The organism is Cellulomonas wangleii, assembly GCF_018388445.1.
GTDB classification, from domain to species: domain Bacteria; phylum Actinomycetota; class Actinomycetes; order Actinomycetales; family Cellulomonadaceae; genus Cellulomonas; species Cellulomonas wangleii.
In genome coordinates this window covers 3,773,684-3,831,354 of sequence record NZ_CP074405.1, presented here as the reverse complement: position 1 = coordinate 3,831,354, position 57,671 = coordinate 3,773,684, and the positions used below count along the sequence as shown (strand labels likewise).

48 protein-coding genes (2 of these 48 running past the window's edge) are annotated in these 57,671 nt (G+C 74.9%); 33 read left to right on the top strand and 15 right to left on the bottom strand.

What is annotated here, in order from left to right; all coding sequences use genetic code 11:
- The 3 genes from KG103_RS17470 to KG103_RS17460 all read left to right on the top strand — a co-directional run.
- A protein-coding gene (locus KG103_RS17470; RefSeq protein ID WP_207339746.1) for a bacterial transcriptional activator domain-containing protein crosses the window boundary here: on the top strand, nucleotides 1-2,318 show its 3' portion. The gene continues 514 nt to the left of window position 1, outside the view; the window shows 2,318 of its 2,832 coding nt (coding positions 515-2,832); its start codon lies beyond the left edge, outside the window; the stop codon is at nucleotides 2,316-2,318.
- Nucleotides 2,319-2,437: 119 nt separating this feature from the next.
- Nucleotides 2,438-2,710 carry a WXG100 family type VII secretion target gene (locus tag KG103_RS17465; RefSeq protein ID WP_207339745.1) on the top strand — a complete coding sequence of 91 codons (273 nt, stop codon included), beginning with the start codon at nucleotides 2,438-2,440 and terminating at the stop codon, nucleotides 2,708-2,710.
- An 80-nt stretch (nucleotides 2,711-2,790) separates the two neighbouring features.
- Nucleotides 2,791-7,413 (top strand): FtsK/SpoIIIE domain-containing protein, encoded by a 4,623-nt coding sequence (locus KG103_RS17460; protein WP_207339744.1) that lies wholly within the window; start codon nucleotides 2,791-2,793, stop codon nucleotides 7,411-7,413.
- Nucleotides 7,414-7,517: 104 nt separating this feature from the next.
- Here KG103_RS17460 and KG103_RS17455 read toward each other — a convergent pair whose 3' ends face one another.
- Both KG103_RS17455 and KG103_RS17450 read right to left on the bottom strand, forming a co-directional pair.
- Nucleotides 7,518-8,513, bottom strand: a complete 996-nt coding sequence (locus KG103_RS17455; RefSeq protein WP_207339743.1) for a hypothetical protein — start codon at nucleotides 8,511-8,513, stop codon at nucleotides 7,518-7,520.
- Complete coding sequence (locus KG103_RS17450; protein WP_207339742.1) at nucleotides 8,507-9,106, bottom strand: hypothetical protein; 600 nt, start codon at nucleotides 9,104-9,106, stop codon at nucleotides 8,507-8,509. Before KG103_RS17450 ends, KG103_RS17455 begins: the two co-directional genes overlap by 7 nt.
- Nucleotides 9,107-9,365: 259 nt before the next feature.
- Here KG103_RS17450 and KG103_RS17445 point away from each other — a divergent pair, with 259 nt between their 5' ends.
- The gene (locus KG103_RS17445) at nucleotides 9,366-9,647 is read left to right on the top strand and encodes an isoamylase early set domain-containing protein (protein ID WP_207339741.1); all 282 of its coding nucleotides are present in this window, start codon (nucleotides 9,366-9,368) and stop codon (nucleotides 9,645-9,647) included.
- A 354-nt stretch (nucleotides 9,648-10,001) separates the two neighbouring features.
- Nucleotides 10,002-11,513 (top strand): MATE family efflux transporter, encoded by a 1,512-nt coding sequence (locus KG103_RS17440; protein WP_207339740.1) that lies wholly within the window; start codon nucleotides 10,002-10,004, stop codon nucleotides 11,511-11,513.
- Between the two features lie 19 nt (nucleotides 11,514-11,532).
- Here the strand turns inward: KG103_RS17440 and KG103_RS17435 are convergent, their stop codons facing one another.
- On the bottom strand, nucleotides 11,533-12,243 hold the full coding sequence (locus KG103_RS17435; protein WP_207339739.1) for a hypothetical protein: 711 nt from the start codon (nucleotides 12,241-12,243) through the stop codon (nucleotides 11,533-11,535).
- Between the two features lie 160 nt (nucleotides 12,244-12,403).
- Between KG103_RS17435 and KG103_RS17430 the strand changes: the two genes are divergently transcribed.
- The 3 genes from KG103_RS17430 (at nucleotide 12,404) to KG103_RS17420 (ending at nucleotide 16,757) form a co-directional block, all read left to right on the top strand.
- Nucleotides 12,404-13,654: an MFS transporter gene (locus tag KG103_RS17430; protein ID WP_207339738.1), complete on the top strand. Its 1,251-nt coding sequence runs from the start codon at nucleotides 12,404-12,406 to the stop codon at nucleotides 13,652-13,654.
- A 121-nt stretch (nucleotides 13,655-13,775) separates the two neighbouring features.
- A complete protein-coding gene (locus tag KG103_RS17425; RefSeq protein WP_207339737.1) occupies nucleotides 13,776-15,959 on the top strand; it encodes a nuclease-related domain-containing DEAD/DEAH box helicase in 2,184 nt (727 codons plus the stop codon).
- Between the two features lie 108 nt (nucleotides 15,960-16,067).
- Nucleotides 16,068-16,757: a hypothetical protein gene (locus tag KG103_RS17420; RefSeq protein WP_207339736.1), complete on the top strand. Its 690-nt coding sequence runs from the start codon at nucleotides 16,068-16,070 to the stop codon at nucleotides 16,755-16,757.
- A 12-nt stretch (nucleotides 16,758-16,769) separates the two neighbouring features.
- Here KG103_RS17420 and KG103_RS17415 read toward each other — a convergent pair whose 3' ends face one another.
- Nucleotides 16,770-17,807, bottom strand: a complete 1,038-nt coding sequence (locus KG103_RS17415) for a LacI family DNA-binding transcriptional regulator (protein ID WP_207339735.1) — start codon at nucleotides 17,805-17,807, stop codon at nucleotides 16,770-16,772.
- Nucleotides 17,808-18,056: 249 nt separating this feature from the next.
- On the opposite strand from KG103_RS17415, the gene KG103_RS17410 reads away from it, so the two are divergent.
- From KG103_RS17410 to KG103_RS17385, 6 genes are all read left to right on the top strand, one after another.
- On the top strand, nucleotides 18,057-19,427 hold the full coding sequence (locus KG103_RS17410) for an ABC transporter substrate-binding protein (protein ID WP_207339734.1): 1,371 nt from the start codon (nucleotides 18,057-18,059) through the stop codon (nucleotides 19,425-19,427).
- Complete coding sequence (locus tag KG103_RS17405) at nucleotides 19,427-20,392, top strand: carbohydrate ABC transporter permease (RefSeq protein WP_207339733.1); 966 nt, start codon at nucleotides 19,427-19,429, stop codon at nucleotides 20,390-20,392. Before KG103_RS17410 ends, KG103_RS17405 begins: the two co-directional genes overlap by 1 nt.
- On the top strand, nucleotides 20,392-21,216 hold the full coding sequence (locus tag KG103_RS17400; protein WP_207339732.1) for a carbohydrate ABC transporter permease: 825 nt from the start codon (nucleotides 20,392-20,394) through the stop codon (nucleotides 21,214-21,216). The genes KG103_RS17405 and KG103_RS17400 overlap by 1 nt, the downstream gene beginning before the upstream one ends.
- The gene (locus tag KG103_RS17395) at nucleotides 21,213-22,181 is read left to right on the top strand and encodes an alpha/beta hydrolase (protein WP_207339731.1); all 969 of its coding nucleotides are present in this window, start codon (nucleotides 21,213-21,215) and stop codon (nucleotides 22,179-22,181) included. Before KG103_RS17400 ends, KG103_RS17395 begins: the two co-directional genes overlap by 4 nt.
- Nucleotides 22,182-22,343: 162 nt before the next feature.
- Nucleotides 22,344-23,822 (top strand): sucrose phosphorylase, encoded by a 1,479-nt coding sequence (gene gtfA, locus KG103_RS17390; RefSeq protein WP_207339730.1) that lies wholly within the window; start codon nucleotides 22,344-22,346, stop codon nucleotides 23,820-23,822.
- A 157-nt stretch (nucleotides 23,823-23,979) separates the two neighbouring features.
- On the top strand, nucleotides 23,980-24,591 hold the full coding sequence (locus tag KG103_RS17385; RefSeq protein WP_207339729.1) for a polysaccharide deacetylase family protein: 612 nt from the start codon (nucleotides 23,980-23,982) through the stop codon (nucleotides 24,589-24,591).
- 27 nt (nucleotides 24,592-24,618) lie between these two features.
- Here the strand turns inward: KG103_RS17385 and KG103_RS17380 are convergent, their stop codons facing one another.
- Nucleotides 24,619-25,650, bottom strand: coding sequence for a LacI family DNA-binding transcriptional regulator (locus tag KG103_RS17380; RefSeq protein ID WP_207339728.1), 1,032 nt, complete (start codon nucleotides 25,648-25,650; stop codon nucleotides 24,619-24,621).
- Between the two features lie 194 nt (nucleotides 25,651-25,844).
- On the opposite strand from KG103_RS17380, the gene KG103_RS17375 reads away from it, so the two are divergent.
- The 9 genes from KG103_RS17375 (at nucleotide 25,845) to KG103_RS17335 (ending at nucleotide 38,571) form a co-directional block, all read left to right on the top strand.
- The gene (locus KG103_RS17375; RefSeq protein WP_249670652.1) at nucleotides 25,845-26,771 is read left to right on the top strand and encodes a carbohydrate ABC transporter permease; all 927 of its coding nucleotides are present in this window, start codon (nucleotides 25,845-25,847) and stop codon (nucleotides 26,769-26,771) included.
- 3 nt (nucleotides 26,772-26,774) lie between these two features.
- Nucleotides 26,775-27,740, top strand: coding sequence for a carbohydrate ABC transporter permease (locus KG103_RS17370; protein WP_207339727.1), 966 nt, complete (start codon nucleotides 26,775-26,777; stop codon nucleotides 27,738-27,740).
- A gap of 69 nt (nucleotides 27,741-27,809) precedes the next feature.
- Nucleotides 27,810-29,126: an ABC transporter substrate-binding protein gene (locus KG103_RS17365; RefSeq protein WP_207339726.1), complete on the top strand. Its 1,317-nt coding sequence runs from the start codon at nucleotides 27,810-27,812 to the stop codon at nucleotides 29,124-29,126.
- Nucleotides 29,127-29,224: 98 nt separating this feature from the next.
- Nucleotides 29,225-30,985, top strand: coding sequence for a glycoside hydrolase family 35 protein (locus KG103_RS17360; protein ID WP_207339725.1), 1,761 nt, complete (start codon nucleotides 29,225-29,227; stop codon nucleotides 30,983-30,985).
- A gap of 75 nt (nucleotides 30,986-31,060) precedes the next feature.
- Nucleotides 31,061-34,852 carry a glycoside hydrolase gene (locus KG103_RS17355; RefSeq protein WP_207339724.1) on the top strand — a complete coding sequence of 1,264 codons (3,792 nt, stop codon included), beginning with the start codon at nucleotides 31,061-31,063 and terminating at the stop codon, nucleotides 34,850-34,852.
- Nucleotides 34,853-35,082: 230 nt separating this feature from the next.
- Complete coding sequence (locus KG103_RS17350; RefSeq protein WP_207339723.1) at nucleotides 35,083-36,087, top strand: Bug family tripartite tricarboxylate transporter substrate binding protein; 1,005 nt, start codon at nucleotides 35,083-35,085, stop codon at nucleotides 36,085-36,087.
- Nucleotides 36,084-36,650 carry a tripartite tricarboxylate transporter TctB family protein gene (locus KG103_RS17345; protein ID WP_207339722.1) on the top strand — a complete coding sequence of 189 codons (567 nt, stop codon included), beginning with the start codon at nucleotides 36,084-36,086 and terminating at the stop codon, nucleotides 36,648-36,650. The genes KG103_RS17350 and KG103_RS17345 overlap by 4 nt, the downstream gene beginning before the upstream one ends.
- A complete protein-coding gene (locus KG103_RS17340; protein WP_207339721.1) occupies nucleotides 36,650-38,176 on the top strand; it encodes a tripartite tricarboxylate transporter permease in 1,527 nt (508 codons plus the stop codon). Before KG103_RS17345 ends, KG103_RS17340 begins: the two co-directional genes overlap by 1 nt.
- Nucleotides 38,173-38,571: a universal stress protein gene (locus KG103_RS17335; RefSeq protein WP_207339720.1), complete on the top strand. Its 399-nt coding sequence runs from the start codon at nucleotides 38,173-38,175 to the stop codon at nucleotides 38,569-38,571. The genes KG103_RS17340 and KG103_RS17335 overlap by 4 nt, the downstream gene beginning before the upstream one ends.
- Before the next feature lie 31 nt (nucleotides 38,572-38,602).
- On the opposite strand, the gene KG103_RS17330 is transcribed toward KG103_RS17335, so the two are convergent.
- Together KG103_RS17330 and KG103_RS17325 are read right to left on the bottom strand one after the other, a co-directional pair.
- The gene (locus tag KG103_RS17330) at nucleotides 38,603-39,262 is read right to left on the bottom strand and encodes a response regulator (RefSeq protein ID WP_207339719.1); all 660 of its coding nucleotides are present in this window, start codon (nucleotides 39,260-39,262) and stop codon (nucleotides 38,603-38,605) included.
- A complete protein-coding gene (locus tag KG103_RS17325) occupies nucleotides 39,250-40,557 on the bottom strand; it encodes a sensor histidine kinase (protein ID WP_207339718.1) in 1,308 nt (435 codons plus the stop codon). Before KG103_RS17325 ends, KG103_RS17330 begins: the two co-directional genes overlap by 13 nt.
- Nucleotides 40,558-40,725: 168 nt before the next feature.
- Here KG103_RS17325 and KG103_RS17320 point away from each other — a divergent pair, with 168 nt between their 5' ends.
- The 4 genes from KG103_RS17320 to KG103_RS17305 all read left to right on the top strand — a co-directional run bounded on the left by KG103_RS17320 (nucleotide 40,726) and on the right by KG103_RS17305 (nucleotide 44,623).
- Nucleotides 40,726-41,004 (top strand): hypothetical protein, encoded by a 279-nt coding sequence (locus KG103_RS17320; RefSeq protein ID WP_207339717.1) that lies wholly within the window; start codon nucleotides 40,726-40,728, stop codon nucleotides 41,002-41,004.
- A 93-nt stretch (nucleotides 41,005-41,097) separates the two neighbouring features.
- A complete protein-coding gene (locus KG103_RS17315; RefSeq protein ID WP_207339716.1) occupies nucleotides 41,098-42,057 on the top strand; it encodes an LLM class flavin-dependent oxidoreductase in 960 nt (319 codons plus the stop codon).
- 67 nt (nucleotides 42,058-42,124) lie between these two features.
- Complete coding sequence (locus KG103_RS17310; RefSeq protein ID WP_207339715.1) at nucleotides 42,125-43,090, top strand: NAD-dependent epimerase/dehydratase family protein; 966 nt, start codon at nucleotides 42,125-42,127, stop codon at nucleotides 43,088-43,090.
- Nucleotides 43,091-43,225: 135 nt separating this feature from the next.
- The gene (locus KG103_RS17305; RefSeq protein WP_207339714.1) at nucleotides 43,226-44,623 is read left to right on the top strand and encodes a hypothetical protein; all 1,398 of its coding nucleotides are present in this window, start codon (nucleotides 43,226-43,228) and stop codon (nucleotides 44,621-44,623) included.
- Between the two features lie 51 nt (nucleotides 44,624-44,674).
- Here KG103_RS17305 and KG103_RS19040 read toward each other — a convergent pair whose 3' ends face one another.
- Nucleotides 44,675-44,806, bottom strand: coding sequence for a hypothetical protein (locus tag KG103_RS19040; RefSeq protein WP_256439591.1), 132 nt, complete (start codon nucleotides 44,804-44,806; stop codon nucleotides 44,675-44,677).
- A 15-nt stretch (nucleotides 44,807-44,821) separates the two neighbouring features.
- On the opposite strand from KG103_RS19040, the gene KG103_RS17300 reads away from it, so the two are divergent.
- Nucleotides 44,822-45,091, top strand: coding sequence for a hypothetical protein (locus KG103_RS17300; protein WP_207339713.1), 270 nt, complete (start codon nucleotides 44,822-44,824; stop codon nucleotides 45,089-45,091).
- Between the two features lie 29 nt (nucleotides 45,092-45,120).
- On the opposite strand, the gene KG103_RS17295 is transcribed toward KG103_RS17300, so the two are convergent.
- The 7 genes from KG103_RS17295 to KG103_RS17265 form a co-directional block, all read right to left on the bottom strand.
- Complete coding sequence (locus KG103_RS17295) at nucleotides 45,121-45,930, bottom strand: hypothetical protein (protein ID WP_207339712.1); 810 nt, start codon at nucleotides 45,928-45,930, stop codon at nucleotides 45,121-45,123.
- 142 nt (nucleotides 45,931-46,072) lie between these two features.
- Nucleotides 46,073-47,377 (bottom strand): glycosyltransferase, encoded by a 1,305-nt coding sequence (locus KG103_RS17290; protein WP_207339711.1) that lies wholly within the window; start codon nucleotides 47,375-47,377, stop codon nucleotides 46,073-46,075.
- 105 nt (nucleotides 47,378-47,482) lie between these two features.
- Nucleotides 47,483-49,717 carry a glycoside hydrolase domain-containing protein gene (locus KG103_RS17285; RefSeq protein ID WP_207339710.1) on the bottom strand — a complete coding sequence of 745 codons (2,235 nt, stop codon included), beginning with the start codon at nucleotides 49,715-49,717 and terminating at the stop codon, nucleotides 47,483-47,485.
- 288 nt (nucleotides 49,718-50,005) lie between these two features.
- Nucleotides 50,006-50,239, bottom strand: coding sequence for an HIT family protein (locus KG103_RS17280; protein WP_207339709.1), 234 nt, complete (start codon nucleotides 50,237-50,239; stop codon nucleotides 50,006-50,008).
- A 54-nt stretch (nucleotides 50,240-50,293) separates the two neighbouring features.
- Nucleotides 50,294-50,782, bottom strand: coding sequence for a hemerythrin domain-containing protein (locus KG103_RS17275; protein ID WP_207339708.1), 489 nt, complete (start codon nucleotides 50,780-50,782; stop codon nucleotides 50,294-50,296).
- Between the two features lie 11 nt (nucleotides 50,783-50,793).
- A complete protein-coding gene (locus KG103_RS17270) occupies nucleotides 50,794-51,720 on the bottom strand; it encodes an aminoglycoside phosphotransferase family protein (protein ID WP_207339707.1) in 927 nt (308 codons plus the stop codon).
- A 12-nt stretch (nucleotides 51,721-51,732) separates the two neighbouring features.
- Entirely contained in the window at nucleotides 51,733-52,272 is a 540-nt protein-coding gene (locus KG103_RS17265; protein WP_207339706.1) for a TIGR03086 family metal-binding protein, read from the bottom strand.
- 116 nt (nucleotides 52,273-52,388) lie between these two features.
- Here KG103_RS17265 and KG103_RS17260 point away from each other — a divergent pair, with 116 nt between their 5' ends.
- The 5 genes from KG103_RS17260 to KG103_RS17240 form a co-directional block, all read left to right on the top strand.
- The gene (locus tag KG103_RS17260) at nucleotides 52,389-53,024 is read left to right on the top strand and encodes a superoxide dismutase family protein (RefSeq protein WP_207339705.1); all 636 of its coding nucleotides are present in this window, start codon (nucleotides 52,389-52,391) and stop codon (nucleotides 53,022-53,024) included.
- A gap of 254 nt (nucleotides 53,025-53,278) precedes the next feature.
- Nucleotides 53,279-55,207 carry an oxidoreductase gene (locus tag KG103_RS17255; RefSeq protein ID WP_249670651.1) on the top strand — a complete coding sequence of 643 codons (1,929 nt, stop codon included), beginning with the start codon at nucleotides 53,279-53,281 and terminating at the stop codon, nucleotides 55,205-55,207.
- A gap of 110 nt (nucleotides 55,208-55,317) precedes the next feature.
- Nucleotides 55,318-55,494: a hypothetical protein gene (locus KG103_RS17250; RefSeq protein WP_207339704.1), complete on the top strand. Its 177-nt coding sequence runs from the start codon at nucleotides 55,318-55,320 to the stop codon at nucleotides 55,492-55,494.
- 361 nt (nucleotides 55,495-55,855) lie between these two features.
- Entirely contained in the window at nucleotides 55,856-56,161 is a 306-nt protein-coding gene (locus KG103_RS17245; RefSeq protein ID WP_207339703.1) for a hypothetical protein, read from the top strand.
- On the top strand, nucleotides 56,158-57,671 hold the 5' portion of the coding sequence (locus tag KG103_RS17240; RefSeq protein ID WP_207339702.1) for a hypothetical protein. It continues 631 nt past the right edge of the window; 1,514 of the gene's 2,145 nt are visible here — the first part of the coding sequence; it begins with the start codon at nucleotides 56,158-56,160; its stop codon lies off the right edge, out of view. Before KG103_RS17245 ends, KG103_RS17240 begins: the two co-directional genes overlap by 4 nt.

The following is a 57,671-nucleotide window of genomic DNA, read 5'->3' as shown; positions in this document are numbered from 1 at the left end:
CGGCCCCCGCCGCCGACGCCTCGGTCGAGGCTGCCGCCCAGGTCGAGACCACGTACTGGCTGGGGGGCATGCAGCTCAGCCCCGAGGAGGGCGCCGAGCTCGAGGGGCGCCGCGTCTACGTGGTGCAGCCGCCCGAGGGCCGGTACCACGACAACCTCTGGGACATCGCCGAGCGCACCACCGGCGACGGCATGCGCTACCGCGAGGTGTTCGAGCTCAACAAGGGCCGGGACCAGCCCGACGGCCAGGAGCTCACGCTCGAGCGGCTGATCCAGCCGAACTGGCTGCTGATCATGCCGGAGGACGCGACGGGCGTGGACCGCGTCACCGCGGTGGTCACCCCCGCCCCGGCGCCCGCGGTGCCCGTCCAGGCCCCGGCCGCGCCCACCCCGGCGGGCGACGTGGCGACCGCCGCCACCGGGGTCGCCGGGGCCGCCGCCCACGAGGTCACCGGGTCCGCCGCGGAGAGCACCGCGCCCGGTCTGGTCGGGGCGGGCCTGCTGGCCGCCGGCCTGCTCGTGGCGCTGGAGCGCCGTCGCCGCCGCGGGCGCTCCGGCGAGCCCGGCGCGGGCGCGGTCGAGCTCGAGGTCGTCCTGCGCGTCGGAGCCGACCCGCAGCGTGCGCTGCTGCTCGACCGTGGGCTGCGGCGGCTCGCCGCCGAGCTGCGCTCGCAGCGGCGCAGCCTGCCGGGCGTCGTGGTCGCACGCGTCGACGACAGCGGGCTGGAGCTCGACCTGACGCCGGCCGCCGCGGACGCCCCGCGGCCCTGGCAGACGCTGGACGGCGGGCGTCGCTGGCGGCTCGCCGCCTCCGACCTCGACCTGGGCCGGATCGACGCACCGGCGCCGTTCCCGGGCCTGGTGTCCCTGGGCCGCGACGACGCGGGCCGCGACGTCCTCGTGGACCTCGAGGCCGCGCAGGGTCCTGTGGCGCTGGTCGGCGACCCGACCGCCGCCCGGGAGGTCGCGACCGCGCTGGCCGCCGAGCTGGCGACCAACCGCTGGTCGGACGCCCTGCAGGTGACCGGGGTGGGCATGCCGGACGGGCTGCGCGAGCTCCCCGCGGACCGCTACACGCGCGCCGGCACGGTCACCGGCGTGCTGGACCGGCTGCGTGCCCACCGCGCCCGCGCGACCGGCGACGACGTCCTGACCGGCCGCCTGCGGGGCGACGGCACCGCGGTGGGTGTGCCCGAGTACGTCGTGCTGGGCGAGCCGCCCGCCCCGGACGCCGGCCGCGAGCTGGCCGCCCTGTCGACCACCGCGCAGCGCACCGCGCTGGGCGTGGTCTGCGTGGGAGACCTGCCCGGCGCGCGCTGGCGGCTCGAGGTCGCGGCCGACGGCCGGCTGACGGCCCGCCTGCTGGGCGTCGACGTCCGCGCCAACCGGCTCACCGCCGCGCACGTCGACGCGCTGGGCGAGCTGCTGGTCGAGGCGCCGGACCCCGTGCGCGGTGTCGACGAGCGGCGGGCGGCGGCCGAGCACGAGGGCGCGGTGGAACGGCCCGACGTCGACCCGCCGGACCGGACGCTGTCCGCGGCGGACCTGCAGCGTGCCGCGGTCCGGGTGCTCGTGCTCGGTGAGCCCCGCGTCGAGGCGCGGCGGCCGGTGGACGAGGCCCGCCGGCCGCTGCTCACCGAGCTGGTGACCCTGCTCGCGCTGCACCCCGAGGGGGTGCACGGCACGGTGCTGGCCGCCGCGCTGTGGCCCGGTGGGGCGACCCCGGAGGTCCGGGAGCGCACGATCACCCGCGCCGCGGCGTGGCTCGGCGAGGACGCGGCCGGGCGGCCGCACCTGCGCCGGGGCGACGACGGGCGGCTCACCCTGGGTCCCGACGTCGTCGTGGACTGGGACGTCGTGCGCTCGCTGCTCGCGCGGGCGCGCGGTGCCGCCGATCCCGCGGCCGAGCGCTCGCTGCTCGGCGAGGCCCTCGCCCTGGCGGCGGCGCCCGTCGTGGCCGTCCGGCCGCCGGGGCGCTACGGGTGGCTCGCCCGGGTGCGCGCGGAGCACGCGTCGCGGGACCTGCTCGTCGACGCGGCCCACCGCCTCGTGGTGCTGCACCGGGACGGCGACGACCCGGCGGCCGCGCAGCGGGTTGCCTGGGACGCCGTGCAGGTCAGCCCGACGTCCGAGCTGCTGTGGCGCGACCTGCTGCGGGCCGCGGACGCCACGGGCGGCCCCGACGCGGTGCGTGACGTGGTCGGCGTCCTGGTCGCGACGCTGCGCGCGGCGGACGTCCCGGTGATGTCGGCGGCCACGCGGGCCCTGGTCGAGGAGCTGGTCCCGGACACGGGGCAGACCCTGCGCGGGTCCGCGTGAGACCGGACGAGTGAGCGCTCGACGGTTCATCCACAAGGCGCACCCTTCGCGGTGAATTGCCCGATAAGGTCGGTCCCCGGCGCCGAGGGGCGCCGAGCTCGACACAAGAGGAGACTCCCGTGGCCGTTGGCGCCGAACTCAGCACCCTGCAGCAGCTCAACAAGACGTTCACGACGACGGCGGCCGACGCCGAGCGGATGAAGGGCGACGTCGACAAGGCGCTCGAGAGCGCCGTGTGGACGGGCAAGTACTCCGAGGACTTCCGGACCGCGTGGCAGGACTACCGCGCCAACCTCGACCGGCTGCGTGACGCGCTGGACGGTGCAGCGGGCGACGTGAAGACGAACCACAACAACATCGCGGCGGCCACGGGCGAGCCCGACCGCATCTGACCGGTGCCACGGCCGGCGGCCCGCCCTCATGGGGCGGGCCGTGGTCCGCCCGGCACCGAGCCACCCGGACGGGGGAGCGCGTGCGACTGCTGCTCAGCGTGACGGCCCAGCGCGGCGACGAGCCGCGCGACGTCGTCGTGGAGTGCCCTCCCGGTGCGCGGGTGCGGGACGTCGCGCAGGCGCTCGACGCGCTCGTGCCGACGGCGCGTGCGCGCGTGGTGCCGCGCGGGTCGGGGCACCTGGGCGTCGTGACCGCGACGGTCGCCGAGGCCGGTGCGCCCGACCTGTGGTGGCACGGCGCCCCGCTGGACGCCGACGTACCCGTCGAGCAGTCGCCGCTGCGGCACGGCGCGGTCGTGGGCCTCGGGGTCGACCCGGGCGACGTGTGGGCGGAGCCGGACGGTGCGTGCGAGGTCCGTGTCGTGTCCGGCCGGCAGGCCGGGCGGGTGCACCGCTTGCCGGTCGGCCGGCACGTGCTCGGGTCGGACCCCGCCGCGTCCGTCCCGGTGGACGACCCCGACGTGCCGCCGGTCGCCGTGGTGCTGGAGGTCGGCGTCGACGGCTCGGTGACCGTCGAGCCCGCGCCCGAGGTGCTGGGTGCCGTCGTCCCCGCACCCGTGCGCCGTCGCCCCCCGGAGGGCCCCATCGTGGTCCCCCGGGGCGAGCCGGCGGCCGGGGCGTCCCGCGGCCGGCGCCCCCGGGGGCGGTTCGCCCGCCAGCTCGCGCAGGCGCGCCAGGGCCTGGAGGCCATGACCGAGGTCGACCCGGAGTCCGACCGCCCGCTGGTCCACGTCGACCGGATCGCGCTGACCGCCGCGCAGCCGTGGCACCCCGGCGAGTCGCTGGTGGTGGGTGACGTCGTCCTCGAGGTCGGTGAGGTGGGCCTGCCCGACGCGTCGCTGTCACCGAGCGCGGCGGGCGCCACGCTCGACTACAACCGGCCGCCGCGGCTGCTGCCGCCCGTGCGGCCGTCGGAGTTCCGGCTGCCGCCCGAGCCGCGCATGCCCGACAAGCAGCGCTTCCCCCTGACGATGGTGCTCATGCCGCTGGTCATGGGCGCGGCCATGTACTGGTTCACCAGGTCGCCCTACGCGCTGATCATCATGGGGCTGTCCCCGCTCATGGCCATCGGCAACTTCGTGTCCTCGCGCGGGGGGCAGCGCAGCAAGCACGTCGAGGCCGTACGGACCTACGTGCAGCGGGTGGCGCGCATCGAGCAGCAGGCCTTCGAGTCGCTGCGCACCGAGAGCGCGTCACGCCGCCGCGACCTGCCGGACCCCGCGACGGTGCTGCTGTTCGCCACCGGCCCGCGCGCCCGGCTGTGGGAGCGGCGTCGCACGGACCCCGACTGGATGCTGGCGCGCGTGGGCACCGCCGACCTGCCCAGCGAGGTGTCGTTGCACGACCCCGGGCGCGAGGAGCACGAGCGCGTCCAGCACTGGACGGCGGCCGACGTGCCCGTCGCGGTGCCGCTCGCCCGCGTCGGCGTCACCGGCGTCGTCGGACCGGCCGACGCGCGCCGCCGGGTCGGCGCGTGGATGCTCGCGCAGGTGGTCGCGGCGCACTCGCCCGCGGACGTGTCGGTGCACCTGCTCGCCGACCCGGACGGCGGGCAGGAGTGGGGGTGGGTGCGGTGGCTGCCGCACGCGCGCCGCGACGGCGGACCGGTCGCGCAGGTCGGCACCGACGAGGAGACGACCGCCCGGCGGATCTCCGAGCTGCTCGCCGTGCTCGAGCAGCGGCGGTCGGTCGCACGTGGGCAGGGCGTCGGGTTCGGCGGGTCCGGCGCGGTGCTGCCGGCACCCGTGGTCGTGGTGCTCGACGGTGCACGGCGGGTCCGGCTGCTGCCCGGTCTGGTGACGCTGCTGCGCGAGGGGCCGGCGCACGGCATCTACTTCCTGTGCCTGGACGAGCAGGAGCGTCAGCTCCCCGAGGAGTGCCAGGCCGTCGTCGACCTGGCCGGGCCCACCGCGCGCGTCGCCGTGGCCGGTCAGGAGCCGGTCGACGGCGTGCGCGTCGACCTGGTGCCGACCGGCTGGTTCGAGCGGCTGGGCCGGTCGCTGGCCCCGATCGAGGACATCAGCACCGAGGACCTCTCCGCGACCCTCGTGGCCTCGTCGCGGTTGCTGGACGTGCTGGGACTCGACCCGCCCACGCCGGCCGACGTCGCGCGCGGGTGGGCGGCCGGCGGCCGCACGACGCGCGCCGTGATCGGGGAGTCCTCCGACGGGCCGTTCGCCGTGGACGTGCGTGCCGACGGGCCGCACGGCCTGGTCGCCGGCACCACCGGCTCCGGCAAGTCGGAGCTGCTGCAGACGATGATCGCGTCCCTCGCGATCGGCAACCGCCCCGACGAGATGACGTTCGTGCTGGTCGACTACAAGGGCGGCGCGGCGTTCAAGGACTGCAGCCGGCTGCCCCACACCGTGGGCATGGTGACCGACCTCGACGCGCACCTGACCACACGCGCGCTGGAGTCCCTGGCCGCGGAGCTGCGGCGCCGGGAGCACCAGCTGGCCGACGCGGGCGCCAAGGACATCGAGGACTACCTGGCTGCCCGCGGCCCGGCCGACGCCCCGATGCCGCGCCTCATGATCGTCATCGACGAGTTCGCGGCCCTCGTCGCCGAGCTGCCGGACTTCGTCACCGGCCTCGTCGACATCGCGCGGCGCGGCCGCTCCCTGGGCGTCCACCTGGTGCTGGCGACGCAGCGCCCTGCCGGCGTCGTGAGCGCCGAGATCAAGTCGAACACCAACCTGCGCATCGCGCTGCGGGTCACCGACCGCAACGACAGCCAGGACGTCATCGAGGCGCCCGACGCGGCGGAGATCGCCCCGAGCCTGCCCGGGCGCGCGTACGCACGGCTCGGGCACACCAGCCTCGTCGCGTTCCAGTCGTCCCGCGTGGGCGGGCGCCCGCCCAGCGTGGGCGGCGGTGCGCGGGTCGACGTCACACCGCTGACGTGGGCAGGGACCGGCCGGCCGGTGCCCGTGCAGCGGGCCTCGAGCGAGGACGACGTCGACGTCCCGACGGACCTCGCGTCGCTGGTCACCGCGGTGCAGGGCGCGGCCACGCTCGCGGGCGTCAGCGCGCCACCACCGCCGTGGCTGCCCGCGCTCGGCGAGGTCGTCACGGCACACGACGTCGCGACGCAGGGTGGCGAGGCGCTCGCGGCACGCCCGCTCGCGCTGCCGTACGGCCTGCTCGACCTGCCCGCGGAGCAGCGTCGTGACGTCGCGACGCACGACCTGGACACGGCCGGCAACCTGGCGGTCGTCGGCGCCGCGCGCTCGGGCCGCTCGACCGTGCTGCGTGCCCTGGCCGCCGCGGTCGCGACGCGGACCTCCCCGCGCGACGTCCACCTGTACGGGCTCGACTTCGGCAACAACGCGCTGCTGCCGCTCATGGGGCTGCCGCACACGGGTGCCGTGGTCCCGCGCGACCAGCCCGACCGGGTCGCGCGTCTCACGCGCCGCCTGCGCGCGGAGATCTCCCGCCGCCAGCAGCTGCTCGCCGAGCAGTCGTTCGCGGACGTCCGGGAGCAGCGGGCCGGCGTCGCCCCCGCGCAGCGCCTGCCGTACCTGCTGGTGCTGCTCGACCGGTGGGAGGGGTTCATCCAGGCCTTCGAGGACGTGGACGCGGGTGCGCTCGTCGACCTGTGGACGCAGATCCTGCAGGAGGGACCGGGCGCGGGGGTCAAGGTCGTCGTCGCGGGGGACCGCAGCCTGCTGGCGGGCCGCATCTCCACGCTCACCGAGGACCGCGTCATGCTCCCCATGCCCGACCCGGGCGACTACCAGTCCGTCGGGCTGTCGGTGCGCGACGTGCCCCAGCACCTTCCCGAGGGTCGCGCGTTCCGCTCCGAGGGGCCGCACGAGCTGCAGGTCTGCCTGCTCGACGACGACCCGAGCGGCCCGGCACAGGTGGCGGCGCTGCAGGCGGTGGGGCGGACCGCGACGGCGCGGCACGCGGGCGACCCGGTGCCGGCGACCGGCGCGCAGGTGCCGTTCCGCATCGACCCGCTGCCCACCCGCCTCACGCTCGACGAGGCCGCGGCCCTCGGCGGCCCGCCCCTGCGCCGTACCGCCGTGCCCCTGGGCGTCGGCGGGGACACGCTGGCCCTGCACGGCCTGGAGGCGGAGGAGCACGGGCCCGGGCTGCTGGTGCTGGGCCCGCGGCGCTCCGGCCGCAGCACCACGCTGCTCACCGTGGGGGAGAGCGCGCTGCGCCGCGGCTGGACCGTCGGGGTCGTCACGCCGCGCCGCAGCCCGCTGCGCGACTTGGCGGCGCGGGACGGTGTCGTGGCCATCGAGGTCGAGGCCACGCGGGACGAGGTCACCGCGGCTCTCGCGCTGCTCGTCCCGCAGGACGTGCCCAGCGTCCTGCTGGTCGACGACCTCGAGCTGGTGGGCACCGACGGTGTGCTGGCCGACGCGATCGTCGCCCACCTGGGGGCGCTGCGGGACCGGCCCGGCCTGGTCGTGGCCGCCGGCACGGCCGACGAGCTGGGCAGCGCCTACCGGGGGCCGGCCGCCACCATCAAGAAGTCCCGCAGCGGCCTGCTGCTCGCCCCCGCCACGCCCAACGACGGCGACCTCTTCGGGCTGCGGCTGCCACGGTCGGCGATCGGCGGCGCCGTCCCCGGGCGGGGTCTGCTGGTCAGCGGCGGGGCGTGGCAGCTGGTGCAGGTGCCGCTGCCCTGACGTGCGCTGCCCTGACGGCGGCTGCCCCGACGTGCGGCTGCCCCGACGTGCGGCTGCCCCGACGCGACGTCCGCGTCGGGCTCGCTCACGTCGCGGCGCTCGCGTCAGCGCGTGACGACGGTCTGGATCTCGGCCACCGGGATCTCGGCCGTCGTGGTGACCGTCTGCAGGTCGAGCGGCTGCGGCTCGGGGTTCTGCGACGACACCCAGCTCGCGGCCCAGGTGGTCGTGGCCGTCAGGGTCGCGGTCCGCAGGGTCTGGCCCTCCTTGACGGGCTGGTTCGCGCTGGAGCGCGTGAAGACGATCGAGCACGTCGACGACGTCATGCCGGCGCTGTACGCGGTCCCGACGTCCGGGCAGGTGGCCGTGTCGGCGTTGGGCGCCTCCAACGTCATGGATCTCACGCTCGCGTCGACGCGCGCCCACACGCCAGGCACCGAGGCGGTCACCTCGACGGTGGCCGGGGCGCCCTCGACCCACACGAACGTGTCCATGTTGACCACCGTGGCGCCGGACCCCTCGATCGACGGGTTCCACCGGACCGTGCCGGTCGGCAGCTGTATGTGGTCCTGCGCGATCTCGACCAGCTGCTGCGGGTCGACGACGACGTCGACCGGAGGTGCCGGCTCGCCCTCGGGCACGAAGACGGCGCGGTGGGACAGCAGGTAGTCGAGCTCGACGTCGTCGTCGATGTCGTAGCGGCAGCGCGGCTCGTACCACCGGCCGGTGTCGTCGGTCGCGTACGCCTCGAAGTCCGGGTTCAGCAGACCCTGCGCGGCGTAGGCGTCGAGCGTGCCGGACTGCCGTGCCGGACCCCCGGTCTTCCAGTACTCGTAGTACTCGTAGCCGGTCCTGCCCGGGGCCCTCCAGCAGTCGGGCGCGACCGTGGCCTGCACCGACGACGAGAACGACCGGCCCTCACCCGTGGAGCCGGAGCTCGTCACGGTGACCGCGATGGTGCCGCCACCTGCCTCCGGGGTGACGGGAGCCGGCGCCGGTCCACCACCCCCACCCTTCCCGTCATAGGCGGAGGCGCCGCCGGCCAGCGCCAGCAGGAGCGCCCCGGTGAGGACCGCCACCCTGCCGGCGCGGCTCAGCACGACCCCTCACCGGCGGTCGTGCCGATGACCCACCGATCCCCCAGTCGCTGGAGCTGGACGGTCTCGCGCCGCGGGTAGCCGAAGCCGGCGGTCTCGGGGGTGTCGGGTCCGTCGGCGTCGGCGAACGTCGCGTCGCGGTAGTCGTCGCAGACCGCTGCGGTGGCGGTGTCGCCGGTGACGGTGACGTCGCTGACGCGGGTGCGGAAGGTGCCGCCGATGTCGACGGCGTCGGCGGTGTTGTTGGTGGCGATGCGCTCCATGACCGCCTGCACGTCGGCCGAGGCGATGACGGCGAACGCGGGGCTGACGGTGTTCGTGGTCATGGTGCGCCAGTACTCGACCTGGTAGGTGGCCACGGTGTTCCACACGTCGGCCTCGTCGCCGGTCAGGGTGGGGACGTCGTCGAAGACGATCCCGAGCTCGGGGTCCGACATGTCCTGCGTGCTGGACTCCGGCGTCGGCTCGGGCGTCGCCTCCGCGCTCGCCTGCGGCGTCGGGGACGCGGTCAGGCCGGGCGGCTCGACCGCCTGGGACGTGCACCCGGCCAGGGCCAGCATCCCGACCACCACCGTCACGGTCGCGACCCGTCCCATGCGTGCTCCTCCCGACGACGAGGCCCGGCTGGGCGCACCGACCGTAGCGCCCGGGAGGTGGTCGTGCCCACCCCGCGAACCGGTGTCATCCGGACGGGACGCACCAAACGCGCCGTACCGGGTGCCACCGTCGTGTTCCGGGCGGCCGCGCGGCGTCGTCGTCGCCGCGTCACACGGCGGTGACCGGCTCGTGGACGTCCCCGAAACATGGGTCCGCCACGATGCACCCGTCCGCCCGTCCCGAGGGAAGGTGCCGCAGGTGCTGAAGAAGTCCCGTTCCGCCAGGTCCGCCACGTGCACGCTGACGTTCGCCCTGCCCGCCGCCGTCCTCGACGGGCCGGTGAGCGTGGTCGGCACGTTCAACGACTGGACGCCGGGCGTGCACCCGCTGCGCCGCCGGTCGAACGGCACGGCGAGCGCGTCGGTCGTCGTCCCGACGGGCTCCACCGTCCGCTTCCGCTACCTGGGCAGCCAGGGGCGGTGGTTCGACGACGCGGACGCGGACGAGATCACCGCCGAGGGGTCGGTCGTCCGCGCGTAGGGCGGGCCCGCGACCGCGCGGCACGGGTGGGCCCCCGCGCACCGACCGCACGTCGCACGGTCGCGGAGATCACCTCGGTCAAGCGCAGGCCGGGTGCGGGGCGGCCGGGCCCCGTCCCGCAGCGCCCGGTCCCGGCGTTCTTGGACGCCTGCCCACCTCCGGGAGGGGTGCCGTTGGGACATGCGTGAGACGCGCTTTCCACAGCAGGCGGGGGAGCGTTCCGCCCCGCGCACCGATCGGGTGAAACCCTCTGGTCAGGCGCGATCGTATCGATACGATAGGACCCTGACGCGACCCGGCACGACCGACCACCGCGCACCGACCCAGCCGTACCGAAGCGCGGAGTCCTCCTTCATGTCCAAGGCCCTGACCACGGGCGCCCCGTGGCGCGTCATCCTGTCGTTCGCCGTCCCCCTGCTGATCGGCAACGTCGTCCAGCAGCTCTACCACTTCGCCGACGCGATGGTCGTGGGCCGCACGCTCGGCGTCGACGCGCTCGCCGCGGTGGGCGCGACCGGGAGCCTGCTGTTCCTGCTCATCGGCTTCGCCTGGGGCATGACGTCCGGCTTCGCGATCCCCACCGCGCAGGCCTTCGGCGCCGGCGACGCCGCCGCGGTCCGCCGCTCGGTGGCGTCCGGTGCCATCCTCACCGGCGTCGTCACGCTGCTGCTCACGGTGGGTGCGCCGCTGCTGGCCGGCCCCGCGCTGCGCCTGCTGCGCACCCCGGAGGAGCTGCTGCCGCAGGCCGAGACCTTCGCGGTCATCAGCTTCCTCGGGGCCGCGACGACGATGTTCTTCAACTTCCTCGCCGCGATCGTGCGCGCCATCGGCGACTCCCGCACCCCGCTCGTCTTCCTCACGCTCAGCTGCCTCCTCAACATCGCCCTGGTCGTGGTGCTCGTCGGGGTTCTCGGCACCGGCGTCGGGGGCGCGGCGCTGGCCACCGTCGTGGCGCAGGGCGTCTCGGTCGTCCTGTGCTTCGTGCACGTCCGGCGACGCGTGCCCGTGCTGCACGTGCGCCGCGAGGACTGGCGCGTCACGCGCGCCGACCTGGCGCACCACCTGCAGCTGGGCCTGCCCATGGGCTTCCAGGCGTCGATCATCGCGATCGGGACGCTCGCCGTGCAGGTGCGGCTCAACAGCCTGGGCTCCGACGCCGTCGCCGCCTATACCACCGCGACGCGCGTCGACGGCCTCGCGGTCGCCCTGCTCGCCTCGCTCGGGCTGGCGGTCTCCATGTTCGTCGCCCAGAACCGCGGCGGTGGGCGGCCCGACCGGATCCGGACGGGCGTCGTGCAGGCCGTCTGGATGTCGGTGCTCGGTGCGGTGCTCATCGGGGTCGTGCTCGTCACCGCGGGCGGCTGGATCGTCGAGATGTTCGTCGGCGAGGGCGAGCAGCGCGTCGTCGACATGTCCGCGCACTACCTGGTCGTCAACGGCGTGCTCTACGCCGTCCTCGGGGTGCTCTTCGTGCTGCGCGGTGCGCTGCAGGGGCTGGGCCGCACCCTCGTGCCCACCGTCACCGGTCTCATCGAGCTGGTCTGCCGCGTCGGCGCCGCGGTGGTGCTCGGCGCGGCCTACGGGTTCGCCGGCGTGGTGTGGGGCAACCCGCTCGCGTGGCTCGGGGCCGTCGCGCTGCTCGTCCCCGCGTACCTGCGGGCGCACCGCAGCCTCGCGCAGGACCCCATCGCGCCGCTGTCCCACGTCGCGTCGACGCCCGAGCCGATCACCCTCGAAGGGCCGTCCGACGGGTCCATGGTGGTGGACGCGGTGGTGCCGCAGCCGCGCCGCGGGTCCGGGACGGCCGCGGAGCAGCCGACGCAGGTCGGCGAGGGGTGCGACCGCCGGGAGCGCGTGGCGGGCTGACCCGGGCCGCGGCCCGGCGTCAGGCGATCGCGAGCGGTGCGGACACGGCCACCCAGGCCAGCCACCCGGCGGCCAGGACGACGGCGGCCGTGGCCGCGAGCCGGCCGGCGACCACCCACGGGGTCGCGACCTGCGGCGCGGGTGGTGCGCAGCGCACCGACCTGCGCGGGCGGACGGCCCGGCGGCGGGCCACCCGGGCGTCGTCCGTGAGGTCCGCCGTGGTCAGCAGGTCCGGCTGGCCGGCACCGCCCAGCCGCACCTCGAGCAGGAGCGCGAGCCCGGCCGCGTCCACGGGCGACAGCCGGGGCGGCAGGGCACGCAGGTGGGCACCGAGCGCGGTCGCGCGGACCACCGGCGCGTCGGCCGTCCCCCGGCCGGGCCCGCAGCGCACACCGCGCACCGCTGTGCGGAAGCGCGGAGCCAGGAGGGCGGCGACGGCCGCGGCCGCGTCCGTCCCCTGGTGCGCGCCCGCGGTCCTCCCGGTGCCCTCGACGACCACCACACCGCCGGGGCCCACGGCCACGTGCGCGATCCGGGCCGACGGCCGCCCCGGGTGGTGCAGCGCGTGCAGCACGAGCCAGCCCTCGGCCTCGAGCGCGCGCAGCGCCGCCGGCACCCCGGGCACCGACGAGGGCTTGCCCGCCGGGACGTCGTGCGCCCACGACGGCACGCCGGGGCGCGCACCGGACGGACCGCGGTGCGTGGTGGTCGGCTCGTCGCCCGTGCTCATCGTGGCCCCATGTCCCCGGTATCGGCCCGTCGGCGCGGTGACCTGAGCCCGGACCCGCTGCGCGAGCCGCGACGCGGCCACGACCACCCGGCACGTCGCGGTGCTCTGCCAGTAGGGTCGTCGGCACGCCGCGGGGGCAGCAGGGGGACGAGGGGGACGGATGCAGCAGGTCGTCGACGTGCGGACGAGGGTGGCCGTGGGGGCCACGTACGCCGCGCAGGGCTTCGGGTACGCCACCGTGGTGACCGCGTTGCCGGGCCTCAAGGCCCGCACCGGCATCGACGACGCGATGATCTCGGTGGTGCTGCTGATGGGCGCGCTGCTCGCCGCGGCCGGGTCGGTGGCCGCCGAGCGGATCGCGCGCCGGTGGTCGAGCCGGTCGGCCGTCGTGCTGGGGCTGCTGGCGCAGGCCGCCGGGCTGGCCCTCGTCGCCTCGGCCACGTCGGTGCCCGTGCTGGTCGTGGCGTTCGTCGCGTTCGCCCTCGGGCTGGGCATGGTCGACGCGTCGTCCAACATGCAGGGCGTCGCGCTGCAGCACCACGTGGGCCGGCCCATCGTCTCCACGCTCTTCGCGTGCCTCACGGTCGCGGCCATCACGGCGGCGCTCGTGCAGTCGGGCCTGGCCCGGCTGGGTACGACGACCGGCGCGGTGTCCGCCCTGGTCGTCGCCGTGCTGGTCGCGGCCGCCGTGGCGCTGCTGGTGCGTCCGGTGCTGCTGGACAGCACCGCGTCGCAGCCGCCGCCCGCGGACGACCACGAGGGGATCCTGCCCGGTGCCCGCACCGGGGTCGTCGCCGACGCGCCCGCTGCCGCACCAGCCCGGACCCCGCTGCCGCGTGCCGGCCTGTGGGTCTTCGGCGCGCTCGTCGCCGCCGCGTTCGTGGTCGACGCCGCCGTCTCCAGCTGGAGCACGGTGTACCTGCACGACGAGCTGGCGGCGTCCGCGTCCGTCGCGCCGCTCGGGTACGCGGCCTACCAGGGAGCCGTGCTGATCGCCCGGCTGCTGGGCGACCCGCTGGTGCGGCGCCACGGACGGGTGCGCGTGGCCGCCCCGACCGGCGCCGTCGCCGCCGCGGGTCTCGTGCTGGTCGCGCTCGTGCCCAGCCCGGAGGCGGCGATCGTCGGGTTCGCACTGGCCGGGATCGGCGCCGGCACGCTCGTGCCGCTGGCGTTCTCCGCGGCCGGTGAGCTGGCACCCGACCGGCTGGACGACGTCATCGCCCGGATCAACCTCTTCAACTACGCCGGTGCGCTCATCGGGTCCGTGTCGATCGGGCTGCTGGCCGGCATCACGGGCATCGGGCCGGGGTTCCTGGTGCCGGCGCTGCTGCTGGTGCCGGCGATGGCCGCGGTGCCGCGGCTCGCCGGCGCGCGGGTCGCCGAGCTCGCGGGCGGTCGCCCACCGGCCTGACCCGTCACCTCGCCGGGCGCGCCCGGGTGAGCCGTCCGGGCCAACGGGTGGTCACCCTCGCGCCGTCTCATGCTCCCGCACGCCGCGGCCGATAGAGCCCACGACGGTGGGAGGGACGAGCATGCCTGCAGGGGACTCCGCGGGGCAGGAGGCGAGCCGACAGCTCGCGCTTGCGGCCGCGCACGACAAGGCGGCGTCCGCCGCACGCGCGGCCGCGTCGCGGTACGGGCTGGCCTCGGTGACCGAGCAGCGCACCGCCGCGGCGCTGGCGCCGCTGGCCGGCGCGGGCTACCACCTGCTGGCGGACCGCCAGTGGCCCGGCAGCCGGCGTGCGCAGGTCGACATGGTGGTCGTCGGACCGGCCGGGGTGTTCGTGGTGGACACCAAGGCGTGGGCGGACGTGACCATCGCGGGTGACCGCATCCACCGCGGTCAGGAGGACGTCACCGACGAGCTCATGGCGCTGGCGGACCTGGCCTACCGCACCGAGGGCGAGCTGGCCGAGGTCGGCCTGGCTCCCGGCGAGGTGCACGCGATGGCCGTCCTGGCCGGGCGCACCGGCGTCGACGAGCGCGTGGGGCCGGTGCAGGTCGTCGGGGAGCGTGATGCGCTGCGCCAGATCGCCCGGCGCGGCGCGCGCCTGGGCCCGGCGCAGGTCGACGTCGTGCTGGCGCGCTGCCTCGAGTGGTTCCGCCACGTGGGGGACGCGGCGCCGATCAGCACCACCCTGCTCGAGCCGGTGCTTCCCGCCCCTCGCGCCCCGCAGCCCGGCACCCCGCACCCCGCGGACGATCGGGAGCGTGACCACGGCGGCGTGCACCACGGCTTCCCCGACCCCCGCGTGCCCCGCGGGGTCACGACGCCGGTGCCCCCCGTGCCGCCGCTGAGCGAGGAGGAGGTGCGCTCCGCGCTGCTCACCGGCCTCATGGCCGCACCGGTCGAGGAGTGGATGGCGTTCCTGCACCCGGCGCAGGCGCGGGTCGTGCGGCGCTCGTACAACGGGCCCGCCCGGATCCGCGGGTCCGCCGGCACCGGCAAGACCGTCGTCGGGCTGCACCGCGCCGCGTACCTGGCGCGCACCCGCCAGGGCAAGGTCCTGGTCACCACCTACATCCGGACGCTGCCCGACGTGCTGCGCCAGCAGCTGACCCGGCTCGCGCCGGACGTCGTCGACCGGGTCGAGCTGGCGGGGGTCCACGAGACGGCCAAGCGCATCCTCGAGGAGCGCGGCGTGGAGCACCGCATCGACGGCCGCAAGATCGCGTCGGCGTGGACCGCCGCGTGGGGCCGGGTGGCCGGCGGCAGCGTCATCGACACCGACCGGCACGAGCAGGACTACTGGCACGACGAGGTCAGCTACGTCATCAAGGGCCGCGGCCTGACCCGGTGGGAGCAGTACGCCGAGCTGCCGCGCCTGGGGCGTCGGCACCGGCTGGGGCCGCACCAGCGGCGCGTCGTGTGGGAGTTGTACGAGGCGTACCAGGAGGAGCTGGCGAACCGCGGTGTCCACGACTTCGCCGACCAGATCGCCCTGGCGGAGGCCGAGCTGCGGCGCGAGCCCATGACCGGCCGGTACACCGCGGTGGTCGTCGACGAGGCGCAGGACCTGACGTGCGTGATGATCCGCATGCTGCACGCGCTGGTGGGTGACGTCCCCGACGGCCTGACCCTGATCGGCGACGGGCAGCAGACCATCTACCCCGGCGGGTTCACGCTGGCCGAGGCGGGTGTGTCCGTCGCCGGGCGCGGCACCGTGCTCGACGTCAACTACCGCAACACCCGCGAGATCCTGCAGTTCGCGTCGATGCTGGTGCGCGACGACGAGTTCGCGGACATCGAGGGCACCACCGCCCGCGGCGACCGCCCGGCGCAGGTGGAGCGCAGCGGCCCGAAGCCGGTGTACGTGCGGTGCGCCACGGAGGCGGACCGGCAGCGCCGGCTGGTGCTGCGCGTGCACGAGGTGGTCGCGGAGGTGGGCACCAACTTCGGTGACGTGGGCGTGCTGTCGCTGTCGCGCCGCGGCGTCGAGGCGGCCACGGAGTCGCTGCGCAAGGCCGGTGTGCCGGTGGTGAACCTGGAGCAGTACGACGGGGTGCCGGTCAACCGCGTGAAGGTCGGCACGGTGAAGCGCGCCAAGGGGCTGGAGTTCAAGCAGGTGCTCGTCGTCGACCCGTACGCGTCGTGGCTCACGGAGAAGCCCGAGGAGCTGGACGACGTGGACCGCGAGCGCCGCGACTTCCGGCTGCGCGAGCTGTACGTGGCGATGACGCGTGCGCGCGACGGGCTGTGGGTGGCGTCGATCTGACCTCGGCGCGGCGCGTGCGTCGTCGCGTGCCCGGACCGCGCGCCGGGACCGCGCGCCGGGACCGCGCGCCGGGACCGCGCGCCGGGACCGCGCCGGTAGGGTCGCGTCGTGAGCGTCCCGCCGCACCCGCCCGTCCCGCCGGACCCGGCGGCCTCCCCGCCGGCAGCGCCGCGCCGCCCGTCGCTGACCTGGCCGGTCGTGCTGACCGTCGTCGGGCTGCTGGTGCTGGTGGCGGCCCTCGCGGCGGCCGTGGGAACGGCCGGCGCGTTCGTCGGTGCGGTGCGCAGCGACGTCCTGACGTCCGACGGGCAGCCGGGGGTCGCGGTGCTGGCGGCCGCGCCCGCGCCCGGGGCGGCACGGGTCCACCTCACGGAGGGAGAGCGCTACGCCGTCCACCTCGTGGTGCCGAGCGGCGCGTCCCGCGAGGACGATCGCCCGGACCTGCCCGAGGACGTGCTGCTCCTGGCCCCGTCCGGTGAGGTCGTCGCGGCGGACGGCTCGCCGGGCGTGACCATGACGAGCACCGCGGGGGGCCTCGTGGCGGTGTCGGTCGGCGCGTTCACCGCCCCGCAGACCGGGACGTACGAGATGGCGGTGCCGTCCGCGGGCGTCCCCGACGCGTGGGTCGCGCTCACGCCGGACAAGGAGTTCGCGCCCTTCTTCGCGTCGATCTGGGGCACGGTGCTGGGCGTGTTCGTGGTGCTGGGCCTGGGGTTCGTCGGGTCCGGTGCGGTGATCACCGGGGTGGTCTGGTGGGTCGTGCGGGCACGCGCCCGTGCGGCGGTCGCGGGCGGCTGACGCCCCGAGGGGTCAGGCGGGCGCCACCGAGCCGCGGGCGCGCAGCGGGACGGGCAGGCGGTGGACGCCCGGGCCGCTGCCGGACCCGGAGACCTCGGCGAGCAGCAGCTCGACCGCGCGGCGGCCGAGCTCCTCGTGCGGGATGGCGAACGACGAGACCCCCGGCCGCAGCCAGTCGGCCATCGGGTAGTTGTCGAAGGACACCACGGACACGTCGTCCGGGATGCGCAGCCCCGCCTCCTGCAGCGCCTGGTAGGTGCCGAACGCGAGGCGGTCGTTGAAGCAGATGATCGCGCGGGGCTGCGGGTGCCGGGCGAGCAGCGCGTGGGTCGCGGCCCAGCCCTGCGGCGGAACCCAGTCGGGGCACAGGTGCCCCGACGCGGGGGTCAGGCCGACTGCGCCGAGGGCCTCGCGGATGCCCGCGAGCCGCTCGACGCCGGCGACGGTGTCGGGGGGCACGTCACCCGGGGCCGGCCCGGCGCCGACCAGGTGGATCTCCCGGTGCCCGGCGTCGAGCAGCAGGCGTGCGGCGGCGCGGCCCGCCTCGACCTCGTCCGGGACGACCGCCGGTGCCCGGGTGGTACCGGCGGGCAGGGTGTTGAGCAGGACGGTGGGGAGCCGCTCGAGCTCGGCCGGCACGGCGCGCGTACGGGTGAACATCGAGGTCAGCATGATGCCGTCGACCCGGCGGTCGAGCATGGCGTCGATGAGCGCACCCTCGATGGCGGGGTCGCCCTCGGTCTCGCCGATGAACAGCATGTAGCCGTGGTCGCGGGCGGCCTCGATGGCGCCCTTGATCATGTCACCGGCCATCTGCCCGGTGGCCACGGTGTCGGACACGAGGCCGAGGGTGCGGGTGGTGCCCTTGCGCAGCCCGACGGACACGATGTTGGGGCGGTAGCCCAGCGTCGCGGACGCGTCCCGGACGCGCTCCTGCACGGCCTGCGAGATGCGCAGCTCCGACCCGCGGCCGGACAGCACGAGCGACGCCGTCGTCGACGAGACTCCCGCGGCGCGGGCGACGTCCGCGAGTGTCACGCGTCGGGTCACGTCCCGTCCTTCCGTCGCGAGGATCCTAGGGGCGCCTGCCCGGCGATGGGCCGCACCCGCCCCGCCGGCATGTCCGACCAGACCTGGACGCATGTCCGGTGTGCCGGGCGCAGGGCCGGCACCGTCACCGATTCGTGACGTGACCTGGATTGACACCGCCCCTGGCTGATCGAAAGCATGACGTTGCTAAGACGATTTAGCAAGGGTCCGCGCCCCCACGGACCTCGTCCGACGGAGAAGGAGACACCGGTGTCTCGTACGACTGGAAGGTCCCGGAACGCGGCTGCTGCCACGTCGCTGTTCCTGGCCGGCATCCTCGCACTGACCGCGTGCAGCGCCCCGGGCGCGAGCACCGACGAGCCCACGGCCGACGGCGACGGCGCCGCCACCGCCGCGGGTGACTGGACCTGCGGCACGGACGACGTGACGCTCGACGCGTACCTCGAGACCGGCTTCCCGCTCTCGAACGCCCTCTTCGAGGAGTTCGAGAAGCAGTACCCGAACGTCTCGTTCGACGTCCGCGAGGACCAGTTCGCCGTCATCACCCAGAACGCCCCCCGCGTCCTGGCCGACAACCCGCCGGACCTCATGCGCCTGCCGCAGATGTCCGACCTCGTCGACGACGGCCTGCTCTACAACCTCGACGAGGCCGCCGCGCACTTCGGCTGGGACGAGTGGCCCGCCTCGCAGCTCGCGCAGATGCGGGTCGACGAGGAGGGTCGCCGTGGCGACGGCCCCCTGTACGCCATGGGCAAGAACTACTCGATGACCGGTGTCTTCTACAACACCGAGCTCGCCGAGCAGATCGGCATGACCGAGGCCCCGAAGACGCTCGCCGAGCTCGACGAGTGGATGCAGAAGGCCAAGGACGCCGGCATCACGCCGTCCGACCAGTTCAACGGCGGTGCCACCGGCGGTCTCGCGTTCCCGCTGCAGCTGCTCATGGCGTCGTACGGCGCGGTCGACCCGATCAACGACTGGACGTTCCAGAAGCCGGGCGCCCGCATCGACACCGAGAGCAACATCAAGGCTGCCGAGCACCTCAAGAAGTGGATCGACGCCGGCTACTTCGCCGACGACATCAACTCGCTCGACTACTCGCAGATGATGGGCCGCTTCATCGACGGCAAGAGCCTGTTCATCTTCAACGGCGACTGGGAGTCGGGGAACCTCGACACCCAGATGGAGGGCAAGGCCGGCTTCTTCCTCATGCCCCCGCTCGAGGAGGGCGGCAAGGTCGGCGCCATGTCGGCCCCGCTGACGTTCGGCATCTCGTCCAAGGCCGAGAACCCGGAGTGCGCGGCGTTCTTCTTCGACTGGATCGCCACGAACGACGACGCGCGCACGCTGGCCGTCGAGATCGGTGGCTCGCACCCCATGGGCCCGGCCGACGCCTTCATGCCTGAGGTCGACCCCGAGTCCGTGACGGGCCAGACCCTCGCGGCCGGCGCCACGATCGCCGAGGACAACGGCGCGATGGAGTTCATCGCCAACGCGACCGGTGCCATCTACGCGAAGAGCTGGACGCCGAACCTGCAGAAGCTCGTCGCGGGCGAGCAGACGGCCGAGGGCCTCCTCACCGCCGTCCAGGCCGACTACGAGAGCGAGATCAACGGCTGATGAACACCACGCGGACGGCCGCTGCGCCCGGTCGCCGCGAGGTCGCCGCCTCGGCGTCGACCAGCCTCGAGGCCAGGCGCCGCGCCCTCAAGGCGCGGCGCCTGCGCCGGGGCTGGGCCGCTCTCGGCCTCGTGGTCCCGGCTGCCTTCTTCTACGTGCTCTTCGTGCTGCGCCCCCTGGTGCTCACGGTGCAGTACTCCTTCTACGACTGGAACGGTGTCGGCGCCTCGACGTTCGTCGGGGGCAAGAACTACACCCGCCTGGTCGAGAAGCCCGAGCTGCTCGGCTCGATCGTCAACGCGCTCGAGCTGATCATCTACTTCAGCTTCGTCCCCGTGATCCTCGGCCTGCTCACCGCGGCCACGATCCGCAAGTTCGCGACGAGCCGCCTCGCGCTCCTCTCGCGCACCGTGCTGTTCCTCCCGCAGGTCATCCCGCTCGTCGCAGCGGGCATCATGTGGACGTGGATGCTCGCCACGGACGGCGTCGTCAACGAGCTCATGCGCGCCGTCGGCCTGGGCTCGGTCACGCGCGCCTGGCTGGGTGACACGAGCACCGCGCTCGGCGCCGTCGGCGTCATCGGCGCGTGGGTCGCCCTCGGGCTGTGCCTCCTGCTGCTGCTGTCCGGCATGACGAAGATCGACCCGGCGCTGTTCGAGGCCGCGCGCATCGACGGTGCCGGCGCGGTCCGCGAGTTCTTCGCGATCACCCTGCCGAGCGTGCGCCAGGAGATCGGCGTGTGCGTCACCGTGACCGTCATCGCGGCGCTCGCCGCGTTCGACATCGTCTACATCTCCACGCAGGGCGGGCCCGCCAACTCGACGCTCGTCCCCGGCCTGGAGATCTACTACCTCGGCTTCTTCTCCCGCGAGGTGGGCCAGGCCTCCGCGCTCGCCGTGGTGTTCATGGTCCTCGTGCTGGCCGTCGTCCTGCCGATCCAGCGCCTGACGAAGGAGGAGGACTGATGATCGTCTCCCGCCGTGAGGCGTGGCTGGGCCGCGCCCTGCTCGTCCTGCTGATGGCCGTGACGGTCATCCCGTTCATCAGCCTGTTCGTCACCGCGCTGCACAAGCCCGGGACGTACCCGTCGGGCATGTCGTGGCCCGAGACTCCGTACTGGTCGAACTTCGTCGACGCGTTCCAGGCCGCCGACATGTGGGCCCTGCTGTGGTCGAGCTTCCTCATCGAGCTCGGTGTGGTGCCCGCGGCGCTGCTCATCGCGACGCTCGCCGGGTTCTCGCTGGGCCACCTGCGCCCGCCGGGCCACCGGTGGATCTTCCTGACGTTCGTGCTCGGTCTGACGCTGCCGTTCCAGGCGATCATCGTCCCGCTGTACTACCAGATGCGGGACATGCAGCTGCTGAACACCCGGTGGGCGATCATCCTGCCGCTGCTCGGCCTGTACATGCCGTTCGCGGTCATGTGGATGCGCGCGCACTTCGTGACGATGCCCCCGGACCTGTCCGAGGCCGCCCGCATCGACGGGGCGAACACGTGGAAGCTGTTCACCCGTGTGCACGTCCCGCTGTCGCGGCCCGCGCTGTCGTCCCTCGGGATCCTCATGTTCCTGTGGACGTGGAACCAGTTCCTGCTCGCCGTGGTGCTGGTGGATGACCCGAAGAACCGCACGATGGCCGGTGCCCTCGGCGCGTTCCAGGGACAGTGGGGCACGGACATCCCGCTGCTGTGCGCGGGCTCGCTGCTGATCCTCACGCCGACGCTGCTCGTGTTCCTCGCGTTCCAGCGGCAGTTCGTCTCGGCACTGATGCAGGGGGCGCTGAAGGGATGACCACCGCCGTGGCGACCCGACCGCCCTTCGACCCGGCGATCGCGGCCGCGCTGACCGGCCGGCCCCAGGACGTCGTGACGACCCTGGCGCCGGACGAGATCGACGGGCTGCGCTCGCGGGCCTGCCCGCCGGACCTCGACGCGGTCGCGGTGGCCGTGCGCCGCACGCTCACGTGGCACGAGGCCCCCGGGCCCGACGGCCCGGTGCGCGTGGCGCTGCTGCGGCCCGAGGTCGACGGCGTCGTCCCGGTGCTGCTGCACCTGCACGGTGGCGGCCTGGTGGTGGGCACGGTGTCGGACGACGTCGCCGCGGTCGCCGAGGCCGGCCCCGGGTGGGCCGTCGCGTCGGTCGACTACCGGCTGGCGCCCGAGCACCCGTACCCGGCCGCGGTCGAGGACGCCTACGCCGCGCTGGTGTGGCTCGTCGGGCAGGCCGAGGCGCTGGGCCTCGACGCCGGGCGTGTCGTGGTGACGGGCGTCAGCGCCGGCGGCGGGCTCGCGGCCGCCCTCGCGCTGCTGGCGCGGGACCGCGGCGGGCCGGCCCTGGCGGGTCAGCTGCTGGTGTGCCCGATGCTCGACGACCGCAACGACAGCGCGTCGGGCCACCAGATGGCCGGCGTCGGCTCGTGGGACCGCACGGCGAACGCGACCGCGTGGGCCGCGTACCTCGGCGAGGCCGCCGGCGGGCCCGACACCCCGCCGTACGCGTCGGCCGCGCGTGCCGCACACCTCGACGGCCTGCCGCCCGCGTACGTCGACGTCGCGTCGGCCGAGACGTTCCGTGACGAGTGCGTGCAGTACGCGGCCCGGATCTGGGCCGACGGCGGCGAGGCCGAGCTGCACGTCTGGCCCGGCGGCTGCCACGGCTTCGACGGGCTCGTGCCGGACGCGCCGGTGTCGCGCGACGCGCGCAACGCCCGCGCCCGCTGGCTGGCGCGGCTGCGCGAGCGCCCGCCGGCCCCCTGACGTCCGTCGGCGTCCGCCCTCCCCCCGGTGGTGGGCGCCGACGGACCCCCTCTGCCAGACCCTCCTGACGGGCCCATCCTGACGGAGGACCCCCGACCGGTCCGCCGGTCCACCGCCCCACCGCGACCGACCCCGGTCACCGACGACGACGGAGCCCGACGCGTGACGCACCACGGCCCTCAGCTCATCACCTACGCCGACCGCCTGGCGGGCGACCTGCCCGGCCTGCACGCGCTGCTCGACGGCCCGCTCGCCGGCGCGTTCGGCGGCGTGCACGTCCTGCCCTTCTACACGCCCTTCGACGGCGTGGACGCCGGCTTCGACCCGCGCGACCACACGCAGGTCGACCCGCGCCTGGGCACCTGGGACGACGTGCGGGCGCTCGCCCGGGGTCGTGACGTCATGGCCGACGTCATCGTCAACCACGTGTCGGCGGACTCCGCGCAGTTCCGTGACGTCCGCGAGCACGGCGACGCGTCCCCGCACGCCCCGATGTTCCTCACGCTGGACTCCGTCTTCCCGGACGGCGTCACCGAGGAGGACCTGGCGCGGATCTACCGCCCGCGCCCCGGCCTGCCGTTCACGGCGATGACGCTCGGCGGGCGTCGCCGCCTGGTGTGGACGACGTTCACGGCCGACCAGGTCGACATCGACCTGCGCACGCCGCAGGCGTGGGACTACCTGACGTCCGTCGTCGACGCCCTGACCTCCGGCGGCGTGACGATGCTGCGGCTCGACGCCGTCGGGTACACGGGCAAGGAGGCGGGCACCGACTGCTTCATGACCCCCGCGACCGACGAGTACACCGAGCGGATCGTCGAGCAGGCGAAGGTCCGCGGCGCGCAGGTGCTGGTCGAGGTGCACGGGCACCACACGCAGCAGATCGAGATCGCGCGCAAGGTCGACCTCGTCTACGACTTCGCGCTGCCGCCGCTGGTGCTGCACGCGCTGACCGCCGCCGACCTCGAGCCGCTGGCCGGGTGGCTGCGCATCCGCCCCGCGAACGCCGTGACGGTGCTGGACACGCACGACGGCATCGGGATCGTCGACGTCGGCCCCTCGGACCTGCGCCCGGGCGAGCCCGGCCTGCTGACCCCGGAGAAGATCGACGCCCTGGTCGAGCGGATCCACGACAACTCCGGCGGCACGTCGCGGCAGGCCACCGGCGCGGCGGCGTCGAACCTCGACCTGTACCAGGTCAACTGCACGTTCTACGACGCGCTGGCCCGCGACGACCGCCGCTACGTGCTGGCGCGGCTGCTGCAGCTCTTCGTCCCGGGGATCCCGCAGGTCTACTACGTCGGCCTGCTGGCCGGCGCCAACGACATGGACCTGCTGGCGGCCACGGGGGTGGGGCGTGACGTCAACCGGCACCACTACACGCCGACCGAGATCAAGGAGGCGCTGGAGCACCCCGCGGTGCGCGGCCAGCTCGCCGGCCTGCGCCTGCGGTCCTCGCACCCCGCCTTCGACGGGGACTTCACGTGGGACCTCGACGGGACGCGCGGCACGTTCGTGCGCACGGCCGGTGAGGCCCGGGCGACGCTCACGTTCGACGTCGCCGACGGCTCGTTCGAGGTGCGCGCCACGGACGACGACGGCGAGCAGGTCGTGCTGACGGACGGCGACCTCACGGTCTGACCTCGTCCGGTCCCACATCCCGGGACGTGCGCGTCGCGACACCGGGCTGACGTCGTTCACGGGTGCGGATGACGTCACCCGGGTCGCGGACGCCCGTGCCCACGTGTCAGGCACAGGAATCGGTGTGGGGGTCGCGCGCGTGCGGCAGGATGCCCGCATGGACGCTCCTGGCCTCGCCGACCTCATCCGGTACGTCGACCCGGACCCCGCGGCACCGACCGCGGTCCTGACGTTCGACGACGGGCCGAACCCGCCGGACACCCTCACGCTGCTCGACCTGCTGGCGCGGGAGCAGGTGCGCGCGGTGTTCTGCCTGGTGGGCGTGCAGGTCGAGGCGCACCCGGACGTGGTGCGCCGGATCGCCGCCGACGGGCACGTCCTGGCCAACCACTCCTGGCGGCACGACGACCTGCAGGAGTGGTCGCCCGAGGCGGTCCGGGCGGACCTGCAGCGGACGCTCGACGCGATCCACGCCGTGGTCCCCGACGCCCCGGTGCCGTTCTTCCGCGCACCGTTCGGACACTGGGGACGCACGGTCCCCGTCGCCGCGGAGCTCGGCATGGCGCCGCTCGAGTGGCAGCTGGCCGTCGAGGACTGGGTGCCGCCGGGCGTCGACGAGCTGGTGCGCCGCCTGGGTGGTGTCGAGCCGGGCGGCGTGATCCTGCTGCACGACGGGGGCGGCGACCGCAGCCAGACGGTCGAGGCGGTGGCGCGCGTGATCCCGCGGCTGCGGGCCGACGGGTGGGGGTTCACGGTGCCGGGGGCCTGACGCCCGGAGGCGTCCTGACGGGCCGGGTCAGCGCGCCCGCGGCGGGGCGGTGCTGCCGCGCACGACCAGGCGCGTCGGCACGACCACGTGGTGGCCGGCGAGGCGCTCGCCGTCGCGGATCTGGCGGACCAGCAGCTCGACCAGCTCGGCGCCGATCGCGGTGAAGTCCTGGCGGACGGTCGTCAGCGGCGGCCACAGGTACTCGGCCAGCGGGACGTCGTCGAACCCGACCACCGACACGTCCTCGGGGACCCGCCGGCCCGCCTCGTGCAGCGCGCGCACCACACCGGCCGCCATCTCGTCGTTGCCGCAGAACACCGCCGTGACGTGCGGGTCCGCCGCGACCTCGGCCCCCACGCGGTACCCGGACGCGGCCGACCAGTCCCCGTGCCAGGCCCGCGGGACGGGCCGCCCGGCGGCGCGCAGCCGGGTGCGCCACGCGTCGGCACGCACCCGCGCCGGCGTCGAGTCCAGCGGGCCGCCGACGTGGTGCACGGTCGGGTGCCCCAGGTCCAGCAGGTGCTGCACGGCGGACGTCGCACCTTCGACCTGGTCGGTGCCGACCGCGGGGTGGTGGCCCACGAACCGGGAGTCCGACACCACCACCGGCAGGCGCGGCGGCAGCGCGAGGGTGGCGGGCGTGGCGTCCTCGGCGCGGATCACGACCAGCCCGTCGATCGCCTGGTGGCTCAGGCGGCGCACCGCGTCGGACACGTCGGACGACGAGGGGGTGCGGACGTCGACCAGGCTGACGGTGTACCCGTGCTGGCGGGCGGCCTCGACGACGCCCTCGAGGGTGCGGGACTCGCCCGTGCGGGTCAGGCGGTGCGCGATGAGGCCGATGGCGTGGAACGACCCCGAGCGCAGGGCGCGGGCCGCGTGGTTGGGGCTGTAGCCGAGCTGGTCCATGGCCGCCAGGACGCGGTCGCGGGTGGCGGGGCGCACGTTGGTGGTGCCGGTGGAGACCCGCGACACCGTCTGCTGCGAGACGCCCGCGAGCCGTGCGACGTCCGCGATCGAGGGCCCGGCCCGGCCGCGGGGTGAGGGCACCTGCGCCATGCGGGGGAGCGTAGCAGTGGTCGCGCGACCATCGATGGCGACGTCGCCATCGGTTCTGGCTCCTCCGGAACCATCGAGGGCGGGCCGTGCTGACCAGGAGAACTCGGAGGTCTTGACATACTTCGACCCTTGGTGAAACTCTGCGACGACGTGCTGATGATGACGTCAACATCCGGCGCACGAAGGAGTGTCCCGTGTCCCAGACCGCCGTCGTCGCCGCGGTGCCGCCCGCCGCCGGCGCGCTGCCGCGGCGCCGCACCCGCGCCCGGTGGGCCGGGTGGGGGTTCGTCGGGCCCTTCATGGCCGTGTTCGCGCTCGTGTTCCTCGCGCCCATCGCGTACTCGCTGTGGATCAGCCTGTTCCGCACGCAGCTCGTCGGCGGCACCGCATTCGTCGGGCTGCAGAACTACCAGCGCGCGCTCGAGGACCCGCAGTTCTGGTCCGCCCTCGGCCGGGTCACGGTGTTCCTGGCCGTGCAGGTGCCGATCATGCTCGGCATCGCGCTGCTCGTGGCCCTCGCCATCGACTCGGGCCGGCTGTTCGGGCGTGACTTCTTCCGCATCTCGATCTTCCTGCCGTATGCCGTGCCCGCCGTCGTCGCCACCCTCATGTGGGGCTTCATGTACGGCACACGCTTCGGCCTGGTCGGCAACATCAACGACGCGTTCGGCGTGAGCCTGCCCAACCCGCTGTCGCCCGATCTCGTCCTGGCCGCGATCGGCAACATCGTGACCTGGGAGTTCGTCGGCTACAACATGCTGATCTTCTACTCGGCGCTGCGCACGGTGCCCACCTCGCTGTACGAGGCGGCCGAGATCGACGGCGCCGGGCAGTGGCGCGTCATCACCGCCATCAAGCTGCCGGCCATCCGCGGCGCCCTCGTGGTGGCCGGCATCTTCTCGATCATCGGCAGCTTCCAGCTGTTCAACGAGCCGAGCATCCTGCAGTCCCTGGCGCCCAACGCGATCACCACGTACTTCACGCCCAACCTGTACGCGTTCTCGCTGTCGTTCTCCGGGCAGCAGTACAACTACTCCGCCACGGTGGCGCTGCTCATGGGCGTGCTCACCATGGTCATCGCCTACGTCGTCCAGCTGCGCGGCATGCGCAAGGAGGCGTGAGCGATGACCACCGCGACCCCCGCCCCCACGCCCGCGACCCCCAGCGCGACGCACCGGTCCGCGGCGCCGCGCCTGCGCAGCACCCGCGGCTCCGGCCCGGCACGCACCCGCACCCGCAGCGCCGACCGGCCGCGCCGGTCCGTGCTGCTCACGGTCCTCACCGGGGTCGTCCTGCTGTACTCGCTGGTCCCGCTCGTGTGGCTCGTCGTCAACGCCACCAAGACCCAGGGCGACCTGTTCTCGTCGTTCGGGCTGTGGTTCGGCGACTCGTTCGCGCTGTTCACCAACATCGGGCAGACGCTCACGTACGACGACGCGATCTTCGTGCGCTGGCTCCTCAACACCGTGATGTACGTGGTGCTGGGCGCCGGCGGCGCGACCGCGCTGGCGGTGCTGGGCGGGTACGGGCTGGCCAAGTTCACGTTCCCCGGCAAGCGCGCCGTGTTCGCCGTCGTCATCGGCGCCGTCGCCGTGCCCGGGACCGCGCTGGCCGTGCCGACCTTCCTCATGTTCAGCCAGCTCGGCCTGACCAACACGCCCTGGTCGGTGATCATCCCGTCGCTGATCTCGCCGTTCGGCCTCTACCTCATGTGGACGTTCGCCGCCGAGGCGGTCCCCACCGAGCTCATGGAGGCCGCCCGCATCGACGGTGCCTCCGAGGCCCGCACGTTCGCGCAGGTGTGCCTGCCGCTGCTCGCTCCCGGCATCGTCACGGTGCTGCTCTTCACCATGGTCGCGACGTGGAACAACTACTTCCTGCCGCTGATCATGCTCAAGGACCCCGACTGGTACCCCCTGACGCTCGGCCTCAACGCGTGGAACGCGCAGGCCGCCACGGCCGGCGGCGAGGCGATCTTCCACCTGGTCATCACCGGGTCCGTCCTGACGATCGTGCCGCTGGTCGTCGCCTTCCTGCTGCTGCAGCGCTACTGGCAGTCCGGCCTGTCGGCCGGCTCCGTCAAGGAGTGACGCGGCACCCGCCGCACCCGCCCCGCACACCCACCGGTTCTTCGTACGACGACGTGAGAGGACACCCCCATGACCCGCACCCCCCGCCGAGGCGCACTGCGCGGTGCCGCCCTGGTCGGCGCGCTCGCCCTGACGCTGGCCGCCTGCAGCGGAGACGACGGCTCCGCAGGCGACCCGGACGCCGCCGCCGACGAGGGCGGCGAGCTGCTCGTCTGGGCGTGGGACCCCACCGTGGAGCCCATCGCCGACGCGTACATGGAGGCCAACCCGGACGTGACGATCGAGCTGGTCAACGCCGGCACGGGCAACGACCAGTACACGGCGCTGCAGAACGCCATCGGTGCCGGCTCGGGCATCCCCGACCTGGCGCAGATCGAGTACTACGCCCTGCCGCAGTTCGCGATCGGCGAGTCCCTGGCCGACCTGACCGACCTGGGCGCCGACGAGCTCGAGGGCACGTACACCCCCGGCCCGTGGTCGGCCGTGCAGCAGGGCGACGGCGTCTACGGCCTGCCGCTCGATTCCGGCCCGATGGCCATGTTCTACAACGCCGAGCTCTTCGAGCAGCACGGCATCGCGGTGCCGACCACGTGGGACGAGTACGTGGCCGCGGGCCGGGCGCTGCAGGCGGCCGACCCCGGCGTCTTCATCACCTCGGACACCGGTGACGCGGGCCTGGCCACGTCGCTCATGTGGCAGGCGGGCGGGCAGCCGTTCCAGGTCGACGGCACCACCGTGAGCATCGACCTGGCGGACGAGGGGTCGCAGCAGTACGCCGACCTGTGGCAGCAGCTGGTCGGGGAGGACCTGCTCGCGCCCATCAGCGCGTGGAGCGACGAGTGGTACCAGGGCCTGGGCAACGGCACCATCGCCACGCTCGTGACCGGTGCGTGGATGCCCGGCAACTTCGTGTCCGGCGTGCCGGAGGGTGCGGGCAAGTGGCGCGTCGCGCCGATGCCGCAGTGGTCGGCCGGCGAGTCGGTGACCGCCGAGAACGGCGGGTCGGCGATGTCCGTCATGGAGGCCTCGGAGAACAAGGCCCTCGCCTACGACTTCCTGGAGTTCGCGTCGTCCGGTGACGGCGTCGCGCTGCGGCTCGAGGGCGGCGGGTTCCCCGCCACGGTCGCGGACCTGGAGTCCGAGGAGTACCTGGCGCAGGAGTCCGAGTACTTCGGCGGGCAGAAGATCAACGAGGTGCTCGCGCAGGCGGCGGCCGACGTCGCCGAGGGCTGGCAGTACCTGCCCTTCCAGGTCTACGCCAACAGCGTCTTCAACGACACGGTCGGCCAGGCCTACGTCTCGGGCACGACCATCACCGAGGGGCTCGGCGCCTGGCAGGACCAGCTCGTCACCTACGGCGACGACCAGGGCTTCACGGTCGACTGACCGCCGGACCGCGCGCCCGACGCCCGGGCGCGCGGTCCCGCCCCCCTCCCGCCCCCCGTCCCGCGCCGCAACCCCTGCACGTCCCGAGGAGCTCCCGCATGCCCACGTTCGAGATCGGCGAGCAGGACTTCCTGCTCGACGGCCGCCCGCACCAGGTGCTCTCCGGCGCGCTGCACTACTTCCGCGTCCACCCGGACCTGTGGGCCGACCGCATCCGCTCGGCGCGGCAGATGGGGCTCAACACCATCGAGACGTACGTCGCGTGGAACGTGCACGCGCCCACCCCGGACGTCTTCGACACGTCCGGCCCGCGGGACCTGGGGCGGTTCCTCGACCTCGTCGCCGCCGAGGGCATGCACGCGATCGTGCGTCCCGGCCCGTACATCTGCGCCGAGTGGGACAACGGCGGGTTCCCCGCGTGGCTCTTCCGCCTGCCGGGGGTGGGGGTGCGCCGCAACGAGCCGACGTACCTGGCCGCGGTCGAGCAGTACCTCGCCCACGTGCTGCCGTTGGTCGCCGCCCGGCAGGTCACCCGCGGCGGCCCGGTGATCGCCGTGCAGGTGGAGAACGAGTACGGCGCCTACGGCGACGACCAGGAGTACCTGCGCGCGCTGGTCGCGATGACGCGCGCGCAGGGCATCGAGGTGCCGCTGCTGACGTGCGACCAGGCCGACGACGCGATGCTGGAGCGCGGCGGCCTGCCCGGGGTGCACCGCACGGCCACCTTCGGGTCGCGCACGGCCGAGCGGCTCGAGGTGCTGCGCCGTCACCAGCCCACGGGCCCGCTGATGTGCATGGAGTTCTGGTGCGGCTGGTTCGACCACTGGGGGGCGCACCACCACACCACGGACGCCGCCGCCTCCGCGGCCGACCTCGACGCCCTGCTGGCCGCCGGCGGGTCCGTCAACGTCTACATGTTCCACGGCGGCACCAACACGGGGTTCACCAGCGGCGCCAACGACAAGGGCGTCTACCAGCCGACCGTGACGTCGTACGACTACGACGCCCCGCTGGCGGAGGACGGCACCCGCACCGCCAAGTACGACGCCTTCCGTGAGGTGCTCGGCCGGTACACCGCCCTGCCGGACGACGTGCCGCCCGTGCGTGCGCCCGCACCGACCGCGGTGCTGCGCGACGGGCGGCGCACGGTGGACCTGTGGTCGGTCGTCGACGGGCTCGACGGCTGGGTCGAGGCACCCGACGTGCCGACGTACGAGCAGGTCGGGGCGGTGGGCGGGTTCGTGCTGCACCGCGCGACCGTCGACCTGACCGCCCCCGCGGTCCTCGCGTTCGGCGAGGTCCGGGACCGTGCGCAGGTGTTCCTCGACGGACGGCCGGTCGGGGTGCTCGACCGCGCCGAGCACGCGACCGCGCTGACGCTGCCCGCGGTCGGGGTCGCCCGGCTCGACGTGCTCGTCGAGGACCAGGGCCGCGTCAACTACGGCCCGCGCATCGGTGAGGACAAGGGCCTGATCGGCCCGGCGACCCTCGGCGGCCGGCCGCTGACCGGCTGGCGGGTGCTGCCGGTCGACGTGGACGCGGTCGCGGCGTCGCCGGCGCTCGCGGCCGGTGCCGCACCCGCGACCGGTCCGGTGCCCGGCCCGTCGTTCAGCGTCTGGGAGCACGACCTGCCGGTCGCCGACCTGTTCGTCTCGACCCGCGGCTGGGGCAAGGGCGTCGTGTGGGTCAACGGCACGTCGCTCGGCCGGTACTGGTCGAAGGGTCCGCAGACCACGCTCTACGCGCCCGCCCCCACCGTCACGGGGCGCGGCGACCGCGTCGTCGTCCTCGAGCTGCTCGCCGGTGCCGGTCAGCTCGCGCTGGTCGACGCGCCGGACCTCGGCCACACCGACTCCTGACCCCCGGCCGGGTGTGCCCGGCCGGTCGCACCACCGCACCACCCACCGTTCGCAGCGACCTCGGAAAGAGGACAGATGACGACGACGTCACGTCGCTCGACAGCGGGAGCCGCCGTGCTCGCGCTGACGGCCGGGCTCATCGCAGCCCCGGCCGTGACCGCACCGGCCACCGCCGCCCCGACGGGCACCGCGGTGACCGTCACCCCCAACCCCTGGTACGCGGGGGAGACGTTCCAGGGCTGGGGGACCTCCCTCGTCTGGTTCGCCAACGCGACCGGCGGCTACCCGGCGGACGTCCGCCAGGACCTGTACGACAAGCTGTTCACGGCCGACGGGCTGGACCTCAACATCGCGCGGTACAACATCGGCGGCGGCCACGCGTCCGACGTCGAGGACTACCTGCGGGCCGGCGGCGCCGTCCCGGGGTGGTGGCGTGCCGACCCCACCGGCGACCTGTACGGCGCCCCGACGACGCACGCGAACGCCGAGGCGGTCCGCGAGGCGTTCGACCCGGCCGACGACCGGTTCTACGACCTGGACGCGGACGCCGGGCAGCGGTGGTGGGTGCAGCAGCTCGCGGACGACGAGCAGATCACCCACTGGGAGACGTTCGCCAACTCCGCGCCGTGGTTCATGACGGAGAACGGGTACGTGTCCGGCGGGTTCGACCCGACCACCGAGCAGCTGCGGCCCGACTCCGTCGACGACTTCGCCGCGTACCTGGTGCGCGTCAGCGAGGCGCTGGAGGACGCGCACGGCATCGACGTCGCGACCGTCGACCCGCTCAACGAGCCCAACACGAACTACTGGCGCACCACCCTGGAGGACGGCGTCCCGGTGGGCGGCCGGCAGGAGGGCATGCACGTCGGCCCGCAGCGGCAGGCCGACCTCATCGACGCGCTGGCCGAGCGGCTGCGCGCCCCGGGCTCCACGACCGATGCCGTGGTGTCCGCGATGGACGAGACCAACCCCGGCACGTTCGTGCGCAACTGGGAGGCGTACGACGCGCAGACCCGCGCCAACGTCGACCAGCTCAACGTGCACACGTACGGCACCGGCGGGCGCGTCACGGTCCGCGACCTGGCCAAGGTCGCGGACAAGCCGCTGTGGATGAGCGAGGTCGAGGGCAGCTGGGTGTCGGGGTGGAACCCGGCGAGCATCGTCAACGGCCTGGGCCTGGCCGGGCGCATCCACGACGACCTGCGCGAGCTCGAGTCGGACGCGTGGGTGTTCTGGCAGCCGGTCGAGGACCTCTACAACATGGAGCCGCAGGGCGAGAACTCCAACTGGGGCGGGGTCTTCATCGACCTCGACTGCCGCTGGTACGGCTCCGGTGAGGACCGCGTGTTCGCGTCCGAGCGGCGCGTCGACGACGCCGACGGCGACTGGACGGGCGTCGAGCCGTGCCACGTGGAGACGAGCACCAAGTACGACACCACACGCAACTTCACGCACTTCATCCGGCCCGGGGACCGCGTCATCGGCACCGACTCGACGACCACGACGGCCGCGCTCAAGGCCGACGGCACGTCGACGACGCTGGTGCACACCAACGCGACGTCCGAGCCGGTGACCCTCACGGTCGACCTGCGCCACTTCGGCACGATCGCCCCGGGGGCGACCGCGACGCCGTACGTGACCACCGAGTCGCCGGCCGACCAGCCGGGCGCGAACGCGCTGGCGCCGGGCGAGGCCGTGGCGGTCGACGCCGCGGCCCGGACGGTCACGCTCACGCTCCCGGCCCGGTCCGTGACGTCCGTGGACCTCGCGGGCGTCAGCGGCGTGGCGGACGACGCCGCGGCACTCGCCGACGGGCGCACCTACCAGCTGGTGGGCGTGCAGAGCGGCAAGGCGCTGACGGCGGCCGACGCGGCCACCGCGACGACCATCACCACCCCGGGCGACACCGCGCAGGCGGTGGGCCCGCAGCTGTGGACCGCGCGCGCCGTGGCACCGGGACGCCTCGACGGCACCCGGCGCGTGGTGCTGGAGGCGGCCGACGGGCGCGTCCTGGGGGCGACTCCCGCCGGGACCGACCTGCGGTCGGTGCCCGTGGCCGACGCGGCGCAGGACCCGCAGACCCGCTGGATCCTGTCCTCGACCGACACGCTCACGTACGCGCTGGTCAACGAGGGGGTCGGCCAGGCGCTCGAGGTCGGTGGGCAGTCCACCACCGAGGGCGCGGGCGTCGGGGTGTACGGCTCCAACGGTGGCGCCAACCAGCGCTGGTACCCGCGCGACGTCGAGGCCACCGGCGTCCCGCCGGTCGCCGTGAGCACCACGGTCGGCGTCGCGCCGGTGCTGCCCGCCACGGTGGTGCCGACGTACCGCTGGGGCACGGGCCCCGCCGCCGCGGTGGTGTGGGACGACGTGCCGGCCGGCACGTGGGAGCAGGCCGGGCAGGTGCCGGTCACCGGCACCGCGACCGACGTGTACGGCACGACCCTGCAGGTCACCGGCACGGTCGACGTCGGCGGGTTCACGGTCACCGACCCGGTGTCCGTCACCACCTACGAGGGGGCGACGCTCGCGCAGGTGCAGGCCGCCGCGCCCGCGGTCGTGCCCGCGCGCATCGGGGCGTCGACCGCGACGTTCGACACGCCCGTCACGTGGGACTGGTCGGGCGTCACCGACGAGTCGTTCGCGGCGCAGGGCGTCGTGCGCGTGACCGGTGCGGCCCAGTCGAACGAGGCCGGTGCCGAGCCCGTCGCGGCGACGCTGCACGTGGTCGTCACGGCGCGGTCGTCGGCGAACATCGTGCCGCTGCCCACGACGACGGCCGAGGCGACGTTCACCGAGCCGGGGTACTCGATCGAGAACACCCGCAACGGTGACCGCACCGACAAGGCGTGGTCGAACTGGGTGAGCACCGCACGCGCGGGCGACACCCTGACGTACACGTTCCCGGTGACCGAGGTGGCCGACGCGGCCGTGCACTTCTACGCGGACGGCAGCCACCGCAGCTGGGCGAGCGAGGTGGCGGTCGAGCGGAGAGGCGAGGACGGCGCGTGGGTGCCGGTCGACGGGTCGCCGATCGCGGTCGTCGAGCCGGGTGACGGGACGGCCCCGGTCGTCACGCTCGACCTCGACGGCGTGACCGCGACGGGCCTGCGGTTCGCGCTGACGCCGAACCCGGGCGTCCACATGATCGTCTCCGAGGTCGAGATCGGTGCCGTCGCCCCCGCGGCGTCGTCCGTGGCCGACCTGGCGGCGCTGCGCACGAACGGGGTCGACGTGCCGGGCCTGGCACCCGGGACGACGTCGTTCGACGTCACGGTCGACGGGTCGGCCTGGCCGACGGTCGTCGCGGTGCCCGTCGACGCGGCCGCGCGGGTGGAGGTGACGCAGCCGTCGGACGAGAACGGCGGCGTCGCCACCGTCCGGGTCACGTCGCCCGACGGCACGGTGACCACCGAGACGACCGTGCGCGTGGTGCGCCAGGCGGTCGTCCGGGGCGTGACGATCGGCGGGCTGGACGCCGACGGGGCAGCCGCCGTCCGGGGACGGCTCACCGCCGTCGTCGACGCCGACCCCGCCGACGCGCGGCTCACCTACCGGTGGGCGGTCGACGGCAGGCCCGTCCCCGGCGCGCACCGGGCGACGTTCACGCCGACCCGCAAGCACGTCGGCGGGGCGGTGACCGTGACGGTGACCGCCACGGCGCGTGGCTTCGCGACGTCGACGGAGGTCACGTCGGCGCCGGCGACGGTCGTCGCGGACGTCGACCCGGGCAAGCCGGGAGACCCCGGGAAGCCCGGCAAGCCGGGGAAGCCGGGGAAGCCGGGAGACCCCGGCAAGCCCGGCAAGCCGGGGAAGCCGGGGAAGCCGGGAAAGCACGGAGGGCCGATCGGGCACGCCGGACGGTGACCGCCACCGTCTGACCTGACCCACCACCGGTGCGACCCCGGGGAGACGCGCTCTCCCCGGGGTCGTGCTGTGCTGAGACGCCCTCGGTCGCAGCAGCCGAGCGGGGTGACGCCTCACTCGCTCCCACCACCACCGCCGCGCTGTGCGCGACACCTGCACCTCCGCCCCCTCGACGTGCCGGTCCGCCCCCCAGGCAGCAGGATCGACGCAGGCACGAGGAGGTGTTCTGCATGGGGGGCGTCGCTGCGGGTCGGTCCGGGCCGGGGCGGAGGGCGGTCGTCGCCGCAGCGCTGGTCGCGGTGCTCGCGCTCGGGGGGTGCGGCGTCACGCGCGGTGACGACGGCGCCGAGAACCAGCGGCTGCGCATGATGATCCCCAACGCGCCCGGCGGCGGCTACGACCAGACGGGTCGCGCGGCCACGCGCGTCATGGAGTCCGCGGGCCTGACCGGTCGGTTCGAGGTCAGCAACGTGACGGGCGCGAGCGGGACCGTTGCCATGCAGCGGCTCGTCAACGAGCGCGGCGCGGAGGACCTGCTCATGACGATGGGCCTGGGCGTCGTCGGCGCGACGTACACCAACGGCTCGGACGCGCGGGTCAGCGGGGCGACGCCCATCGCTCAGCTCGTCGAGGAGCAGGAGGGCCTGTTGGTCCCGGCCGACTCGCCGTTCGAGACGGTGGACGACCTGGTCACGGCGTGGTTGGCCGACCCGGGCAGTGTGCGCGTCGGCGGCGGGTCCAGCCCCGGCGGGCCGGACCACCTGTTCCCCATGCAGCTCGCGGACGCGGTCGGCGTCGACCCGACGGCCGTCAACTACATCTCCTACGACGGCGGCGGCCCGCTGACCACCGCGCTGCTCGGCAGCAAGATCGACGTCGGCACGTCCGGGCTCGCGGAGTTCGAGGGGCAGATCGCCGACGGGTCGCTGCGGGTGCTCGCCGTCTCCGGCGAGGAGCGGCTCGCGGGTGTCGACGCGCCCACGCTCGTCGAGTCGGGCATCGACCTGGTGTTCACCAACTGGCGCGGCGTGCTCGCGCCGCCGGGCATCCCCGACGAGGTCCGCGACGCGCACATCGCGCTGCTCGAGGAGATGCACGGGACCGAGGCGTGGCAAGAGGCGCTGGAGACCAACGGCTGGGTCGACGCGTTCGTGACGGGCGACGAGTTCGAGGAGTTCCTCGTGGAGCAGGACGAGCGGGTGTCCGGCACCCTCGACGAGCTGGGCCTGCTGTGAGCGCGGCGGGCGGCGTTGCGGGCGCGGCGGGCCGCACCCCGGCCGCCGGGCCCGGTGACGACGGGGTCGGTGCCCCGGCGCCGACCGTCGACCGCGCGCAGTACGGGCTCGCCGCGGTGCTCGCGGTCGTCGGCGTCGGGACGGTCGTCGACTCCGCGGGACTCGGACCGGGCTTCGCCGACCAGGTCGTGCGGCCGGCGGCCTTCGGGTACGTCATCGGCTCGGCGCTCGTCGTGCTCGCGGTCCTTTTCGCGGTCGCGACGGCCCGCGGCGACCGTGCCGAGGGCGAGGCCGGTGAGGACGTCGACCTCGACCAGGGCACCGACTGGCGCACGCTCGCCGGGCTCGCCGGCGTCCTCGTCGCCACCGTCGCGCTGCTGGAACTCCTGGGGTGGGCGATCGTCGGCGCGCTGCTGTTCGCGGGTGCCGCGACCGTGCTCGGCAACCGGCACTGGGTGCGCAACCTGCTGATCGGGGCGGTCATGTCGGTGGGGTCCTGGTACGGGTTCTACGTCGGGCTGGGCATCCCCATCCCCGCGGGCGTCCTGGACGGGGTCCTGTGATGGACGCGCTGCTCACGGGCCTGAGCCTGGCCGTCACGCCGGAGAACCTGCTGTACGCGGTGGTCGGCGTGCTGCTCGGCACCGCCGTCGGCGTGCTGCCCGGCATCGGCCCGGCCATGACGGTCGCGCTGCTGCTGCCGGTGACCTACAACGTCGAGCCCAGTGCGGCGCTCATCCTGTTCGCCGGCATCTACTACGGCGGCATGTACGGCGGGTCGACGACGTCGATCCTGCTGAACACGCCCGGGGAGTCGTCGTCGGTCATCACCGCGCTCGAGGGCAACAAGATGGCCAAGGGCGGGCGCGCGGCGCAGGCCCTGGCGACCGCCGCGATCGGGTCCTTCGTCGCCGGGACCATCGGCACGATCCTGCTGGTCGCGCTCGCACCGACGGTCGCCGAGTGGGTCGTCGTCCTGGGCGCGCCGTCGTACTTCGCGCTCATGGTGCTCGCGCTGATCGCCGTGACCACGGTGCTCGGGTCCTCGCGGCTGCGTGGCTTCATCGCGCTGGCGCTGGGGCTGACGATCGGGCTCGTCGGCACCGCGACCGGGCAGGCGCGCCTGACGTTCGGCAACCCCCTGCTCGCCGACGGCATCGACATCGTCGTCGTCGCCGTCGCGATCTTCGCCGTCGGGGAGGCGCTGTGGGTCGCCGCGCACCTGCGCCGTCGGCCGCTGGAGATCATCCCCGTGGGGCGGCCGTGGATGGACCGCGCCGACTGGGGGCGGTCGTGGAAGCCGTGGCTGCGGGGCACCGCGTTCGGCTTCCCGTTCGGCGCGCTGCCCGCCGGCGGTGCCGAGATGCCGACGTTCCTGTCGTACGTCACCGAGCGCAGGCTCGCGGGCAAGCACCGCGACGAGTTCGGCAAGGGCGCCATCGAGGGCGTCGCCGGGCCCGAGGCCGCCAACAACGCGTCCGCCGCCGGCACGCTCGTCCCGCTGCTGGCCATCGGCCTGCCGACGACCGCGACGGCCGCCGTCATCCTCGCCGCGATGCAGGGCTACGGCCTGCAGCCCGGACCGCAGCTGTTCGAGGCCGAGCCGGAGCTGGTGTGGACGCTGCTGGCCAGCCTGTTCGTCGCCAACACCCTGCTGCTGGTCATCAACCTGCCCCTCGCCCCGGTCTGGGCGCGGCTGCTGCGCATCCCGCGGCCGTACCTGTACGCGGGCATCCTGTTCTTCGCGGTGCTCGGCGCGTACAGCGTGAACTTCCAGTGGTTCGACGTCGCGCTGCTCTGCCTGTTCGGTGCCCTGGGGTTCGCGATGCGCCGCTTCGGGCTGCCGGTCCTGCCGCTCATCGTGGGCGTCATCCTCGGGCCGCGGCTCGAGGAGCAGTTGGGCCAGGCGCTCCAGCTGTCCCGCGGGGACGTCGCGGCGCTGTGGAGCGAGCCCGTCGCGGTGGTGGTGTACGTGGTGATCGCGGCGCTGCTGCTGGGGCCGCTCGTGCTGCGGCTGGTCCCCGGGCGGCAGGGGCCGGAGCGGCTGGCGGACGAGGTCGACGAGCTCGAGGAAGAGGTGAGGCGATGACCGTCGTCGTGGGCTGGACGCCCGACGCCCGGGGCCACGCGGCCCTCGTCCGTGGGGCGCGCGAGGCGCGAGTGCACGGCGAGGAGCTGCTGGTGGTGAACGCGACGACCGGCACCGCTGCCGTCGACGACCGGTACGCCGGCGCCGACGACGTCGCCGACGTCCGCACGCTGCTCGCCCTGCTGGACGTCGAGGCCGAGGTCCGCCAACCGGTCGTGCGCGACGTCCCCGACGCGCTGCTCGGCATCGCCGACGAGGTCGGCGCGACGATGCTCGTCATCGGCATCCGGCACCGGTCACCCGTCGGCAAGTTCCTGCTCGGGTCCACCGCGCAGCGGATCCTGCTGGACGCGCGGTGCCCGGTGCTGGCGGTGAAGGCGGCGGAGGAGCGCTGAGGCGGGGCGTCGCCGCCGGCGCCGGCGCCGTTCACCCCCGGCGCTGGGCGTCCTCCAGGTACCGCAGCACGGCGGTGACGCGGCGGTCCGCCTCGTCGTCGGGCGGCAGGTCGAGCTTCGCGAAGATGCTGCGGATGTGCTTGTGGACGGCGCCCTCGGTGATGAACAGGCGGGTCGCGATCGCGGTGTTGCCCAGGCCCTCGGCCATGACCTCGAGCACCTCGCGCTCCCGTGGGCTCAGGCGGTCCAGGCGCGGGTCGGACCGCGTCCGCGTGAGCAGCTGGGCGACCACGTCGGGGTCGATGGCCGTGCCGCCGTCGGCCACGCGGTGCAGCGCAGCCAGGAACTCCTCGACGCGCCCGACCCGCTCCTTGAGCAGGTAGCCCAGACGCGCACCGCCCTGCACCAGCAGGTCGGTGGCGAAGGCCTGCTCGACGTACGCCGACAGCACCAGCACCGCCAGGTCCGGGTGGCGCCGGCGCGCCTCGACGGCCGCGCGGATGCCCTCGTCGGTGTGGGTCGGGGGCATCCGCACGTCGACGATCGCGACGTCGGGCTCGTGGCGCTCGACGGCCGCCAGCAGCTCGTCGGCGTCGGCGGCCGTGGCCACCACGTCCAGTCCCTCGGCCCGCAGCAGCAGGGCCAGGCCCTCGCGCAGCAGGGCGTCGTCCTCGCCGATCACGATCCGCACGGCAGGGTCACCTCCAGGGTCGTCGGCCCGCCGGGCGGGCTGGTCAGCAGCATCGTGCCGTCGTGCGCCTCGGCGCGGCGCCGGATCCCGGCGAGGCCGGACCCGGCGGTCTCGTCCGCGCCGCCCGCGCCGTCGTCGGTGACGGCGACGCGCAGCCGGCCCGCGACCATCCCGACGTCCACCGTGACGGCGGTCGCGCGGGCGTGCCGGGCCGCGTTCGTCAGCGCCTCGGCGACCACGAAGTACGCGGTGGCCTCCACCGACGCGGCGCACCGCCCGGGCAGGTCGACGCGCAGCGCGCACGGCGCGAGGCTGGACGACGCGAGCCCGGTCAGCGCGTCGGCCAGGCTCCGGTCGGTGAGGACCGGCGGCAGGATGTGGCGCGCGACGGACCGCAGCTCGGCCAGCGCCTCCTCCGCGGCGCTGTGCGCGCGCTCCAGCAGCTCCTCCGCGCGGGCGGGGTCCCGGGCGACCGCCCGGCGCGCGGCCCCCAGCAGCACGGTCACCGCGACCAGGCGGTTCTGTGTGCCGTCGTGCAGGGACCGCTCGATGCGCCGCAGCTCGGCCACGTGGGCGTCGAGCGCGCCGGCGCGGGTGGCGGTGAGCTGCGCGACGCGCAGCGCCAGGTCGGCGCCCGGCGGGGGCGCCAGCAGCGCACGTCCCGGCCACGACTGCAGCCGGGACAGCGGCGGCAGCACGACGACGGCGAGCACGAGCCACCCGACACCGAGCAGGAAGGCCAGGAACGCGGTGGGCCACGACGTGACCGGCACGTACATCAGGTCGGTCGACGCGACCTGCTCGGGGAAGGCGCGCCACCACAGCGGCACGGTCACGTCCCGGACGGCCGAGAACGGCAGCGTCATCGCCACCAGGCCCAGCAGGACGCCGACGGTCCCGTGCAGCAGCGTCCACGCCAGCTCGCGGTGCACATCCGGGTCCGTGAGCTGCGCGCGCAGGCCGTCGGGCAGCGGACCCGGGCTGACGACGGGCGCGCCTGTGTGCGACAGGCGTGTGCGCTCGCGGTCCGCGACCGCGCGGACCGCGCGCAGCACCCCGGGCGCGAGCAGGAACCCCACGCCGACCACGCACAGCAGGGCGGTCAGCACGAGCGCCAGCAGCGACATCAGTGCGAGCAGCCCCGTGCCCAGGCCGCCGACCACGTGCTCGAGCGCGTCGAGGGTGCGCGCGGCCCGGCCGCGCGCACGCGGCGGCACGGGCGCGGCGTCGCGGGCGGGGCCGCGGTTGTGCGTCGGGTGGGGCGGGGCGGTGCGGGCACCGGGGTCGGCCGTCATGGCACCTCCTCGACCGCGACCCTAGGGCACCCCCGGTGCGGTGCGGGGCCGGGCGGGCAGGGAGTACAGCCTGCTGCACCTCGGTTGGGTGGCGGGCTGGATCGTGGCAGCAGGGGGCCGGTCCGTAGCGTCGTCAGCATCATCCCGACACACCCCAGGAGCCCCGCGATGACCGGTCCCGACGCCTTCACCGACACCGCCTTCACCGACACCCTCCTCACCGCCGCCGACACCGTCCCCGCCGACCGCGCCCCAGCAGCGGCCGACCCGGCCGGCGCCCCCGGGCGTCCGTTGCGCGTCGCGCTGTGGACTCTGCTGCTGGTCGCCGTGGTCGGCAACCTGGTCACCTCGACGGCCGGCTGGATCGCCGTGAGCATCTCGCTCGGCGTGCTCGTGCTCGTGCTGGTCGGTGCGCTCGTGGTCGAGCACCGCCGGATGGGGCCGTGAGCCGGCCCTCCGGCTCGCGGGAGGCGGCCCCGCCTCGCGCGGCAGGCGCATCTGCCGAGCGACGCGGGCGCGGCACACGCGAGGATGTCCCCCATGACGACGCCGTCCCTCGGGGTGCTCCTGCCGCGTGACCTGCCCGCCGACCGTGTGCTCGAGCACGCCCGCCGCGCCGAGGCCCTGGGCTTCGACGAGCTGTGGGTGGTCGAGGACCTCGGCTTCCGCGGCGGCGCCGCGCAGGCGGCAGCCGTCTTGGCCGCGACCGAGCGGATCCACGTCGGCATCGGCATCGTGCCCGCCGCGTCGCGGGACGTCGCGTTCGCCGCGATGGACGCCGCGACGCTGGCGCGGCTGTTCCCGGGTCGCGTCACCTTCGGGATCGGGCACGGCATGCCGGACTGGATGCGGTCGGTCGGCCGGTGGCCGGCGCGGCCCCTGACGTACCTCGAGGAGTACACCGTCGCGCTGCGGGCGCTGCTGCGCGGCGAGACGGTGACGACGGCCCCGGGCGCGGCGGTGGTGCTCGACGGCGTCGCGCTCGACCCGTCGTCGGTGCCCGACGTCGTGCCGGACGTGCTGCTGGGCGTGCGGGGTCCGCGCTCGCTCGCGGCGGCGGGGCGCGTCGCCCAGGGCGTGGTGCTCGCCGAGCCGTGCGCCCCTGCCTACGTGCGGGCGGCCGTCGCGCAGGTCGCCGCCCCCACGCCGCCGCGCGTGGTCGCCTACGACGTCGCCGCCGTCGACGACGACGAGGCGCGCGCCCTCGCGCTCGCACGCACCGGCCTCACGTGGATCGGTGAGCCCGACTGGGTGCCGCACGTCGCGCCGCTGCCGTTCGCGGCCGACCTGGCGGCCCTGCGTGCCCGCTGCGCGTCGCCCGAGGAGTTCGCGGCCGCCCTGCCCGACGCCTGGGTGCGCGAGCTCGCGCTGGCCGGCACGCCGGCAGACGTCCGCGAGCGCATCGCCGCGCGCGGTGCGGCGGGTGCCACGACGTGCGTGCTGTTCCCCACCGGTCCGGACCCGGTGGCCGCGCTGGAGTCGCTGGCGCGCGTGCGCTGACCGCGAACGCGGCACGTCACCCGGCCGGTCGCGCACCCCACGTCGGCCCGGCCTGTTGACTGGGCGCATGCGACGCGTGCTGGTGCTCGGCGGGACGGGGTGGCTCGGGGCCGCCCTGGTGCGGGCGGCGCTCGCGGACGGGGCGGAGGTCGTCTGCCTCGCGCGCGGCACCTCGGGGGACGTGCCGGACGGCGCCCGCCTGGTCCGGGCCGACCGGCGCGAGCCCGGCGCGTACGACGCGCTGACCGGCGCCTGGGACGAGGTCGTCGAGATCGCGTACGAGCCGGACCTCGTCACGTCGGCGCTGGACGCCCTCGCCGACCGCGCGGCGCACTGGACGCTGGTCTCGTCGGTGTCCGTGTACGCGCGGGACGACGAGCCGGGCGCGGACGAGACAGCCACCGTCGTCGAGCCCGAGGACCTGACCCGGTACCCGGACGCCAAGGTGGCCGCGGAGCGGGCGACCGCCGCGCGGCTCGGTGACCGTCTGCTCCTCGCGCGGCCCGGGCTGATCGTGGGACCCGGGGACCCGTCCGACCGGTTCGGCTACTGGCCGGCGCGCCTGCACCGTGGCGGGCGGGTGCTCGCCCCGACGCCGGAGGGGCGCTTCATGCAGGTGATCGACGTGGACGACCTCGCCGCGTGGCTCGTCGCCGCGGGGCGCGCGGGCCTCACCGGGCCGGTGAACGCCGTCGGCACGGCCGTCCCGCTGGCTGACCTGCTCGCCGAGGTCGCCGCCGTCTCTGGGCCGGACGCCGAGCTCGTGCCCGTCGACGACGCGACCCTGCTGGCGCACGACGTGGCGTACTGGGCCGGTCCGCGGTCGTTGCCGCTGTGGCTGCCCCCGGAGGCGATCGGCTTCGCACGCCGCGACGGGTCGGCGTACCGCGCGGCCGGCGGCACGGAGCGCCCGCTGCGCGACACGATCGCCCGCGTCCTGGCCGACGAGGTGCGACGTGGCGTGGACCGGCCGCGTCGCGCCGGCCTCACGCCGGACGAGGAGCGCGAGGTGCTGGCCGCGGCGTCCCGCTGACCGGCTGGACGGCGGCGGCCGGGACGGGGACGGGCTCGACCGTCCGGGCGTCGGCTCCGGGCTCTCACCCGGTGATCCCGGCGACGTGCGTCAAGATGCTGCCTGACCCATCCCACCCCCTGGATCAGGAGTGCCGTGAGCAGCGAGGACCCGTCGACGACGCCGCACGGAACCGGGGCGGTCCCGCCGCCCCCGCCGCCGGGACCGCCGCCGTTGGAGCCCTTCGCGGCGCCCGACGTCCCGCCCGCACCGCCCGGGACCGTCCCCCACGGCGGACCGGTGTCCCCGTACGGCGGGTCGGCCGCGAGCCCGTACGGCGGGCCCGCTGCGAACCCGTACCAGGTCGGCGGGGCGCCGTACGGCACGCCCGGGCCGCCCGCTGCGACGTACGGTCCCGGTGCCCCGTCCGACTCGCCGCACGACCCGGCCGGGTCGTCCCCCTGGCGGCCGCCCGGCACCACCCCGCCGAGCACCGACCCGACCGGCGCCCACCCGCTGGGCCCCGACCCCGCCGCCAACCCGCCGGGCGCGCCCTGGGGCCCGGTCGCGCCCCCGACGCGCAACGGCCTCGCCGTCGCCGCCCTCGTCCTGGCGATCATCGCGTTCGTCATGGCCTGGGTGCCGGTCGCCAACGTCGTGGCGGTGCTGCTGGGTCTGGTCGCGCTGGTGCTGGGCATCGTGTCGATCGCCCGGGGGCGGGGCGCGGGCCGGAAGGTCGGTGCGGGCGTCGCCGGTGTCGTCGTCGGGACGCTGGCGACCGTGGTCGGCTTCACCACGCTGGTCGTGTACGAGCTCGTCTCGACCACGGAGGTCGTCGCGGAGCAGGTGGAGGAGCACGTGGAGCCGGAGCGTCCCGGTGCGGTCCCCGACGAGGACCTGCCGGGTGGCGCGCAGCCCGACGAGCAGGGTGGCGAGCGGGCGGACGAGCAGGGCGCGGGCGACGACGCGCAGGCCGGCACCGGCCCGGCCGCGGCACCGCTGCAGGTGGCCGACATCGCGTTCGGGCCGGACCCGCTCGATGAGGGGTCCTGGTGGTTCGTCGTCACCGTCGACAACCCCAACCCGGACCACCGGTACGACTCCGCGGAGATGTCGGTCGAGGCGATCGCCGCCGACGGCACCCTCATCGCGGCTCGCCCCCAGTACCTGACGGCGCTGCCCGGTCGCACCGCGATCACGGGGACCTTCCGTGAGCTCGGCGGCATGACGCCCGACCGCGTCGAGGTGCGGCTGCCCGCCGTGCAGCGCGGGGTCGTCCACGCGCCCGGCGGCGGTGCGCTCACCACGAGCACACCGGTCGCGGAGGAGTCGTCGTGGGGGACGACGATCACCGGGACGGTGACGAGCAGCCTGGCCGAGGACGTGGAGATGGCCCTGGTCGTGGTCGTGGCGACCGACCCGGCGGGGACGGTGGTGGGCGCGGAGCGCGGCTACGTCGAGCTCGTGCCCGCAGGTGGCGAGGGCCCGTTCGAGATCGACTTCTACGACGAGCTGCCCGCCGGGACGCAGTTCACCGCCTACGCGACCCCCTGACGAGCGCAGGGGCCGGGTCGGCCGCGCGCCGACCCGGCCCCCGGAGGCTCGTCATGCCGGGACGGGTTCCCAGGTCACCGCGGTCACCTGGTCGAGGATCCGGTCCAGCACGGCCCCCCGGTCGAAGCGCAGCGCGTACTCCCGCGCCCGCTCGGCGGACGCGGCGCGCTCCGCGCGGTCCATCGCCAGGACGTCGTCGTGCCTGTCGACGACGCGGCGCTGCTCGCCCACGACGTCCGGCACTGGGCAGGGCCCCGGTCGTTGCCGCTGTGGTTGCCGCCCGAGGCGTCCGCGCTCGTGCGGCGCGACGGGTCGGCGTACCGCGCGGCCGGCGGGCACGAGCGGACGCTGGCCGAGACCGTCGGCCGCGCGCTGGCCGACGAGGTCGCGCGCGGCGCCGACCGGCCGCGGCGCTCCGGTCTGACGCCCGCCGAGGAGCGTACGGTGCTCGCCGCCCTGACCGGCTGACGGAAGGTGGCCGCGCCCCCTCCCTCGGCTCAGCCGCCGAGCGCCTCCTGCGTCGTGATCTCGTCGGGCCCGGGCGCCGTGACGGGCGCCGCAGCACCCCAGTTCGACGTGGTCATCCGCCCCTCGATCCCGAGGATCTCGTACGACACCTCCCGGACGAGGCCGTCAGCGGTGATCAGGTAGGTGTACGCGAGCGTCTCGGGAATCTCCTGGCCGGGCGGCAGGCTGCTCTCCAGGTCGGCCATCCGCTCGGGCATCTTCCGCGGGTCGACGAGCACCTCGTACGTCCGCACCTGCACGCCGTCGACGTCCGTCGGCTCGCCGACGGCGGTCACGCTGACGATCGCCGCCTCGTGCTCCTTCAGACCCATCGACGGGTCGGCCTGGTTCACCGAGTCCGCGAACGCCGCGGCGAACGGGTCCGACGCGTCCGAAGGGTCGACGGCGAGGAACTTGCCGCCGGTCAGCTCACCGAGGCTGACGTACCCCGTGCCGTCGACGGCGCGCATCCGCATCTCCATGCCGACCATCGCCATCGTCATGTCGTACGAGGGGACCTCACCCAGATGCATCGAGCCACTCACCTCACCGAGCGAGCCGTCCGTGCCCAGGACGACCGTGAAGTCGTAGCTGCCCACAGCGGTGAACGCGTCGGTGATCGTGCGGACGAAGTCGTCCTTCGTGAGCGTCCCGCCGACGGCCTCCTCTGGGGTCGGGGTCGCCGCGGCCGTCGCGGACGGGCTCGCTGCGACGTCCGCGGGCGCGGAGCTGCACGCGGGCAGGGCGCACAGCAGTGCGACGAGGGACGGGACGACGACGGCACGATGACGCGACAGCACGGCAGACCTCCGGGACAGGTGGTCGCGGGATCGAACCGGCCGGCTCGTCGCTCACACAGGACCGCAGGAAGCCTGACATATCCGGCATGCGACACGCCCGGGTCTTCCGGCGACGTGCGTACGTCCGTCCGGGCGCGGCCCCTCAGGCCGGGACCGGCGCCCAGCTCACCGCGGTGACCCGATCGAGGATCCGGTCGAGCACCACCCCGCGGTCGAACCGCAGCGCGTACTCCCGCGCCCGCTCGGCGCAGGCGGCCCGCTCCGCGCGGTCCATCGCCAGCACGTCGTCGATCGCGGCGGCGATGGCGTCGGGGTCGTCCACCGGGACGATGATCGCGGTGTCGCCCACGGCCTCGCCGATCCCGCCGGTCACGGTCGTGATCACCGGGCCACCGCCGGACAGCATCTTCTCGACCAGCGCGATCCCGAACGTCTCGACGAACTCCGGGCGCGGCTTGGACGGCAGCACGAACGCCGTGCAGCCGGCCATGAGGTGGCCCTTCTCGTCGTCGGGGACGTCGTCGAGGAAGGTGATGAGGTCGGCCACCGGGGTGCGCGCGGCGTGGGCCCGCAGCTCGGCCGCCTGGGGGCCGTTGCCCGCGATGACCAGCCGCCGACCCGCGGCCGGTGCTCCCGAGCGCACGTAGCCGTCGATGAGGTCGTCGACGCCCTTGGCGTGCGCGAGGCGGGACAGGAACAGCACGTACCCGTCGCGCGTGAGCCCGCGCGCGGCGAGCGCCCGGTCGGTCTCGTCCTCGTCGCGCGCCAGGTAGGTGCCGACGTCGATCGCCGGGTAGGAGACGTTGACGCGCTCACGGCACTCGTCGGCGAACCGGGTGCCGTGCCGGGCGTCGATGGCGGCGGCCTCGGTGATCACCAGGTCCCGGGTGTACTGCGAGACGGCGAGCACCACGTCGTGCGACAGGTACTGCGCGAGCACGTGCGCCGCGGCGCCGAACCGGTCCTGCTCGACGCACGCGCGGACCACGTTGGTGACGTCGGACCCGACGGCCTCCGCGACGGTGACCACGTTCACGGGCAGGCCCGTGCGGCGTGCGACCGAGACGGCGTCGGCCACGGCCGTGGCGTGCGGCGACAGGTACAGCGACATGGCGACCGTGGGGACGCCGTCGGTGAACAGCTCGACCAGCCGGCCGGTCAGCCCGGCGAGGTAGCGGCCGTCGGGGACCTTGTAGTCGCCCACGGGCTCGGGACGTTCCACGACGATCCCGGGGGAGTACGGCGTCACGCCGTCCAGCGGCTTGAGCGGCAGGCCCGCCTCCTGCAGCCGCTCGACGGACCACGTGACGATGCGGACCTCGTCGAAACCCCGCTGCAGCGCGGCCTCGGCGAGGTTGCGCGCCTCACCCGAGTGACCGCAGATCACCGGGTCGGCGCGCACCACGATCACGAGGCGGCGGTCGGGGCGGGCGGCAGTGGTGTCCACGGCGTCGTCCTCTCAGGTGGCTGGCTCGCCCTCTCGGGGGGGAGAGAGGGGGGTGGGTGGGGGTGGACAGCCCTCGCGCGGGGGCGGGAGGCCGGCCCAGCCCCGTCAGGGAAGGGTGAGGCGGGGGAGCGGGACGTCGACGTGCGGCGCCCGCGCGCTGGGTGGTCGGTGCTGCGTGCCCCAGCCCGACGGTTCCGGGCCGAGGCCGATGAGCAGGCGGCCGCCGGAGTGCAGCTCGCCGCCCGTCAGGAACGGACGGTCCAGCGGGACCCCGTCCAGGTGGACCGACTGCACGTGCTGCACGGGGCCGCCGGGCTCCGGCTCGACGAACCCCGTCGTCTCGACGGTCAGCGGGCGTCCGCCGACGTCGAGCCGTGCCTCGCGCCACGCGGGCGCGTTGAGCAGGAACAGGTTCTGCCCCGCGACGGGGAACAGCCCCAGCGACGCCCAGACGTACCAGGACGACAGCCCGCCGGAGTCGTCGTTGCCCGGCAGCCCGCCGCGGCCGGCGCCGAACTGCTGCTGCACGACGTCGTGCACCACCTGGGCGGTGCGGTCCGGGCGCCCGGCGTACATGTACGACCACGGCGCCTCCATGTCGGGCTCGTTGTTGAGGCCCTCGAAGCGGTGCAGCCCGTACCCGGCGGCCATCTCCTCGACGTCCGGGTGCAGCCCCGGCTGCTTCACCGGGTCGGCGCCGAACCCGAAGAACCGGTCGAGCATCGTCGTGAAGGCGTCGTCGCCGCCCGCCAGCGCGATGCGGGACGCCATGTCGTGCATCAGCCGGAACGAGTAGTTCCAGCGGCCGCCCTCGTAGTAGGTCGAGTCGACCAGCAGGCCCGTCTCCGGGTCGAAGGCGTTGGCCCAGCGCGCGGCGAGCGGCCCGAACTGGTCGACCAGCGTCAGGTCGCCGACGCGCCCCGCGACGATCGCCGTGCACCAGTACCCGAACGCGATGTCGAGCGTGTGGCTGATCGGGTGCGTGCGGCCGTGCAGCAGGAACTCCTCGCCGTACGTGCGGCGCAGGTCGTCGTGCATGTGCACCAGCGCCCAGTCCCAGTCGACGCCCGGCAGGCCCAGCGCGCACAGGTCGGCCAGGAACGTGTGCGCCAGGGCGGACCCCTGCCGGCTGAACCGGTCGGCGCCGCGCGCCATGCGGTAGCCGATGGGCAGGTTGCCCTCCTCCTCGGCGATCTGCAGCAGCGCGTTCGCGAGCTCGACGGCCCGGTCCGGCGCCAGCGCCGTCAGCAGCGGCAGCTGGGTGCGGTAGATGTCCCACATGGTCGACAGGTCGAACGCGAACGGCCCGGGCGTGGGCCAGAACGGCGACTCGTCGGGTGCCAGGCACGGCTTGATCAGCGAGTGGTACAGCGCGGTGCCGAAGACGGTGGCCTTGTCCGTCGACGGGGTGTCGACCTGCACCTTGCCCAGGTGCTCGCGCCACGCGCCCTCCGTGGTGGCCCGCCGCCGCTCGAACGACAGCCGCGGGTCCGGGCCGCACTCCCGCTCCAGGGTGGTCGCGGCCTGCTCGACGCCCCGCAGCGAGAACCCGAACCGCAGCTCGACCACCTGCCCGGGCTCCGTGGGCCCGGCCCACATGAGGCCGAACGGGCGCAGCGTCGTGGGGCGGATCCGGTCGAAGTCCAGGCGCGTGCCGCCGGGCATGAGGCGCCGGTCGTACCAGAGCAGCTGCCGCCAGTGCTGCGCGTCGCACTCGACCCGCACGGCCAGCGGCGCCCCCTCGACGACGATCTCGCCCTCCGCGCACCCGGGGCCTACCGACGCCAGGTGCGCGCGCAGCGGGATGGTCCGGCCGTACGGGATGTCCAGCCCGCCGAGGGAGAAGTCGATGACGAGCCGCGCGTCGTGGTGCGCGGGGAACGTGTACCGGTGCACCGCCGACTTGGGGCCGACCGTGATCTCCGCGCGGATCCCCGATTCGAGCGTCGCGGCGTAGTACCCGGGGCGCGCGACCTCGTCGACGATCTCCCACGCGCGGCCCAGGTCGTCCAGCGGGCCGAGCATCGGGGTGACGCGGAAGTAGTTGTAGTACTTGCGGATCGCACCCGTGCCGGACTGCTGGAAGTGCGTGAACCCGCTGGCCACCAGCCGGTCGTGCAGCACCGGCGGCTGCCCCTCGGTCGACAGGTCGTAGCGGCCGTAGCCCGTGGGGTATGCCCCGGAGTACGCGCAGGCCGACACCATGCCCAGCGGGTACGTCGCGCCGGGGTGCGTGTTGCCGACCTGCGGCTTGGGCCACCACCACGTCGCGGCCAGGCCCGTGGGCGCGGGCAGGTCGGTGGCATCGGTGCCGATGAACGGGTCGACGTGGTCGAACATCCCGGCCTCCTGCCTCACCTGCGTGCGTCGTGCGCCGGTGGGCGCGGCCTGGCGGACGGCCTCGTGAGCCGGGTGGACTCAGCGTGACGCGGTGCGCTCGCCGTGTCCACGGGTGCGGTGCGGTGACGGTACGAGCCGCGTGTGTCGGGCATGTTGCGCGCAGGTCACGCTTCGGCCGGGCGGGCGCGGAGCGACCGGCCGGACCGCCGGGTGGTGACCGACCAGGGTGCGGACGGGGGCACGCGTGGGGCCCGCCTCGGCGGGTTGGCGACCGGGGTGCGGAGCCCGTCAGGACGGCTGGTCGAGAAGTGCGCGGATCGTCGACGCGTGGGCGTCGAGCTCGGCGGCGACGTCGTCGTCGAGGTCCGCGAGAGCGGGCAGGTGCGCCCGTGGCAGCACCAGGACGTGGCCGGGGGTCACCGGGTCGATGTCCATGAGGGCGATCACCGTCGCGGACTCGTGCACGAACGAGGCGTCGCCACTCTCGACGATGTGGCAGAAGACGCAGCCCTCTGTCGTCATGCGCCGAGCGTGGCAGTACGGCCCCGCACGCGCCAGGACAATCGGTGAGCGTGGTCAGGCCAGCGGGCCGAGCGCGGCACGGGGCGTCGTGTCGAGCACGAGGTCCGCCAGCGCCGGCAGCAGGCGCTTCTCCTCGTACCGGAAGTGCGTCTCCATGACGGCCTCGATGCCGTCGAGGTGCCGGTGCAGCGCGACCGTGTCGTGGCTGCCCGCGGCGTGGCCCACCTCGACCGCGCGCTGCAGCTCACCCAGCAGGTGCGACAGCACCGCGTGGTCCCGCACCAGGTGGTCGAGGACGTCCCGCAGCCCGGGTGCCGCGTCGAGCAGGGCAGGGAAGACGACGCCGTCCTCACCTCGGTGGTGCCCGTCGAGGGCGGCGCAGAAGCCGGTGCAGAACAGCAGGAGGTCGCGCGACGGCACCGCGGCGCCGGTGCCGTCGTCCACCGCCTCGCGCGCGACCTGCAGGGCGTCACGGAGGCGGGCGTGGACGGCACGCAGCTCACGGTCCCAGGCGACGAGCCGGGACGGGTCGAGGGGCGGCATCGACCCGGACGCTAGCCGGGTCGGTGCGCGTGCGTCGAGAGCCAGCGGCCGACCGGCACGACCACGCCCAGCTCGACCAGCGCCCGCCACCCGATCTCCTGGGGTGAGCCGTCCTCGTGGCCGACCCACCCCGCGGCCATCGCCAGACCGGTGCCGCGCGCGCGGGCCGCGGTCGCGTCCGACACCCCGCCGTACGCGTCCAGCGCGGCCGTCACCCCGGCAGCCGGCAGCGCCAGCCACAGGAACCCGAGGTCCGTGGCCGGGTCACCGCCCGACACGTCGGCCCAGTCGAGGACCCCGCCGAACCGCCCGTCGACGCTGAGCAGGTTGAACGGGTGCAGGTCCGCGTGGATCCAGGACGTCGGCAGGTCCACCGGGGCGGCCAGCGCGTCGGCCCACAGGCGCTCGGCGCGCTCGCGGTCGAGGCGCAGCCCGCGGGCGCGGGCCGTCTGCTCGACGCGCGCCAGTGCTCGCACGACGCCGTCGGTGCGGTCGGCGAGCGGGATCGACTGCTCGTCGTTGGACGGCGCGTCGGGCGGCGCGGGGACGTGCACCTGCGCGAGCGCGCGCCCCAGGTCGGGCCCCGCGTCGGCGGTGAGCGGCACCTCCGCCGCGGTCACCCCCGGCAGCCACGCGACCACGGCCCACGGCCACGGGTAGGCCGCGCCGGGCGTCCCGGCCCGCACGACGCGCTGCGTCGGGAACGTCCACCCGGCCGACAGCCGCGCCACCCACCGCAGCTCCGACTCCATCGACCCCACCGAGGCGGCGTGCCGCGGCAGCCGGACCGCGAGGTCGTCACCCAGCCGGTACATCGCCATGTCCCAGCCCGCGTACCGGCGGCCCAGCGGCAGGTCCGCCAGGTCGGGGTGCTGCTCGGCCAGCAGGGCGCGGACGACGGCGGGCGTCAGGGGGACCTCGTCGGGCGGAGCGGTCACGGCCGTGGCGTGTCAGCGACCCAGCCGCGCCAGCACACGCGCCTGACGGTCCGCGTCGGCGGACGGCTCGACACCCGCGCGGCACACGCCGTCGGAGTACAGCGCCTCACCGAGCGCGTCGGCCCGCTCCTCCACGAAGGTCAGCTCGTCGTCGTTCAGCCGCTCGTCGAGCCCGGCCGCGGTCGCCACGTCCCAGCGGTGCACGACGAGGTCGAGCGCGTGGAACCCCTGCAGGGTCGCGCCGACGGTCGTCCGGCCGGCCCACCCGTCGTACTCGCGCCCCACGACGGCCGGGTCGGCGAGCGCGTCCTGCAGCGCCGCGGCGTGCGCGGGCCACCCGCGGGCCGGGTCGGCGTCGAGGTCGACGTCCGGCAGGTCGACACCGTGCCCGGCGAGGAAGTCCCGCTGCGACCCGACGACGTGGCGCAGCACGTCGCGCGCGGTCCAGCCCTCGCACGGCGACGGCGCGTCCCAGGCGTCGGCGGGGAGCCGGTCGACCACGCCGGTGAACGGCTGGACCAGCGTGAGAAAGGTGGGCGAGGTCGTCTCCATGGGGACGAACGTAGGCCGACCCACCGACACCGGGTCGAATCGGGCGGTCACCGCGCGGGCTCGCGGGGCTTTTCGTAGCGTGGACGACCCACCGAGCACCGATGGAGGGGGAGACGATGCGAGGAACGCTCCGGACGACCGTCGTCGCCGTCGCCGCGGCCGCGGCACTGACCGCGTGCAGCGCGGCCGGCGAGGACGAGGACGCCCCGGTCAGCAACCAGACGGACGCCACGACGCCGGCGAGCACGCAGGACGACGACGAGGTCGAGGTGACCGTGTTCGACGCCGGCAACGCCCAGGTCGGCACGGTGTGGCTCGAGGAGGAGGACGGCGGTGTGGAGATCGAGGTCGCGGTGAGCGGCCTGGAGCCCGGGTTCCACGGGTTCCACCTGCACACGGTCGGGGAGTGCGAGGTCGACAGCCCGGACCCGAACGACCCGGCGAAGACGGGCGACTTCCTGTCCGCGGGTGGTCACCTGGGCGCCGACGCGGGTGACCACGGCGAGCACGCCGGTGACCTGCCGTCGCTGCTCGTCGACTCCACCGGCGCCGCGCGCCTGACGGTCCGCACCGACGCGGTGACCATGGCCGACCTGCAGGACGAGGACGGCACGGCCGTCATGATCCACGCCGGCCGCGACAACACCGCGCACGTCCCCGAGCGGTACGCGCCCGAGGGGCCGGACGAGGACACGCTCACGACGGGGGACGCGGGCGACCGGATCGCGTGCGGCGTGATCAGCGGAGGCTGACCGACGCACACCGGCAGCGCCGACGACCGTCCGCCGCCCGGCCGCCGCCGGACCGTGAGGGTGCCGACGTGCCCGGCGTTGCCGTGGGCACGTCGGCACCCCGTCGCCGGTCACCCGTTCGGGGCACGCGTGGGGCGCAGCGGGGCCCGGATGTCGGCCTCGGGACGTGGGTCCCGCGGGCGCGCGTTCCCGCAGGCAGACGATCGGGCGGCCGGCAGCCCCGGCACCTGCCGTCAAGCGACAAGGACGTCCCCGTGCCCTACCCCCACCTCCTCGCACCCGTGACCCTCGGTTCGCTGCGGCTGCCCAACCACGTCGTGATGCTCCCCATGGGCACCGAGATGGGCACGCACGAGGGTCTGTTCACGGAGCGCGAGATCGCGTACTACACGGCCCGCGCCGCCGGTGGCGTCGGCCTGGTCATGACCGGCATCGCCGCCGTGTCGCAGGACTACGAGCAGATCAACCCCGGTCTGTGCCGCGTCGACACCGACGACTCCGTACCCGGGCTGACCGCGCTCGCGGAGTCGATCCACGGCGTCGGCGGGCGCGTCTCGCTGCAGCTCACCGCCGGCCTGGGTCGCAACATCAACAACGTCGACCCGGAGCGCGCGCCCATCTCCGCGTCGGACAACCCGCACTACGCGAACCCTGACGTGCTGTGCCGCCCGCTGGAGGTCGACGAGATCGCGACGATCGTGCGCCGGTTCGGCGAGGCCGCCGCGCGCGCCGCCGATGCCGGCATCGACGCGATCGACATCCACGGGCACACCGGGTACCTCATCGACCAGTTCCTCACGCCCGCGTGGAACCGCCGCACCGACTCCTACGGCGGCTCGGTCGAGAACCGCTGCCGGTTCGCGGTCGAGATCATCCAGGCGGTCAAGGCCGCCGCGCCGGGCCTGCCGGTGAGCTTCCGGCTGTCGGTGGACCACCGGTTCCCCGGCGGTCGCACGCCCGCCGAGTCGCAGCAGGTCGCCGTGATCCTGGCGGCCGCGGGCCTCGACTTCATCCTCGCCGACGACGGCTCGTACGAGGCGATGGACTACGTCTTCCCGCCGTACTACCTGGGCGACGGCTGCATGGTCCCGGCCGCGAAGGCGCTCAAGGAGGTCGTCGACATCCCCGTCGTGGCCTGCGGCAACCTCGACCCCGACACCGCCGAGAAGGTGCTCGCCGCGGGCGACGCCGACGTCGCCGGAGTGGGCCGCGGCCTGATCGCCGACCCGGAGTGGTGCGCGAAGCTCGCCGAGGGACGCCGCGAGGACATCCGTCCGTGCATCCGCTGCAACGCCATGTGCGTCGGCAACGCGTTCTTCGCGCTGCCCCTGGGCTGCGCCGTGAACGCCCAGGTCGGGTTCGAGCGCGAGCGCGTCCTGACGCCCGTCGGGACGCCCCGGCACGTGGTCGTCGTCGGGGGCGGGCCCGCCGGGCTGGAGGCCGCCCGGGTCGCCGGCGAGCGCGGCCACCGCGTCGACCTGTACGAGCGGGACACCCGCCTCGGCGGGGTGCTGCGGCCCGCGGCGACTCCCGACTTCAAGAAGGAGCTGCACGCGATGATCGGCTGGTGGGAGCGGCAGATCGCCCGCCTGCCCGTCACCGTGCACCTCGGTCACGAGATCACGGCGGACTCCCCGGAGCTCGCCGACGCCGACGAGATCATCCTGGCGACGGGCTCGCGCCCGCTCGTCCCGGCGTCCATCCCCGGCATCGACGGCCCGACCGTCGTCGGCGTGATCGACGCCCACGAGGGGGCGCCGCTGGGGCAGCGCGTCGTCGTCGCGGGCGGCGGCCTGTCGGGTGCGGACCTCGCGCTCGAGCTCGCCCAGGGCGGGCGCGACGTGACGGTCGTCGAGGCGACGGACGAGATCGCGCGCGACCTCATCCTCATCAACCGCATGACGCTGCTGCGCGACCTGGCCACCGCCGGCGTCCGGCTGCTCACGGGCCACACGGTCGTCGCGGTCGACGCGGAGGGGGTGCAGCTGCGCACCGCCGACAGTGAGGACGTCCGGGTGGCCGCCGACACGGTCGTCACCGCGTTCGGCGTGCTGCCGGAGACGACGCTGGCCGACCAGCTCACCGCCGCCGGGCGCACCGTGCGGACCGTCGGTGACTGCGTGACGCCCGCCAAGGTCGGCGAGGCGATCAACGCCGGCTACCTCGCCGGCGCGGAGGTCTGACCCGTCCGGTCCCGACGCGAGCCGCCCGTCGTCCGCCCGTGAGGGGTGGGCGGCGGGCGGCTCCGTCGTCACCGGTGGCGGGCCGTGGGTGCCCGGGTCAGGGTGGTGCCATGAGCGAGGACACCGTCCACCCCGCGTCCCAGCGCCCCGAGACGCAGGACCCGGAGAACCAGCCGCTGCCCGGCGCCACCGGCCCGGACACCCAGCCGGAGATCGGCGACACGCAGGACACCGGCACGCGCCGGCTGTACCCGTCCGACCCGACGGGCGGCGACCCGACCCCCTGACGCCGCCGGGCACGAGCGCCGCTCAGACGGTGACGACCTCGCAGGTCACGCCCGGAGCGGCGGCGATGCGGCGGGCGCCCGTGAGCAGCGGTGCGTCCAGGTGGGTGGCGAGCGCGACGTAGGCCGCGTCGTACGTGGAGAGGTTGTGCGCCAGCCCTCACACGTCGGGCTGCAGCGCAGCGAGCGGCACAGGTCGACGGGCAGCTCGGACCAGGAATGCATGCGCCCCGGCGGGCGCCATCGCCGTGGGCCACCGAGGCGTGTCGGCCACCGGGATGAACCTGTGGACGACGAGGTCTGCGAGGGGCCATGAACCGGTACTGTCCGTGTCCGGGTTGGGTGGTTTTGGTCGGGAGGTGCGGTGGTCGATCCGGTGGCCCGTGCGCAGGGCAGGGTCGACGAGCTGCGCTGGCTCCTGCATGACCTGAGTGCGGCCTGCGAGGGCGTACCGGGCCTCGCGCGTCCGGCCGGTGCCGTCGGCGCGCCGGGGTCATGGACGGGATCCGCGGCCGACCGGCTTCACCGCGACGAGCTGGCCCCCGCGGCCCAGCGGCTGCCGAGAGCCCTGGACGCTGCCCTGCAGGCGGTACGGGACGAGCTGGCTCACGCGGAGCGCACCCTGAGCGGCGCGCGCGCGAGCGCCAGGGACGACCTGGACGCGCGATGAGCCGACTGGTCGAGGTGTGCCCGGAGGCCATGGCGTGCGTCCGGGCGGACGTGGCGACGACGAGTCAGGCCGTGCTCGACCGTGTCGCACCGCTGCGCTCGCGGATGCTCGCGCTCGGCGTGCCGACCCGAGGGCTGGACGACGCGGTCGACGTGGCCCACCGGCTCGACGAGAACGTGCTGCCGGTCGTCGACACCCACCTCGGCCGGGCGCGTGCCCTGGCCGACACCTGGTACGGCGGTGCGCTCGGCGCTCCGTTCCCTGTGGTCGACACCCCGCACCCGTCCCCGGTGGTCGACCCGTTCACCAGCTCGGCGCTCGATGACGGGACGACGATGCTGTCGTGGATGCCCGCCCCCGTCGAGGCTCAGCAGGCTGACGCGCACGCCACGGTCGAGTCCCGCGGGATCGGGGACTGGCTCGCCGGCACGTGGGATGGCGTGAGCGACGCGGTCGACCAGGGCGTGGACTGGCTCGCGCAGCGAGCGGTCGAGGCGGGGGACGCGGTTGGCGAGGCGGGTGCGTCGATCGGCGAGTGGTGGCAGTCGACCACGGCCGACCTGGGTACGTGGGTCGACGAGAACCTGGCCGGAGTACGTGAGCTCATCGGCCGGCACGTGGCGATGCTCCGGGTGCTGGCCGACGTGTGCCGCGTCGTCGGGTGGGTGGTCGTCGGTATCGGTGCCGTGCTCACCGTCGGGCTGACGGTCATCGGCGCGATGGGCGGGGCCGCGATCGGCGCGGTCTTCGGCTTCGGGGTCGGGGCGGTACCGGTCGGTGGCGCAGGAGCCGTCGCCGGGCTCACCGCCGGGCTCAAGGTCCTGGGCGTCGGGTTCACCCTCGTCGCGGTCGGGGACCTCCTGGACGTGGCTGCGGACTGGGGCGAGGGCAGCATCGACGGGCAGGAGCTCGTGCAGCGGGGTTCGGTCGAGCTCGCATTCGCCGTGACGTCGCTGGTCGGGGCAGGTGCGCTGGGCAAGATCGTGCAGAAGACGTGGACGCGTCTGCCGGCGTCGTGGACCGGGCGCATCGACGACGCGCTGGAACGGTTCTTCCGCCCGCGGGCGTCGGCTCCCGAGGTGACGCCGCACGGTGCCGGCGCTGATCGGCCGGGCGGAACCCCGGCGGGCGCCGCCGACGGCGCCCCGTCCGAGACGGACCTCGGTCCGTCGGCAGCGCGTGACCTGGATCCGGCTCGAGCGGTCCGCAAGGCGGTCGACCCGAGCGGTGCGGTGCACGAGATCCGATTCGGCGCGGCGGAGGTGGCCGACCAGGCGCGGTGGGACGACGCGCTGGACGTCGAGCTGCGGGACCGCGGCTGGACGCGGGCGCAGTTCACGTCGCTGGTCGCGCGGCCGGTGCACCAGCTCTCGGCCGCCACGCTGCGCGAGGTGCTGGCGATCCGCCGGGCGATGCCGACGATCCGGCCGGACGACGCGATCCAGAAGGTCGTGCCGCCGGACCAGGTCGCCAACGCCCTCGGACCGGTGCGGTTCGGTCAGGTCGCCGA

Excerpts from the sequence above, each read along its gene's own strand:
- KG103_RS17450 (WP_207339742.1), bottom strand. The coding sequence starts at position 9,106 with ATGGGACGGGTCGCGACCGTGACGGTGGTGGTCGGGATGCTGGCCCTG.
- KG103_RS17440 (WP_207339740.1), top strand. The coding sequence starts at position 10,002 with ATGTCCAAGGCCCTGACCACGGGCGCCCCGTGGCGCGTCATCCTGTCG.
- KG103_RS17435 (WP_207339739.1), bottom strand. The coding sequence starts at position 12,243 with ATGAGCACGGGCGACGAGCCGACCACCACGCACCGCGGTCCGTCCGGT.
- KG103_RS17430 (WP_207339738.1), top strand. The coding sequence starts at position 12,404 with ATGCAGCAGGTCGTCGACGTGCGGACGAGGGTGGCCGTGGGGGCCACG.
- KG103_RS17425 (WP_207339737.1), top strand. The coding sequence starts at position 13,776 with ATGCCTGCAGGGGACTCCGCGGGGCAGGAGGCGAGCCGACAGCTCGCG.
- KG103_RS17405 (WP_207339733.1), top strand. The coding sequence starts at position 19,427 with ATGAACACCACGCGGACGGCCGCTGCGCCCGGTCGCCGCGAGGTCGCC.
- KG103_RS17400 (WP_207339732.1), top strand. The coding sequence starts at position 20,392 with ATGATCGTCTCCCGCCGTGAGGCGTGGCTGGGCCGCGCCCTGCTCGTC.
- KG103_RS17395 (WP_207339731.1), top strand. The coding sequence starts at position 21,213 with ATGACCACCGCCGTGGCGACCCGACCGCCCTTCGACCCGGCGATCGCG.
- KG103_RS17385 (WP_207339729.1), top strand. The coding sequence starts at position 23,980 with ATGGACGCTCCTGGCCTCGCCGACCTCATCCGGTACGTCGACCCGGAC.
- KG103_RS17380 (WP_207339728.1), bottom strand. The coding sequence starts at position 25,650 with ATGGCGCAGGTGCCCTCACCCCGCGGCCGGGCCGGGCCCTCGATCGCG.
- KG103_RS17370 (WP_207339727.1), top strand. The coding sequence starts at position 26,775 with ATGACCACCGCGACCCCCGCCCCCACGCCCGCGACCCCCAGCGCGACG.
- KG103_RS17365 (WP_207339726.1), top strand. The coding sequence starts at position 27,810 with ATGACCCGCACCCCCCGCCGAGGCGCACTGCGCGGTGCCGCCCTGGTC.
- KG103_RS17360 (WP_207339725.1), top strand. The coding sequence starts at position 29,225 with ATGCCCACGTTCGAGATCGGCGAGCAGGACTTCCTGCTCGACGGCCGC.
- KG103_RS17355 (WP_207339724.1), top strand. The coding sequence starts at position 31,061 with ATGACGACGACGTCACGTCGCTCGACAGCGGGAGCCGCCGTGCTCGCG.
- KG103_RS17350 (WP_207339723.1), top strand. The coding sequence starts at position 35,083 with ATGGGGGGCGTCGCTGCGGGTCGGTCCGGGCCGGGGCGGAGGGCGGTC.
- KG103_RS17340 (WP_207339721.1), top strand. The coding sequence starts at position 36,650 with ATGGACGCGCTGCTCACGGGCCTGAGCCTGGCCGTCACGCCGGAGAAC.
- KG103_RS17335 (WP_207339720.1), top strand. The coding sequence starts at position 38,173 with ATGACCGTCGTCGTGGGCTGGACGCCCGACGCCCGGGGCCACGCGGCC.
- KG103_RS17325 (WP_207339718.1), bottom strand. The coding sequence starts at position 40,557 with ATGACGGCCGACCCCGGTGCCCGCACCGCCCCGCCCCACCCGACGCAC.
- KG103_RS17320 (WP_207339717.1), top strand. The coding sequence starts at position 40,726 with ATGACCGGTCCCGACGCCTTCACCGACACCGCCTTCACCGACACCCTC.
- KG103_RS17315 (WP_207339716.1), top strand. The coding sequence starts at position 41,098 with ATGACGACGCCGTCCCTCGGGGTGCTCCTGCCGCGTGACCTGCCCGCC.
- KG103_RS17310 (WP_207339715.1), top strand. The coding sequence starts at position 42,125 with ATGCGACGCGTGCTGGTGCTCGGCGGGACGGGGTGGCTCGGGGCCGCC.
- KG103_RS19040 (WP_256439591.1), bottom strand. The coding sequence starts at position 44,806 with ATGGACCGCGCGGAGCGCGCCGCGTCCGCCGAGCGGGCGCGGGAGTAC.
- KG103_RS17285 (WP_207339710.1), bottom strand. The coding sequence starts at position 49,717 with ATGTTCGACCACGTCGACCCGTTCATCGGCACCGATGCCACCGACCTG.
- KG103_RS17280 (WP_207339709.1), bottom strand. The coding sequence starts at position 50,239 with ATGACGACAGAGGGCTGCGTCTTCTGCCACATCGTCGAGAGTGGCGAC.
- KG103_RS17275 (WP_207339708.1), bottom strand. The coding sequence starts at position 50,782 with ATGCCGCCCCTCGACCCGTCCCGGCTCGTCGCCTGGGACCGTGAGCTG.
- KG103_RS17265 (WP_207339706.1), bottom strand. The coding sequence starts at position 52,272 with ATGGAGACGACCTCGCCCACCTTTCTCACGCTGGTCCAGCCGTTCACC.
- KG103_RS17260 (WP_207339705.1), top strand. The coding sequence starts at position 52,389 with ATGCGAGGAACGCTCCGGACGACCGTCGTCGCCGTCGCCGCGGCCGCG.
- KG103_RS17250 (WP_207339704.1), top strand. The coding sequence starts at position 55,318 with ATGAGCGAGGACACCGTCCACCCCGCGTCCCAGCGCCCCGAGACGCAG.